Below are 57671 nucleotides of genomic sequence, written 5' to 3' on the forward strand. Positions count from 1 at the left end.
CGGTGAGCTACACGGCGACGGTGAATGCCGCGGCCACGGGCACGGTGAACAACGCGGTGGTGGGCGACCAGGGCACCTGCTCGGCCGACTGCGACGTGGAGGTGCCGGTGACGGCGCCTGCGGTGACGTACAGCAAGTCGGTTGTCCTGCCTGCAGGGCAAACCGAAGTCTCGGCAGGGGATACCCTGGCGTACACGCTGAGCCTGTCGATCACCAATTCCCGCACGACGGCCATGCTGACGCTGACCGACACCCTGGGTCCTGGTCTGGATCTGGGCACCGTGACGGCGGGCACCTTCACCTGCGGCAATACCAACCCGCTGGTCTGTACCTTGCCTGCGGGCACGCTGCCGGGCACCTACACGGTGACCTACACGGCCACGGTCAACGACCAGGCTTCGGGCACGGTGAACAACGCCGTGGTCGGCACCGGCGATGACGCGCCGACCTGCGCAGGCAGCTGCAGCACCGAAACGCCGGTCACGGAGCCGCTGCCGCCGCTGGTGACGTACGCGAAGGGCGCGACATTGCCTGCGGACCAGACTGAAGTCAGCGTAGGCGACACGATCACCTATACGCTGACGGCGACGGTGAACAATGCGGCAACTACCGGTGATCTGGTGCTGACCGACACGCTGGGCACGGGCCTGGACTTCGTGGCGGTGACCGATGCCGGTGCGTACACCTGCAACAGCACCAACCCGCTGGTGTGCACGCTGCCCGCAGGCACGGTGCCTGGCACCTACACGGTGACCTACACGGCGACGGTGAATGCCGCGGCCTCGGGTACGGTGAACAATGCGGTGGTAGGCACCGGTGACGACACGCCGACCTGTGCCGATCGTTGCGATACCGTCACCCCGGTGGCCGAGCCGCGCGTGACCGTGACGAAGTCCTCCGATCCGGGGACGGGTGCTCAGGTGCAGATCGGGCAGACGGTGCGTTACACCCTGTCGGTCGCGATCAGCGCGTCCGCGCTGACCGAAGAACTGGTGCTGGTGGATACACCGGACCGCGGACTGACGCTGGGCGCATTGCCTGCGGGCTGCACGTTCGATGGCACCACGCTGACCTGCCGCTTGCCTGCCGGTACGGCCGCCGGTGTGCACGCGCTGAGCTATGACGCCGTCGTCAATGCGAACGCGGGCGCCATCGTCGGCAACCAGGTGGTCGCGTCGGGCGGCGGTGGTGAGCCGCCCGTCTGCACCACCTGCAGTACGGAGCATGAACTGGATGCACCGGAGATCCGCCTGAGCAAGGTGGCAGGCGCGCGCGAGGTCCGTATCGGTGACCTGGTCCGCTACACGTTGACCGTGGAGAACGTGGGCAGCACCGATCTGGTCAACGGCAATGTTGTCGATACGCCGGCGGCGGGCTTCAGCTACGTCGAGGGCTCGCTGTTGGCCAACGACGACGATGCCATGGCGACGGTTTCCGGCAGCAGCCCGCTCCGCTTCGGCGGTGTGGACGTGGCCGCCGGCGAGACCGCCACCCTGGTCTATGTGATGCGCGTCGGTGCGGGCGTCCGCCCGGGCACCCACGTCAACCAGGCGCAGGTGCGCTCGGCGACCGACGATCCGGTGTCCAATGTCGCCACTGCGGACGTGGTGCTCACGGCTGATCCGATGCTGGACGACAGCCTGCTGCTGGGCACGGTCTTCAACGACCGCGACGGCGATGGCTGGCAGGACAGCGCGGCACTGAGTGGCGTGAAGGTGCAGGGCGGCTTTGCCCCGGGTGCCTACATCGCGAACTCCACCACCGTGGACCGCGGCGCAGGACCGCAGCCTGAAGCGGACGCCAGTTCGCCGCTGCTGCACGGGATCGCCGTGGGCGCCATCAGCGGTCGCCAGTCGGTGGCCGAGGCGATCGACGCGCATGAAGTGGTCATCCGTCAGCACCTGAGCGAAGCCGCCTTCACGGACGACTTCATTCTGACGAGCGCCGAGGGCGTCACCGTTCGCATGGACGCGGCGGGCAACACCACGGTGCAGACCACCGGCGATGCCGCCAAGGGTCTGACGGCCGCGGCGCCGACGGTGGAGCGGCGCGTGGCCCAGGGCGACAAGGGCTATGTGGTCAACTACATCATCCGTAACGCCGGTATCGATGAGCGCGGCATCCCCGGTGTGCGCATCGCGTCGGTGGAAGGCCTGCTGATCGAGACCGACCAGTACGGTCGCTACCACCTGGCCGGTGTGTCCGGCGGCGCGTGGGAGCGGGGTCGCAACTTCATCCTGAAGGTCGACCCGTCCACCCTGCCGGCCGGCGCCGAGTTCACCACCGACAACCCGCTGCTGCGCCGGATCACCCCCGGTGTGCCGGTGCGCTTCGACTTCGGCGTGAAGGTGCCGGAACAGGTCATCGAAGGCGGCAGCGAGCAGGTCGAACTGGAGATGGGCGAGGTGTTCTTCGCCCCGGGCAGCGCCGAGGTTCGTCCGCAGTACCTGCCGGTGATCGAGGCCATGGCAGCCAAGGTGCGCGAGTACCAGGGTGGTGAAGTGGTCATCAATGCGAATGCCGATGGCGAGGCGCTGGCCTTCGATCGTGCAAACGCGGTCAAGGCGGCGCTGCTGGAGAAGCTCGACGCTGTTTCGGCCAAGGGACTGGTGGTCAGTGCGCGTGGCAACGTGGACGATCCGGGCTCGCTGATCGTCGGTGTCGATGAAGGGGGTGCCCTGCTTGGAACGGTGCTGTTCGACACGGACAAATCGAACATCCGTCCGGAGTTCGAGCCGTTGCTGGACAAGGTGGCGGCCGCGCTGGACAGGATGGGGGGCGGCAGCATCGCGATCGTCGGCCACACCGACGTGCGTGCATCGCACGCCTACAACGTCGCGCTCGGCATGCGCCGTGCCAAGGCGGTCTATGAAGCGCTCGCCAAACGCCTGAGTCCGGAGATACGTACGAAGGTCCGCGTGGAAGCCAGTAACGATCCGACAGCCCCTGTCGGCGTACGGAAGTGAGGGGGCGTGTCATGAAGAAGCGTATGAAGATGAAGCTGCTGGATTTCACGCTGATCAGTCTGCTGGCGGGCACGGCCCCGCTGGCGGGCGCCCAGACGGATGCAGGTACGCAGGCGGCGAAGGACCATGCCGACGGCATGGCCACGCCGGTGGACTGCAACGCCGAGACGTGCACGGGAGAGGAGGGACTGCTGTTCCGCCTGAGGACGCGCAGCTACGACAAACCGGTTACGCGGGAAACGAGCGAGCGCTCATCGTCGGAAGCCCTCCAGCCGGACCGCCGCGTCACCGTGGCGATGGAGCAGCCAGGCAAGGCGACCGCCGTGGGCAAGTTCTCCATCGACCTGCCGGGCGGAGGCGTCATCTGGGCCACGGAAGATCCCACGCTGGGCCAGCCCGAGCTGTCGGTGTCCGCGCCGTCGGTGGTGGCCTTCGATGGCGAACGCATCACCAAGCCGGTGCAGTTCTATGCGCGCGGCAACTATCCGGCCTTCATCAAGCGTCTGGAGATCTCGCTGTACCGCAGCAGCGACGGCGACCTGATCGAGCCGATCGCTACCATTCCGATGGAGGTTGCGGCGGTCAGCAGTGTGGAATGGGCGGGCGTGCTGCCGTCGAAGTACCCCTTCCGCAAGGGTGACGAGCTGGTGTACGTGCTGCGCGCCTACGGGGACAATGACAGCTTCGACGAAACCCATCCGCGGACCTTGCAGCTGGTGTCGCCGGAAGAAGCCGAGCGCGGTACCAACCTGCTGCGCGACAGCGTGGAACGCTCGCTGGGCAGCGCGTTGAGTGGCGAGCAAGCGCAAGCGCAAGCGCAGAGCCTGCTGGACAACGTGTTCGCCGACAACGGGCTGCGCCAGCAGAACATCGCGATGTATGGCTCCCGCATCCGTATCCAGGGCCGCAACATTCCGCAGACGGCATCGCTGACGATCAATGGCGAAAGCTATCCGGTCGACCAGGAGCGGAAGTTCGTCGCCGAGTATCTCGTGCCCGTCGGGCGGCACCGCTTCGATATCGGGCTGAGTGGCGAGAGCGCCGGAGGCAAGGATTCGGCCACGGGCTCCCACACCCTGGACGTGGACGTCACCGGACGCTACTTCTTCGGCGTCGGCCTGGCCGACGTCACCATCGCGCAGAACAAGGTCAGCGGTTCGGTTGAACCGTTCGCCAATGACAGCCGCTACGAGGATGATGTCATCAGCTACGGTCGCCTGGCGTTCTACGGCAAGGCCAAGTATGCCGGCAAGTATCTGGTCACTGCGCAGGCCGACACCACCCAGCGCGATCTGGACCGGCTGTTCAACGGATTCACCCAGGCCGATCCGCAGGACGTGTTCCGCCGACTGGATCCGGACCTCTATTACCCGGTGTATGGCGACGATTCCACGACCTATCGTGACGTGGATACGATGGGGCGCTTCTACCTGCGCGTGGACTGGGACAAGAACCAGGCGCTGTGGGGCAACTACAGCACCGGCATCACCGGCACCGAGTACGCGCAGTACCAGCGCTCGCTGTACGGCGCGGCGTTGAACTGGCGCTCCATCGCGACCAACCGCTGGGGCGACCCGGGAACCGAACTGCGCATGTTCGGCTCGCAGGCTGAAACGGCACCCGGCCACAACGAATTCATCGGCACGGGCGGCAGCCTCTACTACCTGCGCCACACCGACCTGCTGCCGGGCTCGGACATCGTGACGCTGGAGATCCGCGACCTGACCACGGGCCGCACGGAAAACCGTGTGGTCCTGCAGCGTGGCGCGGACTACGAGATCGACGAACTGCAGGGCCGCATCCTGCTGACGCGCCCATTGACGCAGATCACCCGCGAGAACATTCCCACGCTGACGCGCGACACGCCGCTGGACGGCTTCGAGCAGCGCCTGATCGTGGACTACGAATGGGTGCCGTCCGGCTTCGATGCCGACGACGTCACCGCCGGCTTCCGCGGCAAGCACTGGTTCGGGAACCATGTGGGCGTGGGTGCCACCTACGTGCAGGAGAACCGGGCGGGGCAGGACTACACGCTGGCCGCCGGGGACCTGACGCTGCAGGCGGGCAAGGGCACCTATGTCAAGGCCGAGTACGCGCAGACCGAATCATTCGGCGCGCCCGTGTTCTTCTCCGACAACGGCGGCCTGAGCTTCATCCAGCAGAACAACACGGCCATGTTCCGCGAGGGCGAGGCCAAGTCGCTCGAAGCCCGCGCCAATTTCAAGGAACTGGGCTGGACGGAACAGGACTGGAGCGTGGGGGCCTGGTGGCGCAATGCCAGTGCCGGCTACTCGATCTCGCGCTACGACACCGGCCGTCCGGTGACCGAGTATGGTGCCGAGCTGCTGGGCCAGTTCACCCCCAATCTGGGCCTGTACACGCGCTACACGCGGGCCGAGAGTGGTGCGGAATCACTGACGCAGGCGCAGGCTACGCTGGAATGGCGCATCAATGATGCCAGCACGTTCAGCGCCGAACTGCGTCGTGTGGATCAGGAAAGCACGTCGACCGACGTCGCGGGCACGCTGGGCGCACTGAAGTACCAGCATCGCTTCGGAAGCACGCTGGAACTGTACGGCGTTGGTCAGTTCACGCTGGATGACGATGGGGGGCAGTACGCCGACAACAACGCGCTGACGTTGGGCGGCAAGTACCTGTACGGCAACCAATCCTCGGTCGGCGCGGAAGTGACCACCGGCGACCGTGGCGAAGGCGCTACCGTGTCGGCGGAGCATCGCCTGACGGCCGAGCATTCCGTGTACGGCGCGTACACGTACTCCACCGACACCACGGCCTACGACTCGCTGTTCACCCGCAATGCGCAGAATGGCTGGACGCTGGGTCAGCGTTGGCGTTTGTCCAACCAGGTCAACCTGTACAACGAAAGCCAGTTCCTGAAGGAGCGCAACGAGTCGGGCCTGGCACACACCTTCGGCATGGATTTCTATCCGGCCCAGGGCTGGAACATGGGCTTCACGCTGTCCGATGGCGAGCTGACGAATTCGACCGGCGGCAATGTCGATCGTCGGGCGATCAGTGTGTCCGGCGGGCGCACCTCACCGGATACCGACTGGCAGAGCAAGCTGGAGTGGCGCGAGGACACCGGTGCGGAGCAGCGCGAGCAGTGGGTCAGCACGAATCGCCTGACCCACAAGATCAACGAGAGCTGGCGCATCGCCGCACGCTTGAACTACGCCGATACCGACGACCAGCTCAATCCGTTGGCAGGCGCGAAGTTCATCGAAGGCAACGTGGGCTTCGCCTATCGCCCGTGGAACAGCCAGCGCTGGGGCCTGTTCGGCCGCTACACGTATCTGTACGACCTGGCCACGCTGGGCCAGTTGGGTGGCGCGGAGTACGACCAGAAGTCGCAGATCCTGTCGTTCGAGGGCGTTTACAAGCCGGATCAGCACTGGGAGTTCGCCGGCAAGCTGGCCCGTCGAGAGGGCGAGGTGCGGATGGGGCGCGGCACGGGTGCGTGGCTGGATTCGGCGACCACGTTCGCAGCGGCGCAGGTGCGCTACGACCTGCGCACGCAGTGGCACGCGCTGGCCGAGTATCGCTGGCTGGACGTCGACAACGGCGGCACGAAGCAGGGCTTCCTGGTGGGCGTCGACCGCGACCTCAACAAGAATTTCCGCGTCGGCGTGGGCTACAACTTCACCGACTTCAGCGACGACCTGACCGACTTCGACTACGACCACAAGGGTTGGTTCCTCAACCTGGTCGGAACCTACTGACCTCATCACGGGCGAAGGATCGCCCGGCAGCGTCGTCCGGCGCGCGCATGCCCACGCGTTGGTGAGCCCGAGGCCTAGGGGCCAAGGGCTGTCGGTGCGCTATCGGATGTATCCGGCTGGTAGTTCCGCACCAGAGACTGGCGGATATGCTTCGTCAGCGCGTGACTGGTACCCAGGTGGCGGCTCGCTTCCACCAACGCATCCTGCAGCAGGGTTTCCGCCTGCTGCCTGTCATCCAGGTTCGCAGGCCTGCTGTGGCCGGCCCGCTGGATCAGCGCCTGCGCCAGCCAGAACTTGGCGGCGGGGGAGGGTTGGTGGTGCTGACGGGTGGCGTGGACGACCTCCTGCAGCAGGCCAATGGCTTGCGCCAACGAGGCACTGGCATCGGCGTCTGACTGACGGCCCGCGGCCGCGATGAGCGCGCGGCCCTGTTCCTCCTTGGCTGCGAGCGTGGCCTGGTGGCGCGGGCCGAGCATCTGCTCCAGCAGTTGGGAGGCCTGGCTGGCGAGCGCAAGTGCACTGGCTGGATCTTCGTGCAGCCGCAGACGGGCCTCCAGCATCAGCAGGCGTGCGTACTCGGGGTGCCGCGTTCCGTAAGCTGCGACGATCGCTTCGCGCACCTTCTCTACTGCGGCGGGTTGGATATCCTCCCCGCCGGACTGTTGGTACTTCACTTCCAACTGCAGTCGTTCGCTGCGCACGGTGTCCGGATGCGTCGACCCCAGTCGCTGGCGGCGCGAGGCCAGCAGTGATTCCGCCAGTGCGCCGGCTTCTGCATGACGCGCCTGCGACAGCAGCAGGGACAGGCGCGCTTCGCGGGCATTGTCTGCCAGCGCGGGAGATCTCGTGCCTGCCTGGTCGATGGCGCGTTGAAGGTCGCGGGCGGCCTCGGGCAGGTTCAACAGCTGCAGGTGCCATTGGCCGCGCAGGATGAGCAGTTCGACGCGGGTATCGAGCGCAACGCGTGAGGGCATGCCGGCGGCAGTTTCCTGCGCGAAGTTCAGGGCGTCGAACGCAGCGTCGTATTCCGCCAGGCCCCAGTTCGCGCGTGCCAGCTCCGTCAGCAGGCCGAGCGTGGTCATGTCGGCGGTCGGGCGTGTCGAAGTCGCCTGCTCCAAGCCCCCTGCGGCCACCTCGCGCGCTTCGGCATGGCGGGACTGGAGGTTGAGCAGGGTGGCGAGCATCGCCTGCGTATCGGACTGGTGCGCGCGATCATCCGCCAACAGGAGATTGGCTTCACCGGCCAGCGCAAGGGCATGCTCATAATCGCCGAGCAGGGCGTAGCTGCGGGCCAGCGACGCGAGGGCTCGTGCCTTGATGGCGGGGCTGGACCGCAGCTGGAATTCGCGCAGGTGCGCTTCGGATTTCTCGAGCAGCTGCCGGGAGGAAGGGCGAGCTTCGGCGAGTCCCGAGAGAGTTGCCGCACCCAGTGTCTGTTCGAACAGCGCGGACACCGCCTGCATGTCACGCATCTCCTGCCGGTCGCGAAGATGGAACCATGCCAGCACGCTGGCGCCGGTCGCCGCAACCACGATCACGCTGACGGCCAGCATGCTGGCGAGCGCATTGCGTTGCAGGAAACGCTGCAGGACGTAGCGACGGCCACCTTTGCGCGCCGCCACCGGCCGCCGGCTGAGCCAGCGATCGAGGTCGTCGGCCAAGGCGCCAATGCCGGCATAGCGTTCGTCCGGCGAGACAGCGACGCACTTCAATGCAATTGCATCCAGGTCGCCCTGTAGGCGTCTGCACAGCTGCCGGCCGTTGCCGCACTTGCGCTTCCAGGCGACGTCGGCGGATGCCGCGACCGCCAACGCGGAGGGCGCGCGCAACGGCGTTGCTGGCTGCGCAACGAGGCCGGCATGCAGTGGCGGCAGTGGGCGCGGCCAATCCGCGACCAGCAGTTGGTACAGCACCACGCCGATCGAGTAGATGTCGCTGGCCGCGGACGGTATCCCGCCGGCGAGCACTTCGGGCGAGGTGTAGCCATGGGAGACCGCGATCCGGGGGGGTGAGGCGCCACCCCTCCCGTCTATGACGGTGGAGAGACCGAAATCGAGCAGATGGACGCGTCCGTCCGGCGATACCAGCATGTTGCCGGGTTTGATGTCCTGGTGCAGCACGCCGTGTGCGTGCGCATACTGCAGCCCCTGGCACGCCTGCAGGAGCAGCGCCACGCGCTCGTGCAGTGTCAGACGTTGCTGGTCGGCCCAGAGATCGATCGAGATGCCATCGACCAGCCGCATCGCGAACCAGGGCCGACCATCTTCCTCGACGCCGCCGTCGAGCAGGGCGGCGATGTGGGGATGATCGAGTTGCGCGAGGTGGTTGCGTTCGCGCATGAAGGCATCGATCAATGCCGGTGAGGACATCTCGGCACGGATGCATTTGAGTGCGACCCGCTTGTTGTACTGCCCATCGACGCGACTGGCTTCGTAGACCGTGCCCATGCCGCCGGTCCCCAGCACGCCGTCGATGCGCCACGGTCCCAGGCGGTTGCCGATGCGCGACGAGGAAAGGTCGGCATCGTCGTGCTCCGGAAGACCGATGAGGGCGTCGAACGCAGTGCTCTGCAGCGCGTGCTCTGCGGCGTCGGCGACCAGCAGCCTGTGCAGGGCATCGTGCAGTGCGGGGTCGCTTTTCCTGAGCCGTGCCAAGGCAGCGCAACGCTGCGACGGTGTCAGATCGACGTACGCGTCGAACAGTTCAAGCGCGCGGGCCGCTAGGTCGGACATCGGTGACTGTCGGGGAAGGACACGGCGTCAGGTGCCACGAAGGCAGGATGCAGTGGATGCGCGGCCGGACCGGGACCCATCGCGGTGAGGGTAGCGCTTTCGGGGCCCCGCGCGTCGATGCCGCGGAGAAATGGCGCGCCTGGAGGGATTCGAACCCCCGACCAATGGCTTCGGAAGCCACTACTCTATCCGGCTGAGCTACAGGCGCACGGGACGGGCATTCTAGCCGCAAACCGGCAGGTTGGCCCACTTCGACGTGCAGGCGGGGGAATCGGGGGCTGGCGGCGGGCCTGCTACCCTTTCCGACATGACATACGAGCGTTTTGAAGCGGCTGCAGTGCCGCGCTGGCGGGAGCGCCTGGGGCAGTACTGGAAACTGGTGCGCGGCGATCGTCCGATCGGCGTGTTGCTGTTGCTGTGGCCCACGTGGTGGGCGCTGTGGCTGGCCTCCGATGGCGTGCCGCCGCTGTGGACGCTGTTCGTGTTCACGGCCGGGGTGTGGCTGACGCGCTCGGCGGGTTGCGTGATCAACGACTACGCCGATCGCTGGCTGGATCCGCAGGTGGAACGCACCCGCGATCGCCCTCTCGCGACCGGGGCCGTCAGTGGGCGTGAGGCGTTGCTGGTGTTCGCCGTGCTGATGCTGGTGGCCTTCGGGCTTGTGCTGACGTTGAACAGGCTCACCGCCTGGCTGAGCGTCGTCGGCGTTTTCCTGGCGGCGAGCTACCCGTACCTGAAGCGTTACACCTACCTGCCGCAGGTCTACCTGGGGCTCGCCTTCGGCTGGGGCATCCCGATGGCGTTTGCCGCCGTGCAGGGCGAGGTGCCGCCGGTGGCCTGGGTGCTGTATGGCGCCAACATCCTGTGGGCCACCGCCTACGACACCTGGTACGCGATGGTGGACCGCGAGGACGATATCCGGGCGGGGTCCAAGTCCACCGCGATCCTTTTCGGTGATCTTGATCTGGTCATCCAGGGCGTCCTGTATGCGCTGGTGCTGTTGGCCTTGTACCTGGTGGGAAGACAGGCGGCCCTGGGTCCTTGTTACTGGGCGGCCCTGGGAGTGGCCACGCTCCTGGTCGCGTGGGAGTTCGTCATGGCCCGCCACCGGGGACGGGAAGCATGCTTCCGGGCGTTCCTGCACAACAACTGGATAGGCGCGGCGATATTTGCCGGTCTGGCGCTGGATCTGTCGGTTCCGGGGGGCTGGTGGTCTTCATGATCCGCCGCGAAAAGCGTGATAGTTTTCTCATTTCCAAAGGGTGACATCACGTAACGCGCGACCATGGCGAAACATGACAGGGGGGCGGGAATCGCAGGGTTCCCTTCGATGAAGAGCGGGCGTTGGCTGGCGGGTATCTTGCTGGTCCTGTGCCTGGGCAATGCGGCCGCCCAGACGGTGCGCTGGGAGGACTACCGTGGCAATTCGCGTGTCGGGGCTGTCTACACTGGCCCGGCGGGTCGCCCCACGTTCGCGAACAACACCGGTACCGGCGCGGACCGGCTCAATGCATTGCGTGCGATCGCCGCGAACGCCGCCAATGCCGTGCGTACCGGCACCGCGACCGACATCAACTACCGGCAGACGGATTACAACCTCTGCAACCTCGACAACGCAGTGGCCAGCGCCACGTCCTGCGGCCTCCAGGCCATGGGTCGAGTGTCATACGCGCTGATCCAGTTCCCGCAGGCGGGCACCTACAACCTCAGCATTGCCCACGACGACAACGTCGAAATCGGGCTCTCCAGCGATTACGCCAACACCAACTACCGTTCGGCTTCGTATGACGTCCCCGTAGGGGTGGTCAACGACTGGACGGCGGGCGAGACCACGTACGCCACGCTGGGCAGCTTCATCGCGACGAATGCGAACAGCTGCGCGCTGGTGCGCGTCTACTGGCTCAACCATGGCGGCATCAACTTCGCTCGCCTGCGCTGGACGCTGCCGGCCGGCGGTACCGCGATCATTCCGGCGACTGCGTTCCGCGATCCGGGCGCGGCGGCCAGCGCGACCGGCTGCAACGGTTCCATCACCGGCAACGGCACCACCATCACCTTGAACAAGGCGCTGGGCGCCCCGCGCGCCGACGCCAGCGACCAGTTCACGGTCCAGATCGGCACGACGTCGGCGGCGGGCACCGTGCGCGAGGCCACCACCTCCGGCAGCGGCGTCGGTCAGCAGGCGAGCACCGGTGCGCTGCCCGTCACCACGGGCACGACGTATTACCTGCGTGACGTGATGGCGAGCGGGAGCGCGTCCACACTGGCGGGTGCCTATACCGCGTCGATCAGCTGCACCCGCAACGGCGTGGCGTTCACGCCCGCGGGCGGGGCCCCGACATGGAACGTCACGCCCGCCGCCAACAACCAGATCGTCTGCACGATCACCAACACGGCGCGGCCCATCCTGCGCCTGAGCAAGGAACTGCCCGACGGTCGCCTGCAGGCCACGGACCAGTTCGCGCTCACCATTGCCGGAACCGGTGCAGGGGCAGGCGCGGCGGTGACCACGACCGGCCCCACCAGCACGCCCGCGCAGACGGCGATCGTCAGCCCCGCCACGGCGGGCAGCAGCTACACCTTCGCCGAGACCGGTGCAGGGGGTGCGAACCTGGCCGACTACACCACGACGTATGCCTGCACCAACGCGCGCAGCGGTGGCCAAGCGCCCAGTGGCAGTGCTGCCTCGTTTGCGATCACACCGGTGGCGGGCGACCAGCTGGCCTGCCGCTTCCGCAACGTGCGGATTCCACGTGCGGACGTGTCGATCAGCAAGGTGGCCACGCCCGGCGCCGTCACCTCGGGGGATGTCGCGACCTTCACCCTGACCGCCATCAACAACGGTCCCAGTGCGGCGGATGGCATGCGGATCTTCGATACGCCCGGCAGCGGCCTGGCCTGCGCCGACCCGGGCCCCACGGCCAGCTGCGCCGCTTCCAATGGCGCACTCTGCCCCGGTGCCACCGTGCCGGTGGCCGACCTGCAGGGTGCCGGCATACCGATTGCCAGTTTTCCGGTGTCGGGCCAGATCGTGCTGACCCTGCAATGCCGGGTCACGGCCACCGGCGCGCCCTGACCTGCGGCGTGCCGGTCACGGCACGCGCGCGCAGACCCACGCATCCACGCGTCGCACGCCTGCCCTGAGCAGCGCGTGCGCGGCGGCGTGCAAGGTCGCGCCGGTGGTCATCACGTCGTCGACCAGCGCCACATGACCGGGCAGTGATGCAGTGTCTCGTGCGGTGAATGCTCGGGCGAGGTTGCGCCGCCGCTGTTCGGCGTCCAGTTCCGACTGCGCATGTGTCGACCGAGTGCGTTGCAACAGGTCCGCACGAAGGGCAAGGCCGAGTGCGGTGGCCAGCGGGCGGGCGAGTTCCAGCGCCTGGTCGTAGCCCCTTTCTCGCAGGCGCAGTGCATGCAGCGGCACGGGCACGATCGCCTCCGGCCTCGGCGCGGAAGCGAGGACACCGGCCATCAGCTCCGCCATCAGTTGCCCGGCGGCCAGGTCGCGGTGGAACTTGAAGCGCGGGACCAACCGGTCCAGCGGAAAGCCGTATACGAACACCGCCCGGGTGTGCGTCAGCACGGGAGGCTGCCGCAGGCAGTCTCCGCATTCCCCGGAGACCGGCATCGGCAGTCCGCAGCGAACGCATGAAGACCTGTTCCATGGAAGCTGTTCGGTGCATGACGCGCACAGATCGACGCCGTTGGCGCCACGTTCGCGGCAAACCAGGCAGCGTGGGGCGAGCAGCAGCGTGCTGGCCCATCGATAAAAGCCGTCAACTTTCAGAGCATCCATGCGGTTGACAGGGCGCAGCCCGGTTTCCAGACTTCCCCGACTCTAATTCCCCAAGGCCACCATGTCCTCTCACATTTCGAGCGATGCGCCGGTGCTGCGCCACGACTGGCAGCGCGAGGAGCTGTTGGCCTTGTTCGACCTGCCGTTCCCCGAGTTGCTGCACCGGGCATCGGCCGTGCACCGCCGCCATTTCGATCCCGCCGAAGTGCAGGTCTCGACCCTGTTGTCGGTGAAGACCGGCGGATGCCCGGAGGACTGCGCGTACTGCCCGCAGGCCCAGCGCTACGACACCGGCGTGAACGCGCAGAAACTGATGGATGCCGAACAGGTGCTGGCGAAAGCCGCGCAGGCCAAGGCGGCCGGTGCGTCGCGCTTCTGCATGGGTGCGGCCTGGCGTTCGCCGAAGGACCGCGACATCCCGAAGGTCGCCGAGATGATCCGTGGAGTGAAGGCCCTGGGCCTGGAAACCTGCGCCACGCTGGGCATGCTCAGCGGTGAGCAGGCACATGCGCTGAAGGACGCCGGGTTGGACTACTACAACCACAACCTGGACACCGCGCCGGAGTTCTACGGCGACATCATCCACACGCGCGAGTACCAGGACCGCCTGGACACGCTGTCGCATGTGCGCGCTGCCGGCATGAAGACCTGCTGCGGCGGCATCGTCGGCATGGGCGAGTCGCGCGACCAGCGCGCCGGCCTGCTGCAGGCGCTGGCCAACCTGCCCGCGCATCCGGACTCGGTGCCGATCAACCGGTTGGTGCAGGTGGCGGGCACCCCTCTGCACGGGACGACCGAACTGGATCCGTTCGAATTCGTCCGCACCATCGCGGTCGCCCGCATCGCGATGCCGGCCTCCATGGTGCGGCTGTCGGCGGGACGCGAGGCCATGAGCGACGAGCTGCAGGCGCTGTGCTTCCTGGCCGGCGCCAATTCGATCTTCTACGGCGAGAAGCTGCTGACCACCGGCAACCCCGACACCGAGCGCGACCAGGCGCTGTTCGCACGCCTGGGCCTGCGGCCGATGAGGGTGCAGGTGGAAAACGTGCACGAGCATCACAGAACCGATGCCCCGGGCAGCGGTACGGTGCATGCCGACATCACCCACCCTGCGCCGCACTGCGGCCAGGCGGCGTAGTTGGGGGAACGACAGGGGCAGGACGAAGGCCATCACGCCGGCGCGGGCATCGCGGACCGGCGCGTCGGCGTCGCTGCGTCCCGGCCGCATCCGCCGACGCGATCCTCCGTATCCGGTGCCGACACCATGACCCGCCCTGACCTGCACGACCGCATCCTTGCCCAGCGCCAGCAACGCGTGGCGCTGGCGCGCCAGCGCACACGCCGCATCGTCAGCCGGCGCGACGGCGTGCGCGTGGAGGTCGATGGCCGGTGGCTGACCGAATTCAGCAGCAACGACTACCTGGGCCTGGCACAGCAGTTCGAAGTGACCAATGCGCTGCAGGACGCCGCTGCGCGCGAAGGCGCGGGCGCGGGTGCATCGCATCTGGTCAGCGGCCACCACGCCGCCCACGAAGGACTCGAGCGCGACATCGCGGAATGGCTGGGTTATCCGCGTGCGCTGTTGTTCGGCAGTGGCTTCCTTGCCAACCTCGCCGTGCAGCAGGCCCTGCTGGAAGACGGGGACGTCTGCGTGCAGGACCGGCTCAACCACGCCAGCCTGCTCGATGCGACGCGGCTGGCGGGTGCCAGGCTGCGGCGTTACCCGCACCTCGACCCGGAAGGCGCATTGCGCCAGCTCAAGCTGCAGGCGGATGGCGCGGCGATGCTGGTGACGGACGGTGTCTTCAGCATGGACGGCGACACTGCGCCGTTGCGTGCGTTGAGCCTGGTGGCGCGCATGCAGCAGGCATTGCTGTTCGTCGACGACGCGCATGGCGTCGGCGTGCGGGGGCCGGACGGCCGCGGCAGCGTGGCGGAAGCCCGGATGGGCGTGGCCGACGTGCCCCTGCAGCTGGTCACGCTCGGCAAGGCGCTTGGTGGTTATGGCGCCGTCGTCGTGGGCGAAGAGATCCTGATCCAGCATCTCGCCGAAACCGCACGCCCCTACATCTACACCACCGCGCTGCCGCCGGCGCTGGCGGCGGCCAGCCGCGTCGCCGTGAAGCACGCCCGCCGCGACCACTGGCGCCGCGAGAAGCTGCAGTCGCTGGTGGATCGCTTCCGCAGCGGGGCCCAGCGCGCGGGCCTGCAGTTGATGGCTTCCGAATCGCCGATCCAGCCGGTGCTGTGCGGCAGCGACGCCAATGCGCTGGCCCTGTCCGCCGCGCTGGACAGTGCCGGTTACCTCGTGCCCGCCATCCGCCCACCCACCGTGCCGGACGGCAAGGCGCGCCTGCGCATCACCCTGTCCGCCCTGCACTCGCCGCAGGACGTGGATGGACTGGTGACGACGCTGGCGCGCTCGTGGGATGCGGTACAGCGCGTGCACGGCGCCGTCGCCTGACGCGACGCGCCATCCCGTCTGCGTGATCCCGCTCCGGGCGGGATCGGCGACAATACGCACATGCATATCGAATCCCTCGGCAACGGCCCGTCCCTGGTGCTGCTGCACGGTTGGGCGCTGCATGGCGGGGTGTTCGCACCGCTGGTGCAGCGGCTGTCCGACCGCTACACCCTCCATCTCGTCGACCTGCCCGGCCATGGCCACAGTCGTGGCAGCGACGTCGCGCTGACGCTGGACGCCACCGCCGATGCCATCCTCGCCAGCACGCCGCCCGCAGTGTGGCTGGCATGGTCACTGGGCGGATTGTTCGCATTGCAGGCCGCCGCGCGGTCGCCGCACGTGCGCGGACTGGCGATGGTCGCCTCCACTCCGCGCTTCGTTCGCAGCGACGCATGGACGCACGCGGTCGATGCCAGCGTATTCGCGCAATTCGGCACCGACCTGCGCAACGACTACGCGGGCACGCTGGAGCGCTTTCTCGCGCTGGACACCATGGGCTCCGAACATGCGCGCAGCGAGTTGCGCACGTTGAAACACGATCTCTATGCGCGCGGCGAACCCGCACCCGAAGCGCTGCAGGCGGGCCTGCAATTGCTGGAGCAATCCGACATGCGCGCGACGCTGCCCGCGCTGTCCGTGCCCAGCCTGTGGCTGGCCGGTCGCCGCGACCTGCTGGTGCCGTCGAAGGCGATGCATGCGGCGGCAGCGCTCGCGCCGCAGGCGCACTTCGTCGAGATCGCCGGGGGCGGGCACGCGCCGTTCCTGGGGCATGCCGACCGGGTGGCGGAAGAAGTCGACCGCTTCATGCAGTCCCTCACGCATGAGGTGGCGGCATGACCACCTTCGATCAGCGCCATATCCGGCGCGCCTTCTCGCGCTCCGCTGCCGGTTACGACGCGGCGGCGGCTCTGCAGCACGAAGTGGAAAAGCGGCTGATGGAGTCGCTGGACTATTTCACCCTGCGAAGAGGGCAGGACGCCGCAGCGCCCAGCGTGGTGCTGGACGTGGGGTGCGGCCCCGCACACGCGGCGGCGGCGATGCGCAAGCGCTGGCCGAAGGCGCAGGTGGTCGCGCTGGACCTGGCGTTGCCGATGTTGCGCGAAGCCAAGAAGCAATCCGGCTGGTGGAAGCCGTTCCAGCGCGTGTGTGCCGACCTGCGCGCATTGCCATTGGCCGAAGGGACGGTGGACGTGCTGTTCTGCAATCTCAGTCTGCAATGGGTGGACGACCTGCCTGCCGCATTCAACGGGTTCCGCCGCGTGCTGAAACCCGGCGGGTTGCTGGTGTGCTCGACCTTCGGGCCGGAGACGCTCCAGGAGCTGCGCGATGCCTTCGCGCATGCCGATGCCGTGCCGCATGTCAGTCCATTCCCGCAGATCGCCCAGTTCGGCGATGCGCTGATGATGGCCGGTTTCCGCGATCCGGTGCTCGATCGCGACCGCTTCACCCTGACCTACGACGACCTGCCGGCCCTGATGCGCGAGCTGCGCGCGATGGGCGCGACCAACGCCCTGCAGCATCGCCGGCATACGCTGACCGGGCGTGCGCGGTTCACCGCCGCTGCCAGCGCGTACGAACCGCTGCGGCGGGCAGACGGCAAGCTGCCCAGCACCTGGGATGTCATCTACGCACACGCCTGGGCGCCGCCGCCGGGTGCCCCGATCCGCGGGCAGGGAGAAGACATCGCGGCGGTACCGCTGGCGAAGATTCCGATCAGACGCAAGCTGTAGGAGGGCTTCCGCTCCGATCGCGCGCATCCGGCGCCACCGGGTGCACCCTAGGGAATCAGCCGCCGACCTGTGCGATCCAGTCCTGCAGGTTGTAGTAGTTGGTGACGCGCGCGATGCGGTCGTCGCGGATATCGAAGAACGCACCACCCGGCAGCATGTACGTCTGGCCACTCGCGGCTGGCAGGCCCTCGTCGGTGTGGTGGTATTCGCCATGCACCACGTATTCGGCGGCGGCATGCTGGCCGTCCTGCGTGACCAGTACCACGATGTCGCGCAACTGTTCGCGGTAACTGGCATTCATGCGGCCGAGGAAGGCGGCGAAGGCGTCGCGCCCGATCTCGCGCGCGCCCTGGTTGAGGTCGTGCACCACGTCGTCTGTCAGCAATGCCAGCATGCTCGCCCAGTCGCCGCGATTGAACGCGGCGTAGTAGCTGAGGACGAGTTCGGTGGCGCGATCCTGCCGGCGCGTGCCGTCGATCTTCATGGTGGATTCCCGGGGGGAGGGCGACGCGCCGATGATACGCCAGGCCTTCAGCGTGGCAGGCGGTCGCGATGGAAGAAATAGACTTCCTGCAACAGGAAGCGCCAACGCGTGGCGAACGTGCGGAAGCGGCTGGTCGGCGTGGGCGAACCGACGGCACGGATGCCCAGGCCGCGACTGATCCGCAGGGCGCGCGCCATGTGCAGCGGATCGCTCACGATGATGACGCTGTGCAGGTTGTGTTGCTGCATCAGCAGGGAAGCCTGGCGCAGATTCTCGTGCGTATTGCGTGACAGCGACTCGATCAGGATCGCTTTCTCCGGCACGCCCTGGCGCAACGCGTAGCGGCGCGCGACCTGCGATTCCGAGAAGCGCGCGCCCGAGCCGCCGTAGCCGCCGGTGAAGATCAGTGTCGGCGCCATGCCACGCTTGTACAGATCGATGCCATGGCGGATGCGCTCCTCGAACACGGGCGATGGCTTGGCGTCGTAAGCGGCGGCACCCAACACGATGATCGCATCGGCGCGCGCCGCATCGTCCCGCTGCCCCACCCACACGATGTAGGCCGCCACACACACCAGCCACACCAGAGCAAGCAACAGCAGGCGCCACATCCAGCCTGCAAGGCCACGCTTTGATTTGCGCCGCCGCGTGCTCATGCCGCTGCCTCCCAGGGAAGCGCATCCAGGTCGACGTTGCCGCCGGACAGGAGCACGCCGACCCGCTGCCCGGCAAAGCGCTCCCGGTGCCGCAGGATCGCCGCCAATGCGATGGCGGACGAAGGCTCGACCACCAGCTTCAGGCATTGCCACAGCAGCCGCATCGCGGAGAGCGTTTCGGCATCGGGCACGGTCAACACCTCCACGGCATGCATGCGCAGCAGGGTGAAGTTGGGTTCGCCGAGCGCACCGCGAAGGCCGTCGCACACGGTGTCGGGAACAAAGTCGACCCGTCGCTCACCGGCCGCCAGCGAATCGGCGGTATCGGCAGCCCCTTCCGGTTCCGCACCGAAGATGCGGCAGTCCATGGTCGTCGCGGCAGCGCTTATCGCGGTACCCGAGAGGAGTCCACCGCCGCCGACCGGTGCGACCAGGGCATCCAGCGGGCCGTGAGCGTTCAGCAATTCCAGCGCTGCCGTGCCCTGGCCGGCGATCACGTGCGGATGGGTGTAGGGATGGATCAGGCTGGCGCCGGTTTCGGCCTGCACCCGTGCAGCCGCCGCTTCGCGGGCAGCTATTGTCGGCGCGCAGGTGTGCAGGTGGGCGCCATAGCGGGTGATGTTGGCCAGTTTCGCGGCATTTGCGCCCTCGGGCACGACGACGTGGCACACGATGCCGCGCGTCCGTGCCGCAAGCGCGAGCGCGGCGCCGTGGTTGCCCGAGGAATGCGTCACCACGCCACGCGCTGCCGTCGCGTCGTCGAGCGCCCAGACCGCGTTGCAGGCGCCGCGGAACTTGAACGCCCCCGTCCGTTGCAGCGGTTCAGCCTTGAAATGGAGCACGCAGCCCGCCAGGGCATCCAGTGCGCTGGAGTGCAGGACGGGGGTGGTGTGTGCGTGGGGGGCGATACGGGCGGCAGCGGCGAGGACGTCGTCGAAGGTGGGCAAGAGCGTCGGCATGCAGAAAGGTTAACGCATCACCCGTCCACCAGGCCTGTGTTGACGGGCTTTCCACGCCCGGACGGAGCCGGAGGGGTTAAGCACTGATTCAATGCGCCGGGCAGATGCTGCAAAGGCAAAGTAACGGGGGTTCCGCCATGAAGCGCACATCTCTTTTCGCCATCGCGTTCGCCAGCCTGGCCCTGGGCGGCTGTGCGACCTATGACTACGTGGGTGATACCGCACCGGGTGGCTACTACCACGGTCGGCCCAGCACCCAGTACTACGATCCCTACGGCGGCTACTACGGTGGCGTCGGGTCGTATGGTGGGTATGGGTATGGCGGACCCTATCGCTACAGCAGCTATTACGGCTATCCGTACTACGGCTACTACGGGTCCCACTACCCCTATTACCCGCCGCACCACCATCCCCGGCCGCCGCGTCCCGGCGACAACACCCCCAAGCCGCCCGGCAATGGAGGAAGTGGCAACCGGCCGCCGCCGTGGCGGGACCCCACCGGTCGCTGGCGTGAAGGCGGTTCCCAGCCGATGGTCCCGAATCGTCCTGGCCAGGTCATCCCTTCCCCCAGCCAGCCGCGCGTGGGTGAAGGGGGTTATCGCCCGCCCCGCGTGATGCCATCGCCCAACCAGCCACGCATGAGTGAGGGTGGCTATCGTCCTCCCCGCGTGACTTCTTCGCCCTCCGCGCCGCGTGCGGTCGAGCGGCCGCAACAGCGCATGGAGCGCCCGGCACCGGCCAGAGTGGAGCGTCCCGCGCCGCCGCCGCGACCGTCATCCGGACGCTCGGAGAATGCCACCCGTCAGCTGGAGCGCTGAAACAGCCCCCTGACGGGGTTCTTCCGTTGCTTTCCCCTCGCCGTCGTCGCAGGCTCCGAACAATCAGTTGACCGGTTGCGTCGCTTTCTGACGTAAGCGGCAATAAAGGTTCAATGTCGACGTCCGGTGGGGAAATCTGGATCCCCCCTGTTCCGGCCCTGCCGGGCGTCGGCGCCTCTGCAAAAAGCCCGGCAATGCCGGGCTTTTTCTTGTCTCTGCTATCCTGCGCGCATAAAAAAGGGGCCGGTAGTCCCCCGACTACCGGCCCCTCGGCATCCCCGGCGTGCGCATGGCTGGCCCCTGTTCCAATTACCAGCCCGGCGCCCCTGGTCGCTTGCCACGACGGGTGCACGGGAATACAGCAGGAAGCGTGCCAACTTTGCCCTCCCGGCATGCCGGATCCGCCCGACCCAATCCCATTGCCTGTCGACATCCGCGCAGGTACCGGACTCCCACGATGAATGCCAGCTTCCACCACTACGACGTCATCATCATCGGCGGCGGCCATGCCGGCACCGAAGCCGCATTGGCCTCCGCGCGAGCCGGCGCACGCACGCTGCTGCTGACCCACAACGTGGAAACCGTGGGTGCGATGAGCTGCAATCCGGCCATCGGCGGCATCGGCAAGGGGCACCTGGTCAAGGAAATCGACGCGCTCGGGGGCGTGATGGCATGGGCGGCCGACCGGGCCGGCATCCAGTGGCGCACCCTCAACGCGTCGAAAGGGCCTGCCGTGCGCGCCACGCGCTGCCAGGCCGATCGCGCCCTGTACCGCAGCGCGATCCGGCGCGCCGTGGAAGCGCAGCCCAACCTGACCCTGTTCCAGGCAGCCGTCGATGATCTGGTCATCGAGAACGACACGGTACGTGGCGCGATCACCCAGACCGGCCTGACCTTCCATGCGCCTGCGGTCGTCCTGACCGCGGGGACGTTCCTCGCCGGCAAGATCCACGTGGGCGAAACCCAGTACGCCGGTGGTCGCGCGGGCGATCCGCCCGCCACCGCGCTGGCGCAACGACTGCGCGAAGGCGCCTTCGTCGTGGATCGCCTGAAGACCGGCACGCCGCCGCGCATCGATGGCCGTTCGCTCGACTATTCGGTGATGGAAGAACAGCCCGGCGACGATCCGTTGCCGGTGATGTCGTTCATGGGCGACGTGGCCGACCATCCGCGCCAGGTGTCGTGCTGGATCACCCACACCAGCGAACAGACGCACGAGATCATCCGCGGCGCCTTGCATCGTTCGCCGATGTATTCCGGCCAGATCGAAGGCATCGGCCCGCGCTATTGCCCGTCCATCGAGGACAAGGTGGTGCGCTTCGCCGAGAAGGCCAGCCACCAGATCTTCGTCGAGCCCGAAGGCCTGGAGGTCACCGAGATCTACCCCAACGGCATTTCCACCTCGCTGCCGTTCGATGTGCAGCTGGCGCTGGTGCGCAGCATCCGCGGCATGGAGCGCGCGCACATCACGCGGCCGGGGTATGCCATCGAATACGACTTCTTCGATCCGCGCGGCCTCAAGGCCTCGCTGGAAACCAAAGCGGTGGCCGGCCTGTTCTTCGCCGGGCAGATCAACGGCACCACCGGGTACGAGGAAGCTGCTGCGCAGGGCCTGCTCGCCGGCCTCAATGCCGCGCGCTTCGTGCAGCAGAAGGAGGCCTGGTCGCCGCGACGCGATGAAGCCTATCTCGGCGTGCTCGTCGACGACCTGATCACGCACGGCACCAAGGAGCCGTATCGCATGTTCACCAGCCGTGCCGAGTATCGGCTGCAGCTGCGCGAGGACAATGCCGACCTGCGCCTGACGGAGACGGGTCGCACGCTGGGTCTGGTCGACGATGCGCGCTGGCAGCGCTTCGAGGCCAAGCGCGAAGCCATCGCGCGCGAAACCGGCCGCCTGCGGGCGCTGTGGGCCACGCCCGCGAATGCCCTGGGCCGCGAAGTGGCCGACACGCTCGGCGTGCAGGTCAGCCGCGAGACCAACGTGCTCGACCTGATCAAGCGTCCGGAACTGGACTACGCCAAGCTGGTGGCCGTGCCGTCGATCGGCCCCGGCGTGGAGGATGCGCGGGTGGCCGAACAGGTGGAGATCGGTGTGAAGTACGCCGGCTACCTGGACCGCCAGCGCGACGAGATCGAACGCCAGCAGCGCAACGAATCCACGCCCATCCCGACCGGTTTCGACTTCGCCGGCGTGCGCGGCCTGTCGGCGGAAGTGCAGCAAAAGCTGGAGCGCGTGCAGCCCGAAACCATTGGCCAGGCCCAGCGCATCCCCGGCATGACACCCGCCGCCATTTCATTGCTGCTGGTGCACCTGGAGCGCGCGCGGCGCACGCGGGTGGCGTAACCCGTTGCGTTCCGTTGCAGGAGCGACGCAAGTCGCGACCGCACGCGTTCCGATTTCCAGAACAGGGTCATTCTCGACCGATGGCGCACTGTCGCCGAGAATCTGCGGTCGCGACTTGCGTCGCTACAGTGAGCGCCCATGCCTCGTTGGGGAGTTGCGTCTTCCGTGAAGTGCTTCGATATCTCGAATACTTCATCCAGGCGCCGCAATCGGATTGAATCGCCCCGGCCCCGGTGACCATCTCCAAGCCGCACATCGCGCCCGGATGGAATCCCTGCCCGTTGTGGCCTGTGAAATACCAGGGAGGGCTCACCGATAGCCATCGTAAACACGTGAACTTGCGCATTCGAGGTGAGCAGTCGAGTAACCAGAGTTACTTGTTGCATGCCGCTTCGCGATCGAAGATGAATTTTCGATGATTCACAACGGACATCACGGTTTAACAACGCCGCGTTGCCCAGCATTCGCACCGCTGCATCGGGGTACACAACCTAAGCGCAAAGGAGTGGCACGTGAGCAAGGAATCGGCGAACCAGTTCGATCAGCTTGGCGCTCTCTACGAAGATCTGGCCACCTGGCCATTCCGCGAACACATCGAGACACCCAGCGTCAAACATGCGCTGGGGTCGCTCGCGGGACTGGATGTGGTCGACTACGGATGCGGCAGCGGATTTTACGCACGCACCATGAAGGTCGAAGGCGCACGCCGTGTCGTGGGATACGACCTGGCGGACGGCATGCTCGACTATGCCCGCCGCGTGGCGGAGCGCGACGGCGTCCCCATCGAGTTCCGCTCGAGACTTGGGCCGGAATGCGAGGGTGCATTCGATGTGGTGCTGGCGGTTTATGTGCTCCCCTACGCGACAACACGCGCAGAACTGGATCAGATGTGCGCCGAGATGATGGCGCCGCTTCGTCCTGGCGGGAGGCTGGTCGCCCTGCCGATCCACGCGCGCTTCGAGCCCGATCCCGGCTACTACGCGGCATGCGGGTTCACCCTGACGCCGGATGATCCGCAGCACCCGTACGAGGAGGGTGGGCGCTTGCGTCTGGATCTGCGTTACCGCCAATACGACGCGAGCGTGTATGCCTGGTACTGGTCAGAGGATGCCATCAGTGCCGCCCTCGGCAAGGCGGGCGCGACCGCCATTCGATGGGCGAATCCGGCGCTCGATGAGCGATATGGCGCGGCCGAGGTGCCACAAGCGCTCCAGGCGTACGTCGAAAAGCCGCATGCGTCGATACTCCAGTGCCGCAAGTCGTAGGGGCCGGCGCCTGCTGATCGCCTGATCGTCCGCGCCATCTGTTGATCCGGTATCGCGTTGGCCCTGCGGGCTGTGGCCCGCTGCCGGACGAACGGGGTCGATGTCTTCATCGGGGGAGCTCCGATGTCCATTGAAGTCGAACTCAGGCAGTCGATCGATGCCGTCGAAGAGGAGGAGTATCAAGCCTTCTTTCGAGCGAGCGGAGCATCGTTCTTCTACGACCGGCGATTCCTGTGCGCCGCCGAGCGCTCACCGTTGCTGCCCGTCAATGCCACCTACTATTTCCTGGCGAGGGACGAGGGGAGGCTCGTCGCGTTCCTTCCGGCCTATGTGCAGGCAGTCGATTCCGTCGATCCTTTCGGTCTGCTTGCACGCACGGCCGGCATCGCCGGTGATCGCGGCCAGCAGGCACTTTTCAGCCATGTCATGCACTGCTTCGACAGCAAGGTGGTCTGCGTCCCGGGCACATCCGCTCCCCGAGTCGTGGTAGCGGCGCTGAAGCGGCTGGCATCCGATATCGGCGTGCACTACGTCGGCCTGCTGAATGTGGCGGAGGCGGATGCACTGAGGACGGCTGCCGGCGAGCAGTTGATGATCCGTCACCTCGTCGACAGGTACTACCTGGACCTGACCCGACTCGGCAGTTTCGATGAACTGGTTCAGACGCTTCCCAAAGAGGGGCGCCATGAGATGACGCGCCAGCTCAGAAAGTTCGATGCAAGCGATGGAACCGTGGCCGTCATCGGGCCTCCTTTCGATCACCGCCTCGAAGCGCTGACCTCGCTGTGCCAGCAGACAACGGCGAGGAACGGTACGCCGAAGTACTTCCCGGCCGATGCACTGGCGCGCTTCGTCAGGATCTGTGGAGATCTGGCGCGCATCGTCCTCGTTGAAGAGGAGGGTGCTGTCGTTGGCGGCCTGGTCTGCTTTCTTGACAGGGGCGTCTTCTGCATCTGGTCTGCGGGCATGCGCTATGACCTCGCGGCCTACAGTCCCTACACCGTCAGTTTCGCCTGCGCATACAGATGGGCGCTTGCGCAAGGCATCGAGACCATAGAGGCGGGTCGATTGAACGAGCGCATCAAGGTCCGGCTCGGACTCAAGCCGCTCCCCCTGTACTCGGCGACCAGCGAGGTCGTGTGCGCGACACCGAGTCTCCCCAACGAAGGATGCTCACCAGGAGCGAGCCATGGAACTGCTTCACTCTAGGATCAGGCCAGACGACTTCCGTGCATTCTCCCGGTGCCTGGATGGAAAAGTCCGGTCCCGGCATCATGCGGAGTATGCGGGCTGGCATTACGGCGCAGCGTGGAATGGACGGGGATTCGAGCGATATCCCGAATACATCGTCCGCGCCGCTTCAATCTCCGATGTCGCAAGGACGATAGATTTCGCGCGATCCCATAGCCTGGCGGTCGGGGTGAAGGGCTCGGGACACAGCTACTCCGGAAGCTTCTTTCAATGCGGGGGCATACTGCTCGATCTGTCGTTGCTCGACGACCTCGAGATCCACGCCGAGCAAGGTACTGCCGTCCTGGGCCCTGGTGTTACCAGTGCGCAGTTGAGCCGCTCATTGGCCGCCCATGAACTTGCCTTCCCGACCGGCCATGGCGGCGGTGTGGGATTGAGTGGCTTTCTGCTCGGGGGCGGGCTCGGGGTGAACTGCGATGCCTGGGGAGGCATGAGCACGTTCAATGTCCAGGCGGTCGACGTGGTCACCGCCGACGGCCAGATTCTGCATGCCAACGCGCATCAGAATGCCGAGCTGCTGTGGGCCGCACGGGGGGCGGGTCCCTGTCTCTTCGTCGTGGTGGTCAGGTTCTATATCAAGTGCTGGCCTGAGCCGAAGAAGATACTGGCGCGCAACTATCGATTCGATCCGAAGCACCTGGCCTCCGTGTTGCTTGCATTGTCGGGACGCGCCGCGGACAAGCGCATGCAGGTGATGGTGGCGCTTTCCGGTGATGCGGACCTGGCCGCGTCGCTCAGCGCGACGTCGTTCTGCGGTGACCATGATGAAACCAGGCTGCTGCATGCCGACCTTCTCTCGGCAGTCGCCGCGTGGACGGGCAACGAGTTCGACGAGCAGGAGCTTCGCGGATTGCAGTCCATCTACGACAAGACGGACGCAGCCATGGTGTCCAAACGCTATCGTGCAGACAATGTCATGACCGATGACGCGGAGACGGCATCGCGCGTGCTGCTCGCCCGCTTCGGTGAGCGGCCGTCGCGCGCCACGTTCTCGTTGCTGATCCACCGCCCGGCGCATCACTACCCGGATGCTGCCTTCTCGGTCGGGGGGAAGTTCTTCATCTCGACCTATGCGCAGTGGAACGATGCGGACGCGGACGCACCGAATCGCGACTGGTTGAAGGCGCTCTATGACGAACTGTCCCCGTCTTCGGCCGGACACTACATCAATGAAATGGACCTGGAAGAGCGGGCCGGATCGGTATCCAGGTGCTTCTCGGCCGAAGCGTGGAGCCGCCTGCAGGCACTGAGGCGCCGCTACGACAGCGAAGGCGTCATCCCCGGCATACAGCACCCGCCCGCCAGGTCATCAAGCAGGATCCCGCCGGGAGAGGCATAGCGGGTGGGGCGTCTCGTTCCCGGGGTGGGATCACCCTCGGGTCGGCGCCAGAGGATCCATTGCCCGTTCGCACGACTCCGGATGGATCGTTCCGTTACATAGGCACGCTGCGCGCGAGGCTGGCCGTCACGCTCGGCCAGCGGTGTTGCCCGCCTGGCTATGGATGCCCGGGCGACAGGGTCTTGCGGAAACCCTCGGTGGCATGCACCGCCGCTTCAAGCCGCTCGAATATTGCGAGTTGCTCCTCGGGCGCGGTGAAATCCAGCAGGCAATTGGCTCTCGCGGCGAAGGCTTCCAGCCGGGCCTGTGGATTCTCCAGGACGAAGAACGAGGCGTGTTCCTGGATCAGTACGTCGACGAAGACGGTGGTCCAGCGTGGCGGAAGGTACATCACGTTGCGGGTTCCTGCGGATTGCGCGTTCTCTGGACGCGCCAGAGACCCCTCCCGGGAAGGAAGGCACTGGATAGTCGGAGTACGAGGCTGGATCAGGACACGGCATGGGCCAGTGCGGGCACGTGATGTCCCTTCAAGGGGCCTTATCGCGAAATGTGCCTGTGTAGGTCGAGGTGGACCTTCATTGCCGGTGCGGATCCTGTTGTGGGCCGCACGCGCGTCGAATGAATCCAGTCGGGGATAGTGGAATGAATGTTTTCAGGCGGCTAGCGCTGTCGGCGGTGGTGAGCGCCGCGGTGGGTGTGCCGGTGGCAGGTCAGGCGCAGTCGTGTCCCACGCCGCCCGGCAAGGATGTGCTGTTGTTCGTGGACAACTCCAGCTCCATCACCAATGCCGAGTTCGATGAGGCGCAGCAGGCCATTGCCGGCATCGCCGCCAGCGTGCTGAGCCGGCCGGGCTACCGCCTGGCCGTGGTCAACTGGGGCTGCGAGGGTGGCAGGCGCACGACCCGCGATGGTTGCCGCGTCGACCTTGCGACCGGTTCGGCCATCCCGGGCGGGTGGTCCAGCAATCCCGCCGATTTCGCCTACGCCGGCAACAACAGCGCCGCCAACCGGGTCTGCCGTTCGTTCGGCACCAACTTCGCCGGTTCCGTCAATCGCAACAACTGCGGCGGTGCCAACTTCAGCGTCAACATCAACGACGACTACGCCCAGCATGGCCTGAAGATCCTGGAAGGCGTGCTGTACGGCGGCGGCACCACGGGAGGCAACGACAGCTACAACCAGCCGACGCTGGGGCCGTCCGCGCCGACCCAGCAGCTCATGCTGATCCACATGACCGATGCGGATCCGAACAGCTTCCGATTTGATGGCAGCTCCATCCGGGAAATGCCATCCACCGAAACCGGCCTGGGCTTCTATCACTACAGCAATCGTTTCAAGAACGTGCGCAACGCCGTGATTGTCGGCGTGGGCATCGATGCCGCCGCAGCCAATGCCGTGAACCGGGGAGAGGTGGCCGCCTTCGCCAGCAGGGGTGGCACGGCTACCGACTACGATGCGGCCCATCCGACGGCCCTCTCCACCCAGGCATTCGATACGGGCACGCCGCGCATTGCGACGTACAGCGCCACCTACAACGATGCGACCATCCTGAGTGCCGCCAATACCGCATTCAACGCCACGGTGCCTGCCTGTGTGATCTTGCGCAAGCAAAGCGTCGGCGGCACCGGCAGTTTCAGTTTCTCCGGTGGCACCAATGGTCTGCCTTCAGCCTTGACGCTCAGTACGGCGACCACCAATCCGCAGGCGGCCAGCGGCGTATTCCTGTCGCAGTTCAATACGCCCACCAGCATCACCGAGACCGTTCCATCGAACTGGTCGCTCACTTCGGTCGGGTGCGTCAACGCGAGCAATGCCAATGTCCCGGTCACCAGCAACCTGGCCACCGGTCAGCTGACCATTCCCGCAGCCCAGGTGGTGGCGGGTGCGCAACTGACCTGTACGTTCACCAACACCAGCATCCAGCCGGATTTCGGCACCTGCGATGCGCGGATGTTTCTGGATACGAACAATAGGACCCCGAATCCAGACGTCTCTACCCTGTGGGAAATCGAATATGCAACCTCCCCTTTCACTGCCAATGAACTAGGGTCGGGGCTGGCACGCAACGGATTGGGTTACAACCCCGTTGACAACTACATTTATGGCATTGAGTTCGATGGCTTGATCGGCAATGAGTTGATCCGTGTCGGGTCAGACGGAAGTAGCGTGATCCTGGGTGCAGTTGCTGGCCTACCCAACACCTACGGTTACTCGTCCGGTACGTTTTCTCCGAGTGGTGACTACTATGTTTTCCCAGGACTTGACATCTATAACACCCTGTATCGAATCAATGTAGTCACGCGCAGTGCGACACCTATTACGACAAGCTCAAGTCATTACTTTGCTGATTTGGCTTGGTACGGTGGAGCTCTGTACGGAATAGACTCCAAAAGTCGACTGATTCGTATTGATCCGTTGACCGGTGCAACAACCGACGTGGGATCCACAGCGCCGCTTGTCAGCAGCGTTGCCGTGTGGGGCATGCAGAATGGCCTCTTCGCAACGGATAATCAAACGGATGCGATTTATAGTGTGGACCCTGCGACTGGCGCGGCCACACTTCTCAGTAGCACCGTCGGCATCGAGAATGGCGATGGTGCCAACTGCCCTACGGCCAGCATCCGGTTCAATTCAGATCTGTCGGTCACCAAGACGAATACGCCTTCCGATGGGCCCAGCGATCTGCCGGGTGACACGTACACGCCTGGCGAGGCGCGCACGTATCACGTCGTCGTGACTAATACAGGGGCATTCGGGGCACAGAACATCACAGTCAGCGATCCCGTCCCCGCTGGCGTCAGCGCTTCGACAGTCAGCTGGACATGTGCGTCCACGTCCGGTGATGCGGCCTGCGGGGCCGCCAGCGGCACAGGCGCGCTGAACGATACCGGTCTGGATCTGCCGCCCGGTGCGGTGGCCACCTATCTGGTGACCATGACGGTGCCGGCGGGCTTCACCGGCAACCTGACCAACACGGTCACCATCACGCCGCCCAGCACCATCAACGACACCAACCCTGCAAACAACACCGCCACGGACACGGACGTGCGCGGTGGCCGCATCACCATCGTCAAGGATGCCGTGCCCAACAGCGCGCAGGACTTTGCCTTCACGACCACGGGCACCGGGCTGAGCAACTTCAGCCTGGACGACGACACGGATGGGACGCTAAGCAATACGCGAACCTTCACCGGTCTTGTGGCGGGCAGCTACAGCGTGACCGAAGCCGCGCTGGCCGGCTGGAACCTCACCGGTCTCACCTGTGTGGATCCGGACGGTGGCAGCACTGTGAATCTGTCCACGCGCGTTGCGACCATCGATCTGGATCCCGGTGAGGACATCACCTGCACGTATACCAACAGCCAGCAGGGCAGCATCGTCATCGTCAAGGATGCGGTGCCGAACCATGCCCAGGACTTCGCCTTCACCACGACCGGTACGGGACTGAGCGCCTTCAGCCTGGACGACGACGCGGACGGCACGCTGATCAACACCCGCACCTTCACCGGCTTGGCGCCGGGCAGCTACAGCGTGACGGAAACGGCACTGGCCGGCTGGAACCTGACGGGTCTGACCTGTGTGGACCCGGACAGCGGCAGCACGGTGAACCTGGGCACGCGGGCAGCGACCATCGACCTGGATGCCGGCGAGACGGTGACGTGTACGTACACCAACACCCAGCAGGGCAGCATCGTCATCGTGAAGGATGCGGTGCCGAACCATGCGCAGGACTTCGCCTTCACCACCACCGGCACCGGGCTGAGCAACTTCAGCCTGGACGACGACGCGGACGGCACGCTGAGCAACACCCGCACCTTCACCGGCCTGGCGCCGGGCAGTTACAGCGTGACGGAAACGGCGCTGGCTGGCTGGAACCTGACGGGCCTGACCTGTGCGGACCCGGACAGTGGCAGCACGGTGAACCTGGGCACGCGCGCAGCCACCATCGACCTGGATGCGGGTGAGACAGTGACGTGTACGTACACCAACACCCTGCGACAGACCGACCTCCAGGTGGTGAAGACCGCTTCGCCGAACCCCGTGGTCAGCAGCGACGTGGTGACCTACCAGATCGTGGTCACCAACAACGGTCCGCTGGCGGCCGATGGGGCGGTGCTGACCGATGTGGCCGGCGTGGGCCAGGACTGCACCACGCCCAGCACGACCGCGACCTGTTCGGCCACGGGCGGCGCGACGTGTCCGTCAACCACCGTGCCCGTCAGCAGCCTGCTGGGCAGCGGCATCACGATTCCGACCCTGCCCGTGGGGGGTCAGGTCACCCTTGGACTGCAGTGCACCGTCTCGGCCACCGGCACGCCCTGAGCCTTTCATCCCGCGCACGTCTTCCTTGTCGCGAAACAGAAGCAGGTCGGCCACCTCGCGCGGCCGACCTGCTTTCGCATGCAAGCCCTGTCCTTTTTTTGACGGCTGTCACGAATTCATCGGGTACTGACGTCACTCGGATCACGCAAAGGCACGCGCGTGATGTGAGCCGAGGTCAACGGTACGGGCGGAACGTCCGTGCTTCACCTTCACCCGAATCAAGGACTACACATATGATGTTGTTTCGTAACGCAACGGCGGGCCTGCTGATGGCGGTCGCCGGTCTGACGGCCGCCGCAGATGCCCGCGCCGAAAGCGGTTGCCAGTTCACCCAGGGCTACTGGCAGAACCGCGCACAGAACGCCGGCGACCTGAGCACGGACGTCTGGCTGACCCTTCGCTACCAGCCCTTCTACCTGTCGGGCTTCACCTATCAGCAGGTATTGCAGGAACCCTCGCGCGGCAACGCCTATTGGATCCTTGCCCACCAGCTCGTCGCCGCGCAGGCCAACTACACGCTGGGTGCCCAGACCCCCGCCCTGGTCTCGGACGCGCTGTCCCGCGCCAGCCAGCTGATGGCGCAGTACACCCCGGGCCAGATCGCGGCCATGCCGAAGAGCAGCGAACTGCGCAAGGAAATGATCGCGGTGTCGCGCGTGCTCGATGACTGGAACAACGGGCTGATCGGTACCGGCACCTGCATCGATGGCAGCGGCGGGACCAACGGCTGATACAGCCCGTCCGCATCGCCATTGCCGAGGCGCCCGGCACGGTCACGCGAGAACGGTGGCCACGTCGGGCGTCGCGTCGCATGGCGCGGTGCAGCGACCGGACGGATCGGTATCCATTGGAAGGAAAGATAGAAGCCGCATGAAAAGCAGACGATTCGCAGGATGGGCGCTCGCGTTCGGGCTGGCCTCGGGCTGGAGCGCCACGACGCATGCACAGACCGTGACCTTCGACCATGGCGGCGCATCGACCGCGATCGGCGCAGGCGCCCCGGGGACCCCTTCCCTCAGCTTCAACGTGACGGCGGGCCAGAACCGCGTCGTCTTCATCACCGCCGCGTTCGAGCGCGACCACTGCACGACGGATACCCTGGAAACCTCGGGTACGTGCGTCGACGAGACTTCCGCCAACAGCAACTTCGCGTCCCCCGCCTTCGTGGTCACGAACGGCGCGAACGTGCAGATCCAGTTCACCGTGACCGGCCCGGGCGGCTCGACGACGGTAACAAACCCCCTGGCGCCTCCGGCCGGCGACCTGCGGCTCGTCAACAGTTTTTACAGCATAGTCAATGGCGCCGCCGACCGGGTGACCTATTCCCAGGAACTCTACTTCGCCGCGATCTATGAGTCGCAGCTGCGCACGCTGCTGGGCGGCGCCGACAGCGGCACCCTCACGATCACCCTCCCGAACGTCGATGCGCCGAATCGAGCCGGCGACGAGGCGCTGCTGTCGGCACTGCAGTTCAACCATGTCAGTCAGTTGGCTACCGGCGATCCCGGTACGGGCATCGTGCGGTCCCGCTTCGTTTCCACCACCGACTGCGGCACCGGGCTGGTCTACCTGGCGGGCGTGAACGCGCCGGGCAACTGGTCGGCGTGCCTGAACGGCTACGACGTCGGCCAGGCACCGGTGAATGCCGGCGATGGCGTGCTGCTGGTGGGCTACAACGGTTATGCCCGCAGCGGTCCGCTGGACTTCGCCACGGTGCCCGGCTTCACCGAAGTGTCGAATCCTGCGGTGGTCAACACCGATCCCGGCACTGCAGGCGTGGCCGGGGCGCACTTCCTGGCCGCCACGGAATCGGACGGCTTCAGTACGTCGTTCCAGTACGCCAGTGGCATACCAGCCGCCAACATCACCCTGCAGTCGCAGAACGGTGCGCTGACGGCCGGCCAAAGAACCTCCGGCGGCATGGCGGCCAAGTTCACGCTGACGCGTGCGCTGCTGGACCTGTCCATCACCAAGACCAATACCCCGGGCGTCAATGGCAACGTCGACCAGGCGAACGATACGGTGACGCCCGGAAGCACGACCACGTACACCCTCGTTGTCAGCAACCCATCGATGAACTACGCAAACCTGGCGACCCTAATCGACCCTGCCACCGCGGGACTGACCAAGACGGCGGTGGCGTGCACGGCCACGACGGCCGGGGCCGTGTGTCCGTCTGCGGGCGATGTGACCGTGGCGGCCCTGGAGAGTGCGGGCGGCATCGTCATTCCGACCCTGCCGCCGAACAGCACCATGACGTTCACGATCACCGCGACGGTGGCCGCAGGCGTCTCCCCCGTCACCAACACCGCGACGATCCGGGTGCCCGACGGCTATGTGGATGCGACACCGGCGAACAACACCGCCACGGATACCGATGCTTCGGTGACGCAGTTGACCTTGCGCAAGATCAGTATCGGCGGCGTGGGCAGCTTCGGCTTCAGTGGCAGCAACGGCGTTGCGACACAGACGTTGACCACGACCACGGACGGGACACCCGTAGCCGGCGCCACGCAGGCGCTGACGGCAACCTCCACCGCCACCACCATCACCGAAAGCACGTCCCCGGCGACGTACCGCGTCACCGACATCACCTGCACCGGCCTGGGTGCGGCGGGCACCGCGACGCCGGACCTGGCCGCGCGCACGGTCGTGCTGGATGCCGCCGCGACGGCACCGGGCAGCGACATCGTGTGCACGTTCACCAATACCCTGCAGCAGACGGATATCCAGGTGGTGAAGACGGCCTCGCCGGATCCGGTGGTCACCGGGGACGTGGTGACCTACCAGATCGTGGTCAGCAACAACGGCCCGCAGGCGGTCGCCGATGTCCTGCTGACCGACGTGGCCGGGGCAGGGCAGGACTGCACCACACCCAGCACGCCCGCGACCTGTCTGGCCGCGGGCGGCGCGAGCTGCCCCTCACCGACGGTGCCGGTGAGCAGCCTGCTCGGCGCGGGTGTCACCATTCCCACCCTGCCGGTCGGGGGGACGGTCACGTTCGGCTTGCAGTGCAGGGTGACCGCCAGCGGTCTTTGAGGCCGCAATGGCTTCGCTGGTTTCCGGCGCAAGAAGGGTCTGGAAGGCGCCGTGATGTCCTTGAGCGGGCACGGCGCCGCAATGTGATGTCCTGAGGGACAAGCCGAGCACGATCTACCTCACCATCAATGTGACAAGCGGCGTTGCGGCTTGTTGTCCGGTGTGGCAGTTTGTCGCACGGCGCCGCAAGGTGCCGTGGCGATACAGGATTCGCCAAAGGGGGCGGTGATGGATGGAGTGATCGGGACTGCGGACTGGCGCGATCCCGTTCGCAGCGCGCGCGTAGTCGATATTACGCAGCAGCAAGGAAGCCGCCTCCCTCCAAACAGGCCGCTGCAGGCCACCGGCCGCATGCTGTGCTGGCTGGCCATGGGCATTCTGCTGTTGCTAGCGCCCCGCGAACTCTGGGCCCAGGCGGCCAACCAGTGTTCCCTGGTCAACACGTCGCCCATCATCGCTTCGCCCGCCAACACAGGCTGGCTGAACGACAATTCCCTGGGCCTCACCCACACGCCGACGCTCAACGGCAACCAGACCAGCACGCGCTATGGCATCCAGACCAATGGTGCCATCGTGGTCGCGGGTGAAGTGCAGTGGAACAACCCTGCCGGTCCGAATTCGGGCCGGGCCACGATGGAGATCTTCGTCAACGGCGTGCGGTACGCCACGTTGTTCACGTCGGAAGCGGTGTCCGGCCTGTTCAGCACGGATGGCGAGTTCTGGCCAGACAACGGTTCTCTGATCTCCGTCGATGGAAGTGTGGAGACCGCCACGCAACAAGCTTTCATTGGCGATGCGACTTCGGTATCGCCGCGGACCTACCGGCCGTTCACCATCCGCCTGCCGACCACGGTCACGCAGGTCACCAGCGTGCAGTACGTCTACCGGTCCGACTACAGCGACAACACGGCCGACGACGATATCCGCTTCCGCAACATCCAGATCAACCAGTGCAAGGCCACGCTGCGGTTGCAGAAGCAGATCGTGACCGGGCGCGAGAGCGGCACCGACCAGTTCGCGCTGTCCATCGCGAGTGGCGGGTCGCCGCTGGCGAGCACCACGACCACCGGTACCGGCACCACGGTCAATACCGGGCTCGCCACATTGGCGCCGTTCAATCCCGGCGTGCTGCACACCCTGTCCGAAGCCGCCGCCGGCACCACCGACCTGGGCGACTACACCTCGACCTACAGTTGCGCCAACGCATCGAGTGGCACCGGGACAATACTGCCGAGCGGCACGGGCACCAGTTTCAGCCTGACACCGGCCTCGGGCGATGACATCACCTGCACGGTCGTCAACACGCGGCGGCCCGTTACCCTGACGCTGACGAAGATCAGCCAGGGCGGCACGCGCGCCTTCACCTTCACCGGCAACAACGGCTGGACCAGCCAGACCATCACCACCACCACGCCGGGCGTGGGCGTGACCGGGGCCACCCAGACACTCACCAACCCCCTGGTCGCCACCACGATCAACGAGACCCTGCCGTCCGGATTCCTGCTGAACAACGTGACCTGCACCGGCATGGGCACAGGGGGCACGGTCACGCAGAACACGGGTTCGTTCACCCTCAATGCGGCGGCGGTCGATGCGGGCAGCACCATCGCCTGCACGGTCACCAATGCCGTGCAGAGTCAGCCGGCGTTTCCGGGCTGCAGTTCGGAAATGTATCTGGCGCAATCGCCAAACGTGAATACCGACACGACGCTCTACAGTGTGAGTGCCGCAACCAATCCCATGACGTTTCCTGCGATCGGAACCGGCATCCACACGTACAACGCCATCGGCTTCAATCCGGTCGACAACTACATCTACGGCATCAACCAGGGCGGCGGTAGCGGGAACAATCTGATCAGGATCGGCGCGGATGGAAGTTCCCTTCTGCTCGGACCCGTCGCGGGACTGGGCTTGGACAACTGGATCAACGGCACGATGTCGCCCGACGGGACCCTCTATGTGTTGGGAGGAGGAGGCTCGTCGAACCTTCGCGCAATCAACGTGCAGACCAACACGTCGACGCTGATTACGCTCTCGACCGGCGTCAATTCCAGCGATTTCGCGTGGATTGGTGGATTGATCTACACCGTGGAGAGCAATGGGCAACTTCGCTCGATCAATCCTGCCACGGGACAGGTCACCAGTATCGGGACACCGCAGGGGGCGATTGTCATGGGGGCCATGTTCGGTTCGACCACGGGACTGTTCGGCAGCGACAACAACGGCGGCTTCTATCGGATTGACCTGACGACCGGCGTGCGCACGTTGATTTCCGGTTCGCCGTCCGCGGGGCAGAACGATGGTGCGAACTGCCCGACGGCGCCGATCACCTTCAATGCCGACCTGTCGGTCACCAAAACCAACACCCCGGCATCCGGACCGAATGATCTGGCCGGTGACGGCTATGTGCCGGGTCAGGCGCGCACCTACAGTGTCGTGGTGACGAACAACGGGCCGTTCGGGGCACAGAACATCACGATGAGCGATCCGGTGCCGGCGGGCATCGATGCTGCGACCATGAGCTGGACCTGTGCACCCACGTCCGGCGGCGCCGTGTGCGGGGCGGCCAGCGGGACCGGCGCGCTCAACGACACGGGGTTGGACCTGCCCGCCGGTGCGGTGGCCACGTATCTGGTGACGATGACGGTGCCTGCCGGCTTCACCGGCAACCTCACCAACACAGTGACCCTTACGCCCCCCATCATGGTCAACGACAGCAACACCGCCAACAACATGGCGACAGACGTGGACCAGTCCGTGCCGCGGCTCACGATCCGGAAGATCAGCGTGGGCGGCGTGGACAGCTTCGGCTTCAGCGGCGACAACGGCGTGCAGACGCAGACCCTGACCACCACCACCGCCGGTACGGCTGTGGCGGGCGCCACGCAGACACTGGCCGCCGCCGCAACCGTCACCACGATCATCGAAAGCACGTCGCCCGCGACGTACCAGGTCAGCAGCATCACGTGCACGGGGCTGGGTGCGGGTGGAACAGCCACGCCGGATCTGGCTGCCCGCACGGTGGTGCTGGACACGGCGGCGACGGCGGTCGGTGCCAGCATCGAGTGCACTTTCACCAATACCCTGCGCCAAGCGGACATCCAGGTGGTCAAGACCGCTTCGCCGGATCCGGTGGTCACCGGGGAGGTGGTGACGTACCAGATCGTCGTGACCAACAACGGGCCACTGGCCGCTGACGGCGCGGTGCTGACCGATGCGGCCGGTGCCGGGCAGGACTGCACCACGTCCAGCACGACTGCGATCTGCGCCGCGACAGGCGGCGCCAGCTGTCCCTCGCCGACAGTGCCGGTGAGCAATCTGTTGGGCAGCGGCATCACGCTCCCCGTCCTTCCGGTGGGGGGGCAGGTCACCCTCACCCTGCAATGCACGGTGACAGCGAGCGGCCTGTGAGCGCCGATGCGTATTGCCGACAGCGGGCGCTCGCTGGACCGCACCGCGCGGTCCAGGCGAAAACGGCTCTTTTCATGACGTCGGCAAGAGGGAGTGTGTCGTTCCTGCTCGCCGAGGATCGGCCGGGTGGGAGCGACCGATGAATCCCGCCAGGATTCGGGCGCTCGCTCTTCTGGGCGACTACCTCGCTCTCAAGGCCAGTGATCGGGAAAGAGAGCTGCGCGCGCTCGAGAAGCGTGAACCCGAAGTCCACCGTCTGGTTGCCGCCATGCTCCGCATGGACCAGGCCAAGCATCCACTGGATCACCTTCCCAGCGAGGTGCTCGAGCGCCTTGAGAAGACGGACCAGACGCACGCTGAGGCGCGCCTTGGTAGCCGATTGGGGCCGTGGTTGATAACGGATGTCATCGGCACTGGCGGAATGGGGACCGTGTACAAGGCCAGGCGGGACGACGGGCAGTATGAACAGCAAGTCGCGCTCAAATGCGTGCGCAGGGAGTTGACCTCGGAGGCCCTGGTGGATGCCTTCATTCGCGAGCGCAACACCCTGGCCCGGCTGAGCCATGTTGGAATCGCGCCCCTCCTTGATGGAGGCGTGGACCTGCATGGACATCCCTGGTTTGCCATGCGACTGGTGGACGGAGAGCCCATCGACCAGTGGTGCGACAGAAGAAGGTCGAGCATCGAAGCGCGCGTGCGGCTTCTGGAAAAAGTCTGCGAGGCACTCGATTACGCGCACCGACACATGGTTCTGCACCTCGACATCAAGCCGTCCAATCTGCTGGTCACCGCGGATGGCAACATCCAGATCGTCGATTTCGGGCTTTCCACGGTGCTCAACGGTGAGCGTGAAGCGCCTCGCATCGCCGTCTCTCCGGGGTACACGGCGCCGGAGGCGCTGACCGGGACCCTGCCAACCGCAGCGTTGGACATCTACTCGATGGGCATGGTGATGCGCCGCCTCCTGTGGGGGGCGCTGCCTAAGGATGCAAGCCCGCTTCGCATGGTGGATCCGTCGGGGCCGATGACCCACGAGACGGCATCGATTGCCAACTCCGGCACGCTCAAGGATGCCGAGGCGCGCGGGCTCCCAGACGCCCGGGCATTGGAGAAGCGCTTGAGTGGCGACCTTGAAGCCATCGCGGCGTGCTGTACCTCCTACGATCCAGCGACGCGATATACGTCATTGCTGGAGCTTCGGGACGACCTCGACGCATGGCTGCATGGAATGCCGGTACGTGCTCGAAAGGGGGGCGCGGCCTATCGAGTCGTGAAGTTCCTGCAACGGAACCGGGCCACGGTTGCAGTGTCCGTCCTTGCCGCGGGACTGCTGGTCGTAGGTGCGCTGACCCTCCACATTCAGGCGAAACGCTCCGCGGACGAGGTGCTCGCCCATGACGCCATGGCGGCCATCTTCAGCAAGACGCTGGGGATGGCTACGCTCTCCGGGCTTGCACAAAGCCCCCACTCATCGGATGACCTGCTGCGGAAGACGGAACTGCAGATGCGGAGCCTGTCGTTGCAGGAGCATCCGGAGATCCTGGCACGGGGTCTGCTGGCTCTGGCAAGAAGCCATTCCATGATCGGCCAGCATCGCAGGGCGAAAGTCCTGGCCGATGAAGCGGCGCAGCTTGCGGAGGAAAAACCGCTCGTGCAGGCCGAGGTTCAGGCGACTCGCGCGGCCCTGTTCAACATCGAAGGAGAGCCGAAGAACGCCTTGGCCGTGGCCCACTCTGCCCTGGGTGTCCTGCCCGGCCCGAACGAAGAGCAGTGGATGCCAGTGCGGCTCCAGCTCATGGTGGAGCTTGCCCGCGCACAATGGAATCTCGTCCGCCACAGGGAAGCACAAAGTACTCTCGACAAGGCGCTTGACCTTGCCAGGCGCCATCAGTCGGCGTCTCCGGAGCCCTACATCGAGCTCCTCACCATCCAGGGGTACTGGTACTTTCAACAGTATCGATTCGGCACCGGGATAGAGCATCTTCGAACGGCCATAGAACTGGCCGAGCCGAGGTATCCCCTGCTCGCCGCAAACGCGGAACGCGTTCTTTTCGAAAGTCTCGCGCACCTGGGAAAGACGGAAGAGGCACGGAAGTACGCCGAGCTGCAGTGGAACAGCACGCTCAAAGCCGTCGGCGAATCGCATCCGAGCATGGGGAGCGCCTGGCTGGTGCTTGGCAACGCAAGATGCAACGCAGGGGAGCTCGTGCGTTGCCGCGAAGCCATCCGGAAGGGCGAGGAGCGCATTCTCGCGGGATACGGTGAAAGCCATCCCGAGTACGCCCTGGCACTGACCTACCGCAGCTGGCTGATGAAGTTCGAAGGCGGCCAGCGCGAAGAGATGCTTGCGCTTACCCGAAGGTCGCTGGCGATTCTCCGGCAGTACTACCCGCTGTCTCACGAGAAGGTCGCGAGCGTACAGGTTGGATTGGCAGGCCGGCTCGTCAACAACATCGAGAGCGAGCCCGAGCAGGAGCGCATGGCCGCCATCCAGGCGTCCATGGCACTGCTCAATGAGGTGATGAAGGCATGTCGCGAGGATGGTGTTCCACCTCCACCTTTTGCCCGGAGAACCCTGGCTACGCTCCACGTCATGCTTGGACGGGAGGAAGATCTTCAGCGTGCGCAAGAGCTCCTCGAGGAGAACAGGGACTTCATCATCGAGCACGAACTGGTTGAAACGTTCTACTACAGCACCAACCAGATGGCACTTGCACACCTCTACTTCAAGCGGGGGCGCCTTGATGACGCGGACAGTCTGTACGGAAAACTGCAGGCCAGCGCTGTCGGGAAACTGCCTGACCCGAATGCCTACAGCAGGCTCAATACAGCCGTACTCATGCGCGCCGATATCGCATCCCGGAAGGGGCGTGTGGATCAGGCGCTCGCACTGCTGCGAAGCACCTATCCGAGCCTTGCGGCCCAGTATCCGGACGACCACCGGTATGTCACGGGCATGCAGGACGCCATAAGGCAGCTCGAGACGACAGGCAGGCTCAGGCCGCAGTTGTGAGATGGATCGGGCGGAGGGTGCCCGCCGCACCCGGCAGGGCCGGCTAGATCTGGCCGTCGTTACGAGAGCGGTTCGCCGCCAACGGTCTTGAACCGCTCCCGGAGCCCTGCTTCCGCAAAAACAGAAGAGCTCGCAAGAACGGGCCCCGAGCGTTGTTCATGTCGAAAGTCCGGCTTTATGACCCGCGGGGCTCTGGGTCATGGCCATCAAGGTCCGGCGTTGCGGGATGCCGGACATTCCACGCCGCCAGCTGTTCGCGGTAGTGCTGCAACTGCTCCGCATACAGGTCGTGCACGCAGATGGGGCAGCCGCTGTTGCAGCAGTCGCTGGGCAACGGCGGCTCCGGTTCCACCGGTCGCGGGTCGTCGTCCGGGGTCACTGTGCGCCCATCTCCTCCAGCAGGTGCGGCGCCGGATAGACCTTGCCCATCAACCAGCGCAGGTAGCGCATGTCGACATGGACGGCGCGTTTGTAGCGTGGGTCGAACATCCAGCTGGCACTCACGGATTCCCAGTTGCTGTCGAAATTGAGACCGATCAGTTCGCCACGCGCGTTGAGCACCGGTGAACCGGAATTGCCGCCGGTGGTGTCCAGGTTGGTCAGGAAGTTGACCGTCTGCGTCTTCAGTGCGGGATCTTCCGTGCCGGCGAAGTCGCCCTTCGCGATGGCATCAAGCAACGGCTTCGGCGCGTCGAACGGCACTTCACCGGTGTTCTTCTCGACGATGCCGGCCACCGTCGTCACCGGCGTGTACCGCACGCCGTCGCGCGGGGAGAAACCATCCACCCTGCCGAAGCTGACGCGCAGCGTGCCGTTGGCGTCCGGATACAACGCACGCCCTTGCTGCTGCCGCCAGGCGAACAGTGCGCGCATGTAGGCGGGACGCAGGCGCAGCTGCTCGCCCTCCCGGGTCTTGCGCTCCTGCTCCAGCGCCAGTTGCACGGGCACCAGCTTCGCGGCGAGGCCGATCAGCGGATCGGCGGCCATCAACTTGCCTTCCCGTGCAGCAGCGAAACGCGACAGGCGTTCGGCTTCGTCGCCCAGTTTCGTGCCGGCATACAGCGTGTCGAGCGCGTGCTTCAATGCGGCCGGCGTGCGGCCGAAGGCAGCATCGAACCCCGGCAGCCGCTGCGCATCCGGCAGTTGCTGGTAGCGCGTCAGCAGCACCGTGAGCAGGGCTTTCTCCACGTCCGGCGCATAGCGGCGCTGCACCTGTTTCAGGAGACCTTCGATCAGGGCGTGGTCGCGCACCTGGTAGCCGCTCTCGCGTTCGGCATCCGGCTTGGCGGATTCCACCCGCAACCGTTCCAGCGTGATCGCCGCGCGCATCAGCTGGGACTGGGAACCGAACAGGGCCAGCACCAGCTCGCGTTCGCGCACGGCCGAACCGCCGGCGATCGACGCATTCAATGCATCGATGTCCGTCCGTTCCTTCGCGGCCGCCTCGGTGGCGAGCATGTCGCGCTCGTCGTCGGCACGGACGCGGACCGCATCGCTGCGACGCAGGCCTTCCAGCTCGCCGGCGGCGCGCTTGCGATTGTTCTTCAGCGACTGCAGCTGTGCGGCGTACCGCGTCTTCGCGTCGGCATCCCGGACACCGGCCGTTTCCACGACATCGATCAGCTGGTCGAATACGGCCACGCGCGCGGGCAGCGTCCAGTTGACCTGTTCGTCGAATTCGGCGGCGGTGCGGTGGCGGTAGGTGGTGCCCGGATAGCCGGCCAGCATGGCGTAGTCGCCGGCCTTCGGGCCGTCTTTCGCCAACGGCAGGTGCGCTGGCGCGCGATAGGGCACGTTGTCGGCGCTGTAGGCGGCCGGCTTGCCGTCCTTGCCCACGTAGGCGCGCAGCAGGGTGAAGTCGCCGGTGTGGCGCGGCCACATGAAGTTGTCGATCTCGTCGCCGTAGTTGCCGATCGCGCGCGGCGGCGCGTAGACCAGACGGATGTCGCGCAGTTCCAGCTGCCGGATGCGGTAGAAGTCGGTGCCGTAGTACATGTTCGCTACGCTGCAACGCACGCCGCTTTCCTGCTCGCACTCCGCGACGATGGCCTTGCTGGCGCGATCGATGGCATCGAAGTACGCCCGCCCGGTCTTGCCGGCCGCATCCTTCAGTACGGCGTCCGTGACCTTGTCGTAACCCACCGTCACCAGGACGCGGAAGTCCGGATTCGCCGGCAGTTCGCCGGCATGGTCGGCGGCGGTGAAGCCATCGTCGATCAGGTTGCGCTCGGGCCTGCTGTTGTACTGGATCACGCCGTACGCGACGTGATGGTTGGTCAGGATCAATCCGTCCGGTGAGACGAATGCGCCCGTGCCGCCGCCTGCGCGCACCACCGCGCTCAGCGGGGCTGCGGTGACGTCGGCCAGCGCCTGCGGTCTGCCCTTGAAGCCGGCCTCGCGCAGCGGCTTGGCCAGTTGCGGCAGCTGCGAGGGCATCCACATGCCTTCGTCGGCATGGGCGGGCAGGGACAGGGCGGCGCCCAGGGCGAGGGCGGAGGTCGAGAGTCGGCGGCGCATCATCAGGCTCCGGCGGAGAGGACTGCGACGATATCGGCAGAGCCAGGATGCGGCAATGCCGGGAGCCATCGAATGATCAGCGCGCGGCGTCGAGGAAGTGGTGCTGTCGCTGCGCCGCGCGACGGATGCCGATGTGTTCCGCCTCGCTCAGGGTACGCAGGGGAGCGAGCGTGATGTCGTCGCCGGCCGCATCGCGTTTCCATGCCGCGGCCACCCGGCCACCGATGATCGCCGTTGCGCTGACCAGGCCGTTCACGCCGATCACGCGCCGTGTGTGTGCGGCATCCAGCACGGGCGTTCGGTCGCGGTAGCCGATGAGATATTCATCGAATGCCGGCAACAGATGCACCGCATTCGAGCGCGCGGGCGCAGCCGCGTCGGCATGCGACCACCACGTCGTCCCGTCATGTGTTTCCTGCACCAGCGCGGATGCGGCGGATGCAAGGGCCTGCATGGCCTCCTTGCGCGTCAGTCCCGACCACCATGCCAGGTCGGCCGCTGTCGCCGGCCCGTGCCCTTGCAGATAGCGCAGTGCCAGCTGCCGGAGTGCCTCGTCGCGAGCCAGCGGTGCGCTCGGCGGCACCCATGCATCGAGCAGGACGAACGTCGGCTGCTTGCCATGGCGCGGCCCCTGGCAGATGACGCCCTCATGCGCCAGCCAGTTCAGAAGATGCAGGCCCCGCTGGCCGCCGCTGGGAATGCCGGCTGCCTCCATGCAGGCATAGAGGTCGGCGCGGGTAACGGGCACACCTTCCTTCAATGCCTGTTCCAGCACGCGTCGACCGTGCGGGAGCGTGGAGGCATCCAATCCGAGATCGCGCGCGATCCGTGCCGCATTCGCGGCCTGCACGCGGGGTGCCAGCAATGCCACCATCCAGCGGACGTCCTCGCGCGCGAGCCAGTGCAGGGTGCCGCGCATCGGCCAGGTGCGGACGATCTTGCCGCACGCGATGGCGTCTTCCACCGTTGCGCGCGTCGCGCCGCGGGTGCGCAGGCCGATGGCCCACAGCGATGCCGCATAGTCCTGCGCCTGCATTGCCCCCATGTGGCGGACGGCATCGGCCGGATCCGCCGCCGTCGGTACCGCGATGCCGTGCCGCTGCAGGCGGCGGGCCGTCAGGGACGGCATCACGCCTACTTTTCCTTGCGCCAGTTGATCGAGCCGCGCGTCTCGGTGGTGCTGGACTCGATCTCCACGTCGAAGCCCTTGCGCAGCAGGTATTTCAGCGTGACCGCGGAGCCTGATCCGACCATGGAGACGCCATAGCTGACGTAGAGCTTGGGCGACAGGTATTTGCCCACGCCGAACACCGAGCCGCCGAGCGTGCGTGATTCCAGCACGCCGGCATCATCCAGGCCGATCTTCGCGCCGAGCTGCGATGCCAACAGGCCCGCACCCGCGCCGAGCGCGGACGAAGCGGCGTTGATCTGGCGGCTCTCGTCGCTGCTGGCGGTGTTGAGCGAACGGCCGAGCACCAGGTACGCCAGCGCTTCGGATTCGGACATCGACGGATTGGACCAGACGCGGGCGCGCGGCTGGCTGGCGCGGCCGGTGACGTCGATGCCGGCAGTGACACTGGCGCTGACCACTTCGCGTTCGGCGCGGATGTTGATGCGCGGATCGGAGATCGCGTTGTTGCTCCAGGTCAGTTCGCCACGGGTGATGCGCAGTTTCTGCCCGTAGGCTTCGTAACGCCCGTCCACGTCCAGGCGACCCGTGCCCAGCATCTCGCGGCCGGGCTGCGAACGCACGTGCAGGGTGCCGGCCAGCGTGCCTTCCAGGCCATAGCCTTTCAGGTTGACCTCGTCGCCGACCTTGAGGGCGAGGTCCAGATCCAGTCGCGAACTGGGCGCGCGTTCGGGATCGGCGGGATCCAGCACCACCACGTCTTCCGACGCGGACACGCCGTCATCCAGTTTCTCCACGTCGATGGTGGCCGAAGGAATGCCCACTTGGCCACGCACGCGGATGGTGTTGTCGGCGAAGCCCACCTGGATGTCCGGGGACGCGACCGCACGCAGGTCGGTGGTGTCCGCCACGAGCACGTTGTCGCCGCGCACCTGGAACTGCAGCGGCGTGGTGTCGTTGTTCCAGCCCAGCGTGCCGGACACGTTGAGCACGCCGCCGGTCCCGGTGCCGCCGGTCGACGAGACCGTCTTCATGCTGCCGTCGATGCGCGCGCTGCCATCCGACAGCGCGACCAGTTCCGCGCCGCCGTCCGCCAGCGACACGCCGAGCGCGGGCAACTCGCCGGTGAATTCGGTGAGCGTGGCTTCGCCGCTCAGCAGCGGATGGCCCCGCGTGCCGGCAACGCCGATGTGGCCGGCCAGCTTGCCGCGCGGGCGCACCAGGTCCGGCGAGAACAGTTCCATCCAGAACAGGCGCGAGTTGTGGAAATACAGGTCGCCCTTGAGCGGCGCGAACGCATCCCATCCGGTGGCGAAGGTGGCATCGACATAACCGTCGCCCTTGAAGCCGGTACCGAGCCGGCCCTGGATGCGCTGCGGGTTGAAGTCGGCATCGAAGGTGAAGTTGTCGTAGCGGATGATCTCGCCGCGGGCGCTCGTGCCCATCTTCAGGCCGCCATCCAGCGAGGCCAGGTGCACTTCGCCCTGCCATGCATTGCCGGCAGGCCGCAGCGTCGCGTCGAGGGTGAACTCGCCGCGCAGCGTCAGCGGTCGTCCGCTGCTGGGCGGCAACCAGGGCTGCACCAGGGCCAGCGACAGCGCTTCGCCACGCACCACCAGTCCTTGCCGTGGCCAGTTGGCGGTGGCGCAGAGGGCGCCGCCGATGTCGGAGCCCAGGCAGCTCTCGGACAACGTCCACGCGCTGCCGTTCTGCGCGTAGCGGGCGGGTTGCCGCAGCGTCCACGGGTTGCCCTTGGACGGCGCGATGCGCAGCGTATCCAGCGTGCCCTGCCAGTTGGCGCCACGCTTCTGTGCGCTGCCCGACAACGCGACTGCCCCCATCGCATTGCGTGCATCGCCGTCGACCCGCAGGTCTTCCACCGCGCCGCGCGCGCTGATCTGCACGCTGTCCAGGACGGTGCCCACGTCGACGGCGCTGCCCTGCAGGGTGAGTTCGCCATTGCCGCTGCGCCAGGGCAGGTTGCCGCGCAGGCTCAGACTGCCCGCGCTCCAGTCGTTCCAGCGCAGGCCGTCGCCGCCGAGGTCGGCATTGAGGGTGGGTGCCGTGCGCGCGCCGGTCAGTTTCAGCGTGCCGGCCAGGGTGCCGCTGGCATCGGGCAGCAGGTCGGCCAGGTTGAGCGGGCGGAACGTCGCATCGATATCCAGGGTGTCGCCGACCTTGCCCTGCGCGGCGACGCGGCTACCACCCAGCGACAGGTCCAGCTCGCCTTCACCGGCGTTGCCGTCGAGCGCGAACGTGCCGCGTGCTTCCAGCGCGCGGTCACGCAGGCGGCCCGTGAGTTTCGGCACGTCGAGCGTGCCCTGGAACTGGCCGTCCTCGCGCTGGCGTCCCTTCGACGCCAGCGCGCCCGAGAGGTTGCCCTTCCAGCCTGCAGCGAAGTAGCCCGGATCGAAACCGGCCAGCGTCGCCTTCACGTCCCAGTCCAGCACGGGGGACCAGCCCACCATGCCGGTGGCGTCCAGCGTGCCGGTGGGCATGCGTGCCTGCAGTTTCTGCAACTGCACGCGCTCGGCATTGCCACGACCATCGAACTCCACCACCGCGCTGTCGTCGCCGCGGGTCAGCGTGGCCTTGCCGATGGCGGCCCATGCTTCCAGTTTGCCGGCCACGCCGAAATCGCCCTCGGCACCGATCATGCTGTCCGCTTCCGTGCCCCAGCGCAGGCCGCGTGCGTTCACCGCGAAACGGAAGGTGGGGTTCTCCGGCACGGTGAAGTCCGCGCGACCCCGCAGCGCGGCATAGCCGTCGAACGCACGGATCGCCAGCGGCTCCACGGTCAGGGCTTCGCCGTCGATGCGCGCGTGCGAAGGTTCGATCACCACGGCGATGTCGCCCTGCTGCACGGTGCCCTGCAGGTCCGCGGCACCGCCCGCGCCCCTGGCCGCCAGGTCGAAAGAGACGGGCGTGCTGTCCTCCATCACGCCGAGCAACGACAGGTCCAGTGCTTCCGTCTTCGCGGCGAGGGTCCATGTCGGCCGGGTTTCGCCGCGCAGCGTGAGCGTGGCGCGCAACGGCGCGGGCGCGGCACCGGAAATGCCCACGTTCATGCGGGCGCGATTCCCGCGCGCGACCAGTCCGATGCGGGCGGGGGTGCGCCCGGCAGCGGCCGCGAACACGCCGGTGGCCGTCAGGTCGGTGTCGTAACCGTCGCGGGGTTCGTAACGGCCGTGCACGCCGAAGGTGCCGCGATCGCTCGCGATGGCCAGCTTCTCCGCATGCACGTAGCCGTCGCCGATATCGATGCCGCCGCCCGCATGCGCGATGTCGATCAGGGGCTGCCCGCTCTGGCGGATCAGGAAGCGGTCCACCTCCAGCCGGTCGGCCTGGATCGCGAGCGGCATCTCGATCTGCGGCAGCATGTCGGGCCAGTGCGGCAGCTCGAACGGTTCGTCGCTTTCCGGCACATCGAGCATCGCACCGCGCAGCTTCAGCACATTCAGTCGCAGGCGCTTGCCGAGCAGCGGGCGCAAGTGCGGCTCCAGGTAGACCTCGTCGGCGGTGAAGCGGATCCTGTCCCAGCGGAAGTCGACGCCACGCAGCGTCAGCGGGCCCGCGATCGGGCCGTCCACTTCCCGGTATTCCAGCGAGGCGTCGGCCGGCAGCCGTGCCTTGATCTGCGCGAGCAGCATGTCGCGGCCCGCGACCGTCTGCAGCAACCAGTACAGGCCGATGCACAGCAGCAGCGTGAGTACGCCGGTGCCGATGGCGCTGCGGATCGCCAGCGTGCGCATGCGGGCCCTGCGGCGCGCGCGCAGCTCGGCGATGCGGGCGTCGCGCTCTTCCGGCGTCAGGTTGTCGGGTACGCGCTTCTTCACAGATCGGTCCCGATGTTGAGGTAGATCTGGAAGCTGGAATCCGGATCATTCAGCCCGTGCGCCACGTCCAGGCGCACCGGCCCCACCGGCGAGCGCCAGCGCAGGCCCACGCCGATGCCCGTGCTCAGGTCCGGGCGGGTGCCGTCGAAGGCGCTGCCGGTATCCACGAACACCGCGCCACCGTAGGGGCCGCCCTTCGGATAGAACTCGTACTCCACGCTGCCGGTGACCACGTTCTTCGCGCCCAGTGCGTAGTCGCCACGGCGCGGGCCGACTTCGCGCCATGCATAGCCGCGGACGCTGCGGTCGCCACCGGCGAAGAAACGCAGCGACGGCGGCATTGCCACCAGCGAACTGGTGAACGTATGGCCATACTCGCCGCGCACGATCAGCGCGCTGTTGGTCTTGTACCGCTGCGACCAGCGCGCACGCATGTGGAACTGCAGGAAGTTCGCATCCGAGCCCGCGCCATCCACGCCGCCGCGCAGCAGGATGGACCCGGCCAGCTGGTCGGGACGGTTCGAGCCGACCGGCGAGTTGGTGTAGTCCGCGCGCAGCGAGGGGTAGGTGAAGGTCGCGTACTGCACGGTGGTGTCGGGCAGGCCGGTGACCGGATCGTCTTCGACATAACGCCAGCGTTCGCGCAACGCGTGGATCGACGCCACCGCAGTCCAGTCTTCGCTGACCTGTCCGCTGCGGCTGCCGGTGAATTCGACATGGCGCAGGTCGATGTAGTCGGTCTGTTCGTCGCTGGCCTGCACGCCGACGGTGTACCAGCCGTCCAGCCATTTGAACGCGGGGATGCGGTACTGGGTCAGCAGCGTCTTGCGCTTCTGCGCGTAGTCCAGGTGCGTGGACAGCTTGTGCCCGCGCGAATTCACGTAACGGCGATCCAGCCCCAGCCGGATACCGGGCCCGCTCTCCGTGCCGTAGCTCACGCCGGCGGTATAGATGTCGCGCTTGGCCAACTCCAGGTTCACGTCGACCGGCACGCGTCCGTCCACGGCCTTGTCGGGGTTGGCCTGGATGTCGATGTTCGCGAAATAGTCCAGGCCGACCAGCGATTCGCGCAGGCGATCCAGCTTGCCCTGGTGGAAGTAGCTGCCTTCTTCCCAGTACACCAGCTTGTCCAGCAGGCCCGGATCGAACTTGTCCTGGTGGAACGTGGTCGGCCCCATGTCATAACGGATGCCGCTGACCCAGCCCAGCGCGATGTCGGCGGCGTGTTCGGCCCGCGTGACTTCCACCCGGCGGTGGGTGAAGTCGGCATCGAAGTAACCGCGATCCGCCAGTCGCCGCACGATGACCAGCTTGCTGGCTTCGTAGGTGGTGTGGTCGAAGATCTCGCCGACCTTCGGCGCGAACGCGTCCAGGTCTTCCTTCAGGTAGCGGTCGTCGCCGCCTTCGCCTTCGATGGACAGGTCGCGTCCACGCACGCGGACGGGTTCGCCGAGGGCGATCCGCAGGGTGATGGTGAGCCGCTCGTCGTTGGCGCCTTCGGTGCGCGGCGCATCCACGGTGATGGTGGGGGAGTAGTAGCCGAACGGCTCCAGCGCTTCGCGCGTTTCGGCGACGGCTTCACCCAGCAGGTATTCCAGACGCGACTCGCCCAGCCGCTTGCCGAGCGAATCGTTGAGCGACAGCGCGGTGTTGACGTTCTCGATCATCAGCTCGTTGTCGAGCCCTTCGATCTGCACCTTGTCGACGATGGCCGCGGCCCAGGCCGGACCGGTTGCGGCAAGCAGGACCACGGCGGTGGCGAAGCAGGGGAGTCGACGCATGCGGGCAGGATAACCGGTGAGGGTTAAGCGGGGTGAAGGGGCGCGGCCGCCGCGCGAGTCGTGGTTCACGAGAAGTCACACTGATGGCGTATGCGGAATGATCCCTCGCCCCGCATGCGGGGCGGGCAACTGTCTTGATTCAGGCACAGCGGGAAGAGGAAGTTTTCCGCAGATATCCGGTGTTCGATCAGCCGACAGTGGCTGCGCTGCAAGGGTCGGCGCGAAGAGCGCCCCTCATCCGCCCCCGTATCCAGTACGGGGCAGGCTCTTTGGGCACCCTCTCCCCGCGCGCGGGGAAAAGGGAACGGATATGGCATGCGCGAGAGGCGGCGCTGCAGTCCGGGTGCATCCAGGATCCGTGGAGTTTGACTCCCTCTCCCCGCGTGCGGGGAGAGGGTGCCGAAGGCGGGTGAGGGGCGAACGGAGTGAGGTACCCGCTGCGCCTGTGCAAGCACCGCGCTCCGCCCCTCATCCGCCCTCCGGGCACCTTCTCCCCGCAGATGCGGGGAGAAGGAAACGCGACTCAGCTCGACAGATGCTCGATCGCCGCCACCGCACGGAAGCGGTCGGCCAGGCGCTTCAGCAGCGCAAGGCGGTTGGCGCGCACGGCCGGGTCGTCCGCATTGACCATCACGCTGTCGAAGAACGCATCCACCTGCGGGCGCAGGCGGGCGAGGTGGTTCAGCACGGTCACGTAGTCGTGGTGGTGCAGGGCCTCGTCGGTCTCGCCGAGTACGGCTTCCACCGCTTCGGCCAGCGCACTTTCCGCCGGATCGGTCAGCAGCGCGCGGTCGATCGCGTGCGGGATGGCGATGTCGGCCTTCTTCAGGATGTTGCCGATGCGCTTGTTGGCCGCGGCCAGCGCCTCGGCCTCCGGCAGCGTCGCGAACGTGCCGATGGCGTCGAGGCGCGTGTCGAAGTCGTACAGCGACGCCGGTTTCAGTTCCGCCACCGCAGTGAAGTGCGCGGCCGGAACGCCCTTGTCGGCATAGTAGCCGCGCAGGCGATCGAGGATGAAGTCGTAGATCTCACTAGCCAGTGCGGACAAATCCGGAGTGCGCTCCCGATCGACTGCTACTTCAAGCTTGTAATCAACGGAGCCGAGATCATTCATCGTCTCCGAAGCATCTTTCAACTTCTTAAGCCCCGCACGTGCTGCAACTGTTTGAGTTGTTCTCGCTATCCATTCGAGATGGGGCTTTAGAGTCTTGTTTATATCGATTTCAAACCCACTCTCGATCACCGTCCTTGCCAACCCCAACGCATTCCGCCGCAACGCGAACGGATCCTTGTTGCCGGTCGGCTTCAACCCAGCGGCGAAACCGCCCGCCAGCGTGTCCAGGCGTTCGGCGATCGCCAGCACCTTGCCCAGCGGCGACAGCGCGATGTCGTCACCGGCGAAGCGCGGCTGGTAGGCCTCGTCGATGGCCAGTGCGATTTCCTTCGGCTCGCCAGCGGCGAGAGCGTAGTGGCGACCCGCGATGCCCTGCAGCTCGGGAAACTCGTTGACCATGCGCGACTGCAGGTCGTTCTTCGCCAGTTCCGCGGCGCGACGCGCCTGTGCCGGATCGGCGCCGACCTGCGCGGCGATGGTTTCCGCCAGCGCCGCCACGCGCGCGACCTTGTCGGCGACACTGCCCAGCTTGGCCTGGTAGGTGACGGTCTTCAGGCCGTCGCCCATCGCCACGAGACCCTGCTTCAGGTCTTCATCGAAGAAGAACTTCGCATCGCTGAAACGCGGACGGATCACGCGCTCGTAGCCCTTGCGCACTTCCTCGACGTTCTGCGATTCGATGTTGGCGATGCCGATGAAATGCTCGGTCAGCTTGCCGCCGTCGCTCAACACCGGGAAGAACTTCTGGTTGATCTCCATCGTCTCGATCAGCGCTTCCTGCGGCACGGCCAGGAAGGCGGATTCGAAGCTGCACAGCACTGCGGCCGGCCATTCGGTCAGGCAGATCACCTGTTCCAGATTGTCGTCGGTGATGCGCGCGCTGCCGCCGGCCTGTGCGGCGGCCTTCTGCACGTCGGCGACGATGCGCGTGCGGCGTTCCTCCGGATCGACCAGCACGCGGGCGCCGCGCAGGGCGTCCACGTAATCGTCCGGGTTGCCGATCCATACCGGCTTGTCGTGTTCGAAACGGTGCCCACGGCTCATGCGGTCGGACGTCACGCCCAGCACATCGGCCTCCACCACGTCCTTGCCCAGCAGCAGCACCAGCCAGTGCACCGGCCGCGCGAACGCATAGTCGTGGTCGCCCCAGCGCATCGGCTTGGGGATCGGCATGGCGGCCAGCGCCTCGCGCACGATCTCTGCCAGAAGGTCCGCAGTCCTCGCGCCCGGCTTCACCGCGCGATGGACGAAGCGTTCACCCTTGCCGTCGGTGGTGCGCTCCAGCTGCGTCCAGTCGATGCCGGCCTTGGCGGCGAACCCTTCCAGCGCCTTGGTCGGCGCGCCGTTCGCGTCCAGCGCGATGTTGAGATAGGGGCCCAGCACTTCGGACTTCTGTTCCGGCTGCTCCACGTCCACGGCCGGCAGCAGCACCGCCAGGCGGCGCGGCGTGTACAGCGGCTTGGCATCATCCCGCTCGAAGCCGATGCCGCGCTTTTCAAGCGCGGCGATCACCCCGTCGAAGAACGCCTGCGCCAGCCCGGGCAACGCCTTGACCGGCAGCTCTTCGGTGCCGAGTTCGACCAGCAGGGATTTTTGTTCGCTCATATGCATGCAACCTTGAGTTGTTCCCTTCTCCCTGTGGGAGAAGGTGCCCGAAGGGCGGATGAGGGTACGGCGGAGTCCGTGGCAGTCAACCATCCGGGTGTCGCCGGACCCTCTCCCCAACCCCTCTCCCGACGGGAGAGGGGCTTCAAGCGGATTCTTTCTTCAAACCAGGAAACCCAAGCTTCTCGCGCTGCGCGTAGTACGCCTCGGCCACCGCCTGCGCCAGCTTGCGCACGCGCAGGATGTAGCGCTGGCGTTCGGTCACGGAAATGGCGCGGCGCGCATCCAGCAGGTTGAAGCTGTGGCTGGCCTTGCAGACCTGCTCGTAGGCGGGCAACGGCAGGCCCACGTCGACCAGTTTCAGCGCTTCCTTCTCGCACGCGTCGAAACGGTGGAAGAGCTCGGCCACATCGGCGTGCTCGAAGTTGTACGTGCTCTGCTCGACTTCGTTCTGGTGGTACACATCGCCGTACTTCACCACGCCCTGCGGACCGACCGTCCACACCAGGTCATACACGTTGTCGCAGTTCTGCAGGTACATGCACAGGCGTTCCAGCCCGTACGTGATCTCGCCCAGCACCGGGCGGCATTCCAGGCCGCCGGCCTGCTGGAAGTAGGTGAACTGGGTGACTTCCATGCCGTTGAGCCACACCTCCCAGCCCAGGCCCCAGGCACCGAGCGTCGGCGACTCCCAGTTGTCCTCGACGAAGCGCAGGTCGTGCACGCGCGGATCGATGCCCAGCGCCTTCAATGAACCCAGGTACAGCTCCTGGATGTTGTCGGGGTTGGGCTTCATCACTACCTGGTACTGGTAGTAACGCTGCAGGCGGTTGGGGTTCTCGCCGTAGCGGCCATCGGTGGGGCGGCGGCTGGGCTGCACGTAGGCGGCATTCCACGGCTCCGGCCCCAGCGCACGCAGGAACGTGGCCGGGTGGAAGGTGCCGGCGCCCACTTCCAGGTCCAGCGGCTGGATCAGCACGCAGCCCTGGTCGGCCCAGTACTGGTTCAGCGTCTGGATCAGGTTCTGGAATGTCAGGCCCTGGAAAGTTGCCGGTGAAATTGTCTGTCCAGTCATCGACTTATCGTGCACTGCGGAAAAGCGGGCTAGTATACGGGCAAGCCCTTTTCTCGCTGATGTTTGCCGTCGTGGATGCCGCCGTGAAAGCCCCTTTCCTCATCGTTGAAACCGGCCAGCCGGTGCGCTCGATGCGACGGTATGGCGGCTTCCCGCACTGGATCCGCGTGGCGGCCGGGCTGGAGGCGGACGAAACCGTGGTGGCGAACGTGGAGCGGGGCGACGCATTGCCGCGTCGCGAAGGTTTTGCCGGCGTCATCGTCAGCGGCTCGGCCGCGATGGTCACCGACCGGGCCGACTGGAGCGAACGCAGTGCGGACTGGCTGCGCGACGCGGCCCATGAAGGCCTGCCGCTGCTGGGCATCTGCTACGGCCATCAGCTGCTGGCGCACGCGCTGGGCGGCGAGGTGGCCTACAACCCTGCCGGGCGCGAATCCGGCACCGTCCACATCGACTTGCATCCGCAGGCGCAGGACGACCCGCTGTTCGGCGCGCTGCCGCTGAAGTTCACCGCCCACGCCACCCATGTGCAGACCGTGGCGCGGCCGCCGGAAGGCGCCACCGTGCTGGCGCGTTCCGAGCAGGACGATTGCCATGCGTTCCGCTGGCGCGACCACGCCTGGGGCGTGCAGTTCCATCCCGAATTCGCCACCCACCACATGCGCGGCTACGTGCACGCCCGCGCCGACCACCTGCGCAGCGAAGGCCGTTGCCCCGGCAGCATCGCCCGCAGCGTGACGGCGGCGCCGCAAGCCCGCAAACTATTGCGGCGGTTCGTCCGCCATGCGCGTGGCCTGCACGCGCGCTGAGTCCACCGCTGCACCCTCTCCAGAGAACCCCGATGTCGACGATCAACAAGGTGCCGGCCAGTGCCGGCGCGGAATGGCTGCTGGCGGGCTTCGCGCTGCTGAAGCGCGCGCCGGTGCCGCTGGCCACGCTGGCCGTGCTGTGGGGCCTGCTGTCGATGGGCGTGATGCTGGTGGCGGTGTCGCTGCCGGCCATGACGCTGGCCATGCAGTTCCTGCTCGTACTGGCGGGTCCGTTGTTCTTCGCCGGCATGCTGTGGGCGGTGCGCGAGGTTGACCAGGGGCGCGCCGCACGGCCCTCCAACCTGCTGCAGCCCGTGCGCGACGGCCATGCGCCGGCCTTGTTGGCCACCCTGCTGCCGCAGTTGCTCGCGGCCCTGGTGATGGGCGCGCTGCTGTTCGTACTGGTGGGCACCGAACAACTGCAGCATCTGGCCGACGTCTACCAGAAGATGCAGACCATCGCCGAAGCCGGGGGCCAACCCGATCCTTCCCTGGTGGAAGGCCTGCCTGCCGGTCGCCTGCTGTTGTGGCTGCTGTTGGTGGCGATCGTCTTCGTGGCCGTGAAGTGGATGACCTTCATCGCCTCGCCGCAGATCCTCTTTTCGGGCACCCATGTCATGGAGGCCATGCGCAACAGCCTGCGCGCCTGCCTGCACAACTGGGCCGCGATGCTGGTGTTCTACCTGCTGGCGGGGATCGCCATCTTCGCGGTCGGCGTCGGCTCCTTGCTCGTGGCCTCGATCCTGGCGCTGGCAGTGGGCGCGACCATCGCGATGGGGCTGTGGCAGTTCACCCTGATGGCGGTGGTGATGCCGGTGCTGGCCGGTGCGGCGTACGCAGCATGGCGGCAGATGCTGGGCGAGGGCGTGGTCGCTCCGGGTGCATCGGTGGCGCCGACCAGGATCGAAGTCTGAGCCTCGACATCGCCATGCGGCGGGCCAGGGCCCGCCCTACGATGCGGATTGTTCTTTCGGTTTCAGCCAACCCGCCGCGATGATGCCCAGTTCGTACAGCAGGCACATGGGAATGGCGAGCATCAGCTGCGACACCACGTCCGGCGGGGTGATCAGCGCGGCGACGACGAACACGCCGACGATCGCGTAGCCGCGGCCCTCGCGCAGTTGCTGCGGTGTCACCCAGCCCAGCAACACCATGATCACCAGCGCCACCGGCAGCTCGAAGCTCACGCCGAAGGCCAGGAAGATCACCATCACGAAGTCCAGGTACTTCGCCGGGTCCGGCGCCAGCGTCACGATGTCCGGCGTGAACACCGTCAGTGCGTGGAACACGCTGGGCAGCACCAGGAAATACGCGAACGCGCAGCCTGCATAGAACAGCACGATGGCCGACGCCAGCAACGGCACCGCCAGCCGCTTCTCATGCTTGTACAGCCCGGGCGCGACGAAGCTCCACGCCTGGTAGAGCAGCCACGGCGAGGACAGGAACAGGGCGGTGAAGAAAGCCAGCTTGATCGGCGCGAAGAAGCCCGAGGTCGGGTCGCTGGCGATCATCTGCGCGGCCTGTCCGGCCGGCAGCTGCGAAATCAACGGCTGCGCCAGGCGGTCGTAGAGCTGGCGCACGAAGGGCAGCAGCGCCAGCAGGATGACCCCCGTGCCCGCCAATCCGCGCACCAGCCGCGTGCGAAGCTCCAGCAGGTGTTCCATCAGGCTGCTTTCGGCTTCCTGGTTCGAGGATTCGCGGTTCATCGCGTCTCCCTCGGCGGGAACAGGTCGGGCGTGGTGCCCGTCTCGGGCGTGTCGGTGGCATCCGTACCGGCGGGCGTGTCGGCAGCGTCAGGCACCTCTCCGGTCGCCGCCGGCGGCCTTGCCAGCGCGGGTGGCGTGATCGCCGATGCAACGTCGTCATGCAACGCTTTCGCGTCGTCGCGCGCGGCCTGGCGCACTTCCTCGAACTGCTGTTCGGTTTCGCGGGCGCTGTCGCGGATGCGTTGTTCGGTCTCGCGCATCGCGTCCTTGGCGTCCTGCAGGTTGCGCTTCAGCTCGTCGGCGGCGAGTTCGCGTTCCAGCTCGTCCTTCACCGAATACCACTGCGCGCGCGCGCGCCGCACCCACAGGCCGGCGAAACGCGCTGCCTTGGGCAGGCGCTCGGGGCCCAGCACGATCAACGCGACGATGGCGATGACCAGCAGTTCACTGAAACCGATGTCGAACATGGCCGCGGCCGCGATGCCGCGCGATCAGTTGGCGTCGCGGTCGCGCTCTTTGGCGGCGCTGGATTCATCGGTGCGCGACTGGTCGTTCAACTGGCCGGCCGGCTTGTCGTCGTCCTTCATGCCTTTCTTGAAGCCCTTGACCGCCTCGCCCAGGTCCTGGCCGGCGTTGCGCAGGCGCTTGGTCCCGAAGACGAGCAACACGACCACCAGCACGATGATCCAATGCCAGATGCTCAAACCGCCCATGGTGTGTACTCGCAGGAAAAGTCGGGGCGCTCAGGATAGCGCAGGCGGACCGCCGGGATGGCGATCCACCGCCCATTACTTCCGTTACGGGTTGCCGTCCAGCGGTTCGGTGCGTACTTCGCCGTCCTGCACCGGCTCGAAGCCCTGCGCCTGCGCGGGGGCTTCCACCACGACCGGTGCGGTGACAGGCGCGGGCGTGGAGGCCGCCACCTGCGTGGACGACCCCGTGGTGCCGCGGTTGCCCCGCGCGAGTTCGGTGACTTCTTCCAGCTGGTCGCGGAAGCCGACCACGGCGCTGGAAGGCTGGCCGGCGCGGCTCTCGAAGATCGCGCGTGGCGTCGCGGCGCTGCCGTAGACCGACGTGTTGGCCTCGTCATCGATCTGCAGCACGGCGCCATCCAGTGCGACGCCGGCGAACAGGCCGCGCGCGCGCGACCACGACCAGATTTCGGCCTTCAGCTGACCATCGGTGGCGGCACTGGCGTTGCGGCCCACCGGACCCGCCGCCACGCCGGCATCCGCACCCAGGGTGAACTTGCCATTGACGATGGAGTCCAGCGAGCGGTCATTGCGGAACACCAGCACCACGTCCGAAGACTGCACGCCGGCCTGGAAGCCGATGCTGCCGCCGGTGAGCTTGACGAACACCGGCTGCGACCAGCTGCCATCGGCGCTTTTCACCGACATCAGACCGTGGCCACGACGGCCACCGATCACCAGTCCCGCCTTCAGCGTGTCCGGGATGACGATGATGGCCTTGCCTTCGTCCAGCAGCTTGTCGGGGATGCCGTTCTCCGGAATGCGCTGGATTTCGTTGAGCACGCGCACCGCGTTGTTCGCGCGCTCGTCCTCCTTCGGACCTGCGATGGCCTGCCCGGCGAACAGGGCGGCGGCGAGCGCGAGGGCGGTGGGCGGCAGCAGGCGGCGGGACGTGCGGTTCATGGGGGGCTCCAGAAGCGGATTGGCAGCAAGTTACTGCAATCGCTTGAAAATAGGCGTGAATGGATGAATCGCCACTGACGCTGGACGGTGCTCGTCGCGGTTCGTGGGGTT

Annotated in this window: 37 protein-coding genes and 1 tRNA gene; 20 read left to right on the forward strand and 18 right to left on the reverse strand. The window is 66.4% G+C overall.

Annotated features, from left to right (window positions below):
* Positions 1-2966 (forward strand): isopeptide-forming domain-containing fimbrial protein (locus ACIPRS_RS17640; protein WP_446539482.1); only part of this gene is annotated, 2966 nt, incomplete at its 5' end.
* An 11-nt stretch (positions 2967-2977) separates the two neighbouring features.
* Positions 2978-6706: a hypothetical protein gene (locus ACIPRS_RS17645; RefSeq protein WP_446539483.1), complete on the forward strand. Its 3729-nt coding sequence runs from the start codon at positions 2978-2980 to the stop codon at positions 6704-6706.
* A 74-nt stretch (positions 6707-6780) separates the two neighbouring features.
* Here the strand turns inward: ACIPRS_RS17645 and ACIPRS_RS17650 are convergent, their stop codons facing one another.
* A complete protein-coding gene (locus ACIPRS_RS17650) occupies positions 6781-9438 on the reverse strand; it encodes a protein kinase domain-containing protein (RefSeq protein ID WP_446539484.1) in 2658 nt (885 codons plus the stop codon).
* A gap of 131 nt (positions 9439-9569) precedes the next feature.
* Positions 9570-9646 (reverse strand) — tRNA-Arg (locus ACIPRS_RS17655).
* Positions 9647-9745: 99 nt separating this feature from the next.
* On the opposite strand from ACIPRS_RS17655, the gene ubiA reads away from it, so the two are divergent.
* A complete protein-coding gene (gene ubiA, locus ACIPRS_RS17660; RefSeq protein WP_192203301.1) occupies positions 9746-10660 on the forward strand; it encodes a 4-hydroxybenzoate octaprenyltransferase in 915 nt (304 codons plus the stop codon).
* Positions 10661-10768: 108 nt separating this feature from the next.
* Positions 10769-12514 carry a hypothetical protein gene (locus ACIPRS_RS17665; RefSeq protein ID WP_446539485.1) on the forward strand — a complete coding sequence of 582 codons (1746 nt, stop codon included), beginning with the start codon at positions 10769-10771 and terminating at the stop codon, positions 12512-12514.
* Positions 12515-12529: 15 nt separating this feature from the next.
* Here ACIPRS_RS17665 and ACIPRS_RS17670 read toward each other — a convergent pair whose 3' ends face one another.
* Complete coding sequence (locus ACIPRS_RS17670) at positions 12530-13234, reverse strand: ComF family protein (protein ID WP_446539486.1); 705 nt, start codon at positions 13232-13234, stop codon at positions 12530-12532.
* 61 nt (positions 13235-13295) lie between these two features.
* Between ACIPRS_RS17670 and bioB the strand changes: the two genes are divergently transcribed.
* The 4 genes from bioB (at position 13296) to bioC (ending at position 17428) form a co-directional block, all read left to right on the forward strand.
* Positions 13296-14372: a biotin synthase BioB gene (gene bioB / locus ACIPRS_RS17675; RefSeq protein ID WP_446539487.1), complete on the forward strand. Its 1077-nt coding sequence runs from the start codon at positions 13296-13298 to the stop codon at positions 14370-14372.
* Between the two features lie 126 nt (positions 14373-14498).
* Positions 14499-15698: an 8-amino-7-oxononanoate synthase gene (bioF, locus tag ACIPRS_RS17680; protein WP_446539488.1), complete on the forward strand. Its 1200-nt coding sequence runs from the start codon at positions 14499-14501 to the stop codon at positions 15696-15698.
* 60 nt (positions 15699-15758) lie between these two features.
* Positions 15759-16535, forward strand: a complete 777-nt coding sequence (gene bioH, locus ACIPRS_RS17685; protein ID WP_446539489.1) for a pimeloyl-ACP methyl ester esterase BioH — start codon at positions 15759-15761, stop codon at positions 16533-16535.
* Complete coding sequence (gene bioC, locus ACIPRS_RS17690) at positions 16532-17428, forward strand: malonyl-ACP O-methyltransferase BioC (protein ID WP_446539490.1); 897 nt, start codon at positions 16532-16534, stop codon at positions 17426-17428. Before bioH ends, bioC begins: the two co-directional genes overlap by 4 nt.
* A gap of 55 nt (positions 17429-17483) precedes the next feature.
* Here bioC and ACIPRS_RS17695 read toward each other — a convergent pair whose 3' ends face one another.
* The 3 genes from ACIPRS_RS17695 to ACIPRS_RS17705 are packed head-to-tail and all read right to left on the reverse strand — an operon-like array spanning position 17484 to position 19527.
* Positions 17484-17912 carry a ketosteroid isomerase-related protein gene (locus tag ACIPRS_RS17695; protein ID WP_192203294.1) on the reverse strand — a complete coding sequence of 143 codons (429 nt, stop codon included), beginning with the start codon at positions 17910-17912 and terminating at the stop codon, positions 17484-17486.
* 47 nt (positions 17913-17959) lie between these two features.
* Positions 17960-18568: a YdcF family protein gene (locus ACIPRS_RS17700; protein WP_446539491.1), complete on the reverse strand. Its 609-nt coding sequence runs from the start codon at positions 18566-18568 to the stop codon at positions 17960-17962.
* Positions 18565-19527 (reverse strand): pyridoxal-phosphate dependent enzyme, encoded by a 963-nt coding sequence (locus ACIPRS_RS17705; RefSeq protein WP_446539492.1) that lies wholly within the window; start codon positions 19525-19527, stop codon positions 18565-18567. The genes ACIPRS_RS17700 and ACIPRS_RS17705 overlap by 4 nt, the downstream gene beginning before the upstream one ends.
* 137 nt (positions 19528-19664) lie before the next feature.
* Between ACIPRS_RS17705 and ACIPRS_RS17710 the strand changes: the two genes are divergently transcribed.
* From ACIPRS_RS17710 to ACIPRS_RS17730, 5 genes are all read left to right on the forward strand, one after another.
* Positions 19665-20345: a hypothetical protein gene (locus tag ACIPRS_RS17710; protein ID WP_446539493.1), complete on the forward strand. Its 681-nt coding sequence runs from the start codon at positions 19665-19667 to the stop codon at positions 20343-20345.
* Positions 20346-20802: 457 nt separating this feature from the next.
* Positions 20803-22692 carry a tRNA uridine-5-carboxymethylaminomethyl(34) synthesis enzyme MnmG gene (mnmG, locus tag ACIPRS_RS17715; RefSeq protein ID WP_446539494.1) on the forward strand — a complete coding sequence of 630 codons (1890 nt, stop codon included), beginning with the start codon at positions 20803-20805 and terminating at the stop codon, positions 22690-22692.
* A 512-nt stretch (positions 22693-23204) separates the two neighbouring features.
* Positions 23205-23957: a class I SAM-dependent methyltransferase gene (locus tag ACIPRS_RS17720; RefSeq protein WP_446539495.1), complete on the forward strand. Its 753-nt coding sequence runs from the start codon at positions 23205-23207 to the stop codon at positions 23955-23957.
* 123 nt (positions 23958-24080) lie between these two features.
* Positions 24081-25166, forward strand: coding sequence for a GNAT family N-acetyltransferase (locus tag ACIPRS_RS17725; RefSeq protein ID WP_446539496.1), 1086 nt, complete (start codon positions 24081-24083; stop codon positions 25164-25166).
* A complete protein-coding gene (locus ACIPRS_RS17730; protein WP_446539497.1) occupies positions 25147-26547 on the forward strand; it encodes an FAD-binding oxidoreductase in 1401 nt (466 codons plus the stop codon). The genes ACIPRS_RS17725 and ACIPRS_RS17730 overlap by 20 nt, the downstream gene beginning before the upstream one ends.
* A gap of 157 nt (positions 26548-26704) precedes the next feature.
* On the opposite strand, the gene ACIPRS_RS17735 is transcribed toward ACIPRS_RS17730, so the two are convergent.
* On the reverse strand, positions 26705-26941 hold the full coding sequence (locus ACIPRS_RS17735; protein WP_446539498.1) for a hypothetical protein: 237 nt from the start codon (positions 26939-26941) through the stop codon (positions 26705-26707).
* A 224-nt stretch (positions 26942-27165) separates the two neighbouring features.
* Here ACIPRS_RS17735 and ACIPRS_RS17740 point away from each other — a divergent pair, with 224 nt between their 5' ends.
* The 5 genes from ACIPRS_RS17740 (at position 27166) to ACIPRS_RS17760 (ending at position 40333) form a co-directional block, all read left to right on the forward strand.
* Complete coding sequence (locus ACIPRS_RS17740; RefSeq protein WP_446539499.1) at positions 27166-30870, forward strand: prealbumin-like fold domain-containing protein; 3705 nt, start codon at positions 27166-27168, stop codon at positions 30868-30870.
* Between the two features lie 233 nt (positions 30871-31103).
* Positions 31104-31601 carry a hypothetical protein gene (locus ACIPRS_RS17745; protein WP_446539500.1) on the forward strand — a complete coding sequence of 166 codons (498 nt, stop codon included), beginning with the start codon at positions 31104-31106 and terminating at the stop codon, positions 31599-31601.
* Between the two features lie 139 nt (positions 31602-31740).
* The gene (locus ACIPRS_RS17750; protein ID WP_446539501.1) at positions 31741-33909 is read left to right on the forward strand and encodes a prealbumin-like fold domain-containing protein; all 2169 of its coding nucleotides are present in this window, start codon (positions 31741-31743) and stop codon (positions 33907-33909) included.
* A gap of 351 nt (positions 33910-34260) precedes the next feature.
* A complete protein-coding gene (locus tag ACIPRS_RS17755) occupies positions 34261-37320 on the forward strand; it encodes a prealbumin-like fold domain-containing protein (protein ID WP_446539502.1) in 3060 nt (1019 codons plus the stop codon).
* A gap of 139 nt (positions 37321-37459) precedes the next feature.
* On the forward strand, positions 37460-40333 hold the full coding sequence (locus ACIPRS_RS17760) for a protein kinase domain-containing protein (protein ID WP_446539503.1): 2874 nt from the start codon (positions 37460-37462) through the stop codon (positions 40331-40333).
* Positions 40334-40508: 175 nt separating this feature from the next.
* Here ACIPRS_RS17760 and ACIPRS_RS17765 read toward each other — a convergent pair whose 3' ends face one another.
* From ACIPRS_RS17765 to glyQ, 7 genes are all read right to left on the reverse strand, one after another.
* Positions 40509-40712: an oxidoreductase-like domain-containing protein gene (locus tag ACIPRS_RS17765; protein WP_337732742.1), complete on the reverse strand. Its 204-nt coding sequence runs from the start codon at positions 40710-40712 to the stop codon at positions 40509-40511.
* Complete coding sequence (locus tag ACIPRS_RS17770) at positions 40709-42850, reverse strand: S46 family peptidase (protein ID WP_446539504.1); 2142 nt, start codon at positions 42848-42850, stop codon at positions 40709-40711. Before ACIPRS_RS17770 ends, ACIPRS_RS17765 begins: the two co-directional genes overlap by 4 nt.
* A gap of 76 nt (positions 42851-42926) precedes the next feature.
* Positions 42927-43979, reverse strand: a complete 1053-nt coding sequence (locus ACIPRS_RS17775) for a winged helix DNA-binding domain-containing protein (protein WP_446539539.1) — start codon at positions 43977-43979, stop codon at positions 42927-42929.
* Positions 43980-43984: 5 nt separating this feature from the next.
* Positions 43985-47731, reverse strand: coding sequence for a translocation/assembly module TamB domain-containing protein (locus ACIPRS_RS17780; RefSeq protein ID WP_446539540.1), 3747 nt, complete (start codon positions 47729-47731; stop codon positions 43985-43987).
* Positions 47732-47811: 80 nt separating this feature from the next.
* Positions 47812-49596, reverse strand: a complete 1785-nt coding sequence (locus tag ACIPRS_RS17785; protein WP_446539505.1) for an autotransporter assembly complex protein TamA — start codon at positions 49594-49596, stop codon at positions 47812-47814.
* A gap of 523 nt (positions 49597-50119) precedes the next feature.
* Entirely contained in the window at positions 50120-52408 is a 2289-nt protein-coding gene (glyS, locus tag ACIPRS_RS17790) for a glycine--tRNA ligase subunit beta (protein WP_446539506.1), read from the reverse strand.
* Between the two features lie 52 nt (positions 52409-52460).
* Positions 52461-53390: a glycine--tRNA ligase subunit alpha gene (gene glyQ / locus ACIPRS_RS17795; protein ID WP_446539507.1), complete on the reverse strand. Its 930-nt coding sequence runs from the start codon at positions 53388-53390 to the stop codon at positions 52461-52463.
* An 83-nt stretch (positions 53391-53473) separates the two neighbouring features.
* Here glyQ and ACIPRS_RS17800 point away from each other — a divergent pair, with 83 nt between their 5' ends.
* Both ACIPRS_RS17800 and ACIPRS_RS17805 read left to right on the forward strand, forming a co-directional pair.
* On the forward strand, positions 53474-54199 hold the full coding sequence (locus tag ACIPRS_RS17800) for a glutamine amidotransferase (RefSeq protein WP_446539508.1): 726 nt from the start codon (positions 53474-53476) through the stop codon (positions 54197-54199).
* 32 nt (positions 54200-54231) lie between these two features.
* Positions 54232-55113, forward strand: coding sequence for a BPSS1780 family membrane protein (locus ACIPRS_RS17805; protein ID WP_337732735.1), 882 nt, complete (start codon positions 54232-54234; stop codon positions 55111-55113).
* A gap of 36 nt (positions 55114-55149) precedes the next feature.
* On the opposite strand, the gene tatC is transcribed toward ACIPRS_RS17805, so the two are convergent.
* The 4 genes from tatC to ACIPRS_RS17825 all read right to left on the reverse strand — a co-directional run bounded on the left by tatC (position 55150) and on the right by ACIPRS_RS17825 (position 57560).
* The gene (tatC, locus tag ACIPRS_RS17810; RefSeq protein WP_337732734.1) at positions 55150-55905 is read right to left on the reverse strand and encodes a twin-arginine translocase subunit TatC; all 756 of its coding nucleotides are present in this window, start codon (positions 55903-55905) and stop codon (positions 55150-55152) included.
* Positions 55902-56372: a Sec-independent protein translocase protein TatB gene (tatB, locus tag ACIPRS_RS17815; RefSeq protein WP_446539509.1), complete on the reverse strand. Its 471-nt coding sequence runs from the start codon at positions 56370-56372 to the stop codon at positions 55902-55904. Before tatB ends, tatC begins: the two co-directional genes overlap by 4 nt.
* A 24-nt stretch (positions 56373-56396) precedes the next feature.
* Positions 56397-56618, reverse strand: coding sequence for a Sec-independent protein translocase subunit TatA (tatA, locus tag ACIPRS_RS17820; RefSeq protein WP_062353690.1), 222 nt, complete (start codon positions 56616-56618; stop codon positions 56397-56399).
* Between the two features lie 84 nt (positions 56619-56702).
* A complete protein-coding gene (locus ACIPRS_RS17825; RefSeq protein WP_446539510.1) occupies positions 56703-57560 on the reverse strand; it encodes a lipid-binding SYLF domain-containing protein in 858 nt (285 codons plus the stop codon).
* Between the last annotated feature and the right edge of the window lie 111 nt (positions 57561-57671).

This window comes from Pseudoxanthomonas sp. LARHCG66, assembly GCF_052871755.1.

Bases quoted from the DNA above. Each gene is read 5' to 3' on its own strand.
- ACIPRS_RS17645 (WP_446539483.1), top strand. From the start codon at position 2,978: ATGAAGAAGCGTATGAAGATGAAGCTGCTGGATTTCACGCTGATCAGT.
- ACIPRS_RS17650 (WP_446539484.1), bottom strand. From the start codon at position 9,438: ATGTCCGACCTAGCGGCCCGCGCGCTTGAACTGTTCGACGCGTACGTC.
- ubiA (WP_192203301.1), top strand. From the start codon at position 9,746: ATGACATACGAGCGTTTTGAAGCGGCTGCAGTGCCGCGCTGGCGGGAG.
- ACIPRS_RS17665 (WP_446539485.1), top strand. From the start codon at position 10,769: ATGAAGAGCGGGCGTTGGCTGGCGGGTATCTTGCTGGTCCTGTGCCTG.
- ACIPRS_RS17670 (WP_446539486.1), bottom strand. From the start codon at position 13,234: ATGGATGCTCTGAAAGTTGACGGCTTTTATCGATGGGCCAGCACGCTG.
- bioB (WP_446539487.1), top strand. From the start codon at position 13,296: ATGTCCTCTCACATTTCGAGCGATGCGCCGGTGCTGCGCCACGACTGG.
- bioF (WP_446539488.1), top strand. From the start codon at position 14,499: ATGACCCGCCCTGACCTGCACGACCGCATCCTTGCCCAGCGCCAGCAA.
- bioH (WP_446539489.1), top strand. From the start codon at position 15,759: ATGCATATCGAATCCCTCGGCAACGGCCCGTCCCTGGTGCTGCTGCAC.
- bioC (WP_446539490.1), top strand. From the start codon at position 16,532: ATGACCACCTTCGATCAGCGCCATATCCGGCGCGCCTTCTCGCGCTCC.
- ACIPRS_RS17695 (WP_192203294.1), bottom strand. From the start codon at position 17,912: ATGAAGATCGACGGCACGCGCCGGCAGGATCGCGCCACCGAACTCGTC.
- ACIPRS_RS17700 (WP_446539491.1), bottom strand. From the start codon at position 18,568: ATGAGCACGCGGCGGCGCAAATCAAAGCGTGGCCTTGCAGGCTGGATG.
- ACIPRS_RS17705 (WP_446539492.1), bottom strand. From the start codon at position 19,527: ATGCCGACGCTCTTGCCCACCTTCGACGACGTCCTCGCCGCTGCCGCC.
- ACIPRS_RS17710 (WP_446539493.1), top strand. From the start codon at position 19,665: ATGAAGCGCACATCTCTTTTCGCCATCGCGTTCGCCAGCCTGGCCCTG.
- mnmG (WP_446539494.1), top strand. From the start codon at position 20,803: ATGAATGCCAGCTTCCACCACTACGACGTCATCATCATCGGCGGCGGC.
- ACIPRS_RS17725 (WP_446539496.1), top strand. From the start codon at position 24,081: ATGTCCATTGAAGTCGAACTCAGGCAGTCGATCGATGCCGTCGAAGAG.
- ACIPRS_RS17730 (WP_446539497.1), top strand. From the start codon at position 25,147: ATGGAACTGCTTCACTCTAGGATCAGGCCAGACGACTTCCGTGCATTC.
- ACIPRS_RS17740 (WP_446539499.1), top strand. From the start codon at position 27,166: ATGAATCCAGTCGGGGATAGTGGAATGAATGTTTTCAGGCGGCTAGCG.
- ACIPRS_RS17745 (WP_446539500.1), top strand. From the start codon at position 31,104: ATGATGTTGTTTCGTAACGCAACGGCGGGCCTGCTGATGGCGGTCGCC.
- ACIPRS_RS17750 (WP_446539501.1), top strand. From the start codon at position 31,741: ATGAAAAGCAGACGATTCGCAGGATGGGCGCTCGCGTTCGGGCTGGCC.
- ACIPRS_RS17755 (WP_446539502.1), top strand. From the start codon at position 34,261: ATGCTGTGCTGGCTGGCCATGGGCATTCTGCTGTTGCTAGCGCCCCGC.
- ACIPRS_RS17760 (WP_446539503.1), top strand. From the start codon at position 37,460: ATGAATCCCGCCAGGATTCGGGCGCTCGCTCTTCTGGGCGACTACCTC.
- ACIPRS_RS17770 (WP_446539504.1), bottom strand. From the start codon at position 42,850: ATGCGCCGCCGACTCTCGACCTCCGCCCTCGCCCTGGGCGCCGCCCTG.
- ACIPRS_RS17775 (WP_446539539.1), bottom strand. From the start codon at position 43,979: ATGCCGTCCCTGACGGCCCGCCGCCTGCAGCGGCACGGCATCGCGGTA.
- ACIPRS_RS17780 (WP_446539540.1), bottom strand. From the start codon at position 47,731: ATGCGCACGCTGGCGATCCGCAGCGCCATCGGCACCGGCGTACTCACG.
- ACIPRS_RS17785 (WP_446539505.1), bottom strand. From the start codon at position 49,596: ATGCGTCGACTCCCCTGCTTCGCCACCGCCGTGGTCCTGCTTGCCGCA.
- glyS (WP_446539506.1), bottom strand. From the start codon at position 52,408: ATGGTTGACTGCCACGGACTCCGCCGTACCCTCATCCGCCCTTCGGGC.
- glyQ (WP_446539507.1), bottom strand. From the start codon at position 53,390: ATGACTGGACAGACAATTTCACCGGCAACTTTCCAGGGCCTGACATTC.
- ACIPRS_RS17805 (WP_337732735.1), top strand. From the start codon at position 54,232: ATGTCGACGATCAACAAGGTGCCGGCCAGTGCCGGCGCGGAATGGCTG.
- tatC (WP_337732734.1), bottom strand. From the start codon at position 55,905: ATGAACCGCGAATCCTCGAACCAGGAAGCCGAAAGCAGCCTGATGGAA.
- tatB (WP_446539509.1), bottom strand. From the start codon at position 56,372: ATGTTCGACATCGGTTTCAGTGAACTGCTGGTCATCGCCATCGTCGCG.
- tatA (WP_062353690.1), bottom strand. From the start codon at position 56,618: ATGGGCGGTTTGAGCATCTGGCATTGGATCATCGTGCTGGTGGTCGTG.
- ACIPRS_RS17825 (WP_446539510.1), bottom strand. From the start codon at position 57,560: ATGAACCGCACGTCCCGCCGCCTGCTGCCGCCCACCGCCCTCGCGCTC.